Raw genomic sequence first — 56,735 nt, 5'->3', positions numbered from 1 at the left:
CGTCATGAACACGATGTCGCTCGATCTGCACCGCATCACGCTGGGTGCGCTGATCATCGCGCTCGGCCTGCTGGTGGATGACGCCATCATCGCCGTCGAGATGATGGTGGTGAAGATGGAGCAGGGCTGGGACCGCATGCGTGCGGCGTCCTTTGCCTGGGAATCCACTGCGTTTCCGATGCTCACGGGAACGCTGGTCACGGCCGCTGGCTTCCTCCCCATCGGCTTTGCCAATTCCGCGGTCGGCGAATATGCCGGCAGCATCTTCTGGATCGTGGCGATCGCGCTGGTCGCGTCCTGGTTCGTGGCGGTGATCTTCACGCCCTATATCGGCGTCATGCTGCTGCCCAACATCAAGGTGCACCACAATCACGATCCGCACGCGGTCTACGAGACCCGCATGTACCGGGGCCTGCGCGCCATCGTGCAGTGGTGCGTCAACCACCGCATCACGGTGGTGGCCGCGACCGTCGGCGTCTTCATCGCCTCAATCGTCGGCTTCGGCCACGTCCAGCAGCAGTTCTTCCCGCTGTCCGAGCGCCCCGAGCTGTTCCTCCAGCTCCGCCTGCCCGAGGGCACCGCCTTCAACGTCACGGAAAAGGCGGTGAAGAAGGCCGAGACCATGCTCAAGGACGACAAGGATATCGAGACCTACACGGCCTATGTCGGGCAGGGCTCGCCGCGCTTCTGGCTCGGCCTCAATCCGCAGCTTCCGAACGAGGCTTTTGCCGAAATCGTCATCGTCGCAAAGGGCGTCGAGGCGCGCGAGCGCATCAAGGCCAAGCTTGAAAACGCCGTTGCCGACGGCGCGCTCAACGAGGCCCGCGTGCGCGTCGACCGCTTCAATTTCGGTCCCCCCGTTGGTTTCCCCGTGCAGTTTCGCGTCATCGGACCCGATGCCAACAAGGTGCGCGAGATCGCCTACCAGGTCCGCGACGTCATGCGGCAGAACAGGAGTGTCAAGGACGTCCAGCTCGACTGGAACGAGCAGTCGCCTTACCTCAAGCTCGTCGTCGACCAGGATCGCGCCCGCGCCATGGGCCTGACCCCGCAAGACGTGTCGCAGGCGCTGTCGATGCTGATCTCGGGCTCACAGGTGACGACCGTGCGCGACGGCATCGAAAAGGTCGGCGTGGTCGCGCGCGCCGTCTCGTCTGAACGGCTTGACCTCGGCGCAGTCGGCGATCTCACCATCACCTCGCGTAACGGCGTGGCCGTGCCGCTGCAGCAGATCGCCAAGATCGAGTATGCCCACGAGGAGCCGATCATGTGGCGGCGTAACCGCGACATGGCGATCACCGTGCGCTCCGACGTCGTCGACGGCGTGCAGGCGCCCGACGTCACCGGCCAGATCGCGCCGAAGCTGAAGGCAATCAAGGACAACCTCGAGCCGGCCTACCGCATCGAGGCGGGCGGCGCGTTCGAGGAATCCGCCAAGGGCAACGCCTCGATCTTCATTCTCTTCCCGCTGATGGTCATGGTGATGCTGACGCTGCTGATGTTCCAGCTGCAGAGCTTCTCGCGCCTGATCCTGGTGTTCCTGACCGCACCGCTCGGCATTGTCGGCGCCTCCTTCGGGCTCAACCTCGCCAACGCCCCGTTCGGCTTCGTGGCGCTGCTCGGCCTGATCGCGCTTGCCGGCATGATCATGCGCAACGCGGTCATCCTGGTGGATCAGATCGAGACCGACGTTTCGCATGGCCTGACCCGCCGTGAGGCGATCGTGGAGGCGACTGTCCGCCGGGCCCGTCCGGTGGTGCTGACGGCGCTTGCCGCCATCCTCGCCATGATCCCGCTGTCGCGCTCGGCGTTCTGGGGGCCGATGGCGATCACCATCATGGGCGGCTTGTTCGTTGCGACCTTCCTCACGCTGCTGTACCTGCCGGGCCTCTACGCCCTCTGGTTCCGCAAGAGCCTGGACGAGGCGGGCACCCCCGAGCAACCTGCCGCGCCGCAGCATGGGAGCGATGACCAGAACGCAATTCCGCTTGCTGAGGCGGCTGAATAAGTGAAGATGAACTGCTGATTGACGAGTCCTGACAGATGACACTGGTTTCGGAACATATCGAAGGCGACACCCGGGATCGTATTCTCGAGGTGGCCGAGCGGCTGTTCCGCCAGATTGGCTATCTCAAGACCACGGTCGGGGACATCGCCAAGGAGCTCAAGATGAGCCCCGCCAACGTCTATCGCTTCTTCGAATCGAAGAAGGCGATTCATCAGGCGGTGGCCCGCTCGCTGATGGGCGAGGTCGAGCTGGAAGCGCAGCGGATCGTGGCGAGGCCCGGTCCGGTAACGCCGCGCTTCCGCGAGCTGCTCACCACCATCAATCGCATGAACACCGAACGCTATGTCGGCGACAATAAGCTGCACGAGATGGTCGAGATCGCGATGCAGGAGGACTGGGATGTCTGCGTCAACCACATGGAGTGTATTGCCGGGGTCATCGGCCAGATGATCGCGCAAGGCGTGGCGTCCGGCGAGTTCGAGGCGCCGGACCTGCAACTGGCCGCGCTCTGCGCCTGCACCGCGATGATGCGGTTTTTCCACCCCCAGATGATCGCCCAGTGCGCGACCAAGCCGGGCCCGACCATCGACCAGATGATCGATTTCGTCATCGCGGGATTGTCCCCGCGCCACTGACGCGGCGACGGATTTCCTCCTATAAGCAGGCCCACCGCCCCGGAATGACGGCTGGTGGCTGGCAAGGACGGATTAACACACTCCGTCATTGCGAGCGTAGCGAAGCAATCCAGACTGTCTCTGCGGAAGGATTCTGGATTGCTTCGCTGCGTTCGCAATGACGAGAAGGAAACAGCGCGTGACCGACAAAGACCTGCACTTCTACGAGCCCGCCAAGGGCCACGGCCTCAAGCACGATCCCTTCAACGCCATCGTCGCGCCGCGGCCGATCGGCTGGATTTCGTCGCGCGACACCAAGGGCCACGTCAATCTCGCGCCCTACAGCTTCTTCAACGCGTTCTGCTATGTCCCTCCGATCATCGGCTTCTCCTCCACCAATTGGAAGGACACGGTCGCGAACATCCAGCAGACCGGGGAGTTCGTCTGGAATCTGGCCACCATGGACCTGGCCAGGCACATGAACGCGACTGCGGCGCACGTCGGCCCTGAGGTCGACGAGTTCGAGGTTGCCGGCCTCACTGCCGTGCCCGGCAGACTCGTCAACGTGCCGCGCGTCGGCGAGAGTCCCGTCGCCTTCGAGTGCAAGGTGTCCGACATCGTCCGGCTCAAGGGCGCCAACGGCAAGGAAGCCAATGCCTGGCTGACGCTCGGCGAGGTCGTTGCCGTCCACATCGACAAGGCCATGATCAAGGACGGCGTCTACCAGACCGCCGCCGCCCGCCCGATCGTCCGGGCCGGCCGCAGCGGGGATTATTTCGAGATCAAGCCGGAAAACATGTTCGAGATGGTGCGGCCGGATTAAGGCCGCTGCTCTCTCTGTCGTCGTTCCGGGGCGCGCCATTAGGCGCGAGCCCGGAATCCATTCATCGACCAATGCTGGCGCACGATGGATTCCGGGCTCACGCTTCGCGTGCCCCGGAATGACGTGAGGACTGGCGCGGCCAACGGCCCCCTCCCGGAACTGCCACCACGCCTCGACCGTTATGGCCCTTGGGCGGCTGCCCGGCCGCGTCAATTCGCGTCTTTTCGCAGGTGAAGTGTTCACCTCCGCCGGCCACTTTCCGCTAAAATGCCCGATCACCGCGCCGATGCATGAGGTCCGCCATGAGCTTCCGCCGCGACACCCTGACCAAGCCGATCTTCTCCTGGGCGCGCGGCGTGCTGCCGGCGATGTCGGACACCGAGCGCGAGGCGCTGGAGGCCGGCGACGTCTGGTGGGACGCCGATCTCTTCACCGGCAACCCCGATTGGTCGAAACTGCTGAACGTCCCGCCGGCAACGCTGAGCGAAGAGGAGCGGGCCTTCCTCAACGGCCCGGTCGACGAGCTCTGCGCCATGCTCGACGAGTGGAAGATCTTTTGGGAATGGCGCGACCTGCCGCCCGACGTGTGGCACTTCATCAAGCGCGAAAAATTCTTCGGCATGATCATTCCGAAGGAGTTCGGCGGCCTCGGCTTCTCGCCTTATGCGCATTCGGAAGTGGTGCGCAAGATCTCGACCCGCTCGATTGCCGCCGCGGTGACGGTGATGGTGCCGAACTCGCTCGGCCCCGGCGAACTCCTGATGCACTTCGGCACCAAGGAGCAGCAGCAGCGCTGGCTGCCGCGTCTTGCCGACGGCCGCGACATTCCCTGCTTCGGCCTCACCAGCCCGGAGGCCGGCTCCGACGCCGCCTCGATGGTCGACACCGGCATCATCTGCAAGGGCACCTTCGAGGGCCAGGAGGTGCTGGGCCTGAAGCTCAACTGGCACAAGCGCTACATCACGCTCGGTCCCGTCGCGACGCTGCTTGGCCTCGCCTTCAAGGCCTATGACCCCGATCATCTCGTCGGCGATCAGGAAGAGCTCGGCATCAGCGTGGCGCTGATCCCGACCAACCTTCCCGACGTGGAAATCGGCAAACGCCATCTGCCGTCGATGCAGGTGTTCCAGAACGGCCCGAATTGGGGCCGCGACGTTTTCATTCCGCTCGATTACGTCATCGGGGGCCAGGCGCGGCTGGGGCAGGGCTGGAAGATGCTGATGACGGCGCTCGCCGCCGGCCGCGGCATCTCGTTGCCGTCGCTCTCCGCCGCCGGCGCCGCCTATGCCGCGCGCACCACCGGCGCCTATGCCCGCATCCGCGAGCAGTTCGGCATTTCCATCTCCAAGTTCGAGGGCGTCGAGGAGCCGCTCGCGCGCATCGTCGCGACCGCCTATCAGCTCGACGCGGCGCGACGGTTGACCTGCGCCGCGCTGAATGCCGGCATCCATCCCGCCGTCATCTCGGGCATCATGAAGCTGCACGCAACCGAGCGGATGCGCACCGCGGTCGACGACGCCATGGACATCCATGGCGGCAAGGCCGTGATCGACGGTCCGCAAAACTATCTCGGCAATCTCCACCGTGCCGTCCCCGTCGGCATCACCGTCGAGGGCGCCAATATCCTCACCCGCAATCTCATCGTGTTCGGGCAGGGCGCCATCCGCGCCCATCCCTATTTGCTCGACGAGATGAATGCGCTTGCCGATGCCGATCGCGAGCGCGGGCTCACCGCCTTCGACAAGGTGTTCTGGAAGCATGTCGGCCACAGCTTCGAGACACTCTTGCGCGCGTTCGGCCGGAGCTGGAGCTTTGGTGTCTTCGCGCTTGCACCCGATGCGGGTGACGCCAGGCCCTTCTATCGTCAGCTCTCGCGCTACTCCGCGGCGTTTGCCCTCTGCGCCGATATGGCGCTGCTGACGCTCGGCGGAGCGCTCAAGCGCAAGGAGATGCTGTCGGCGCGCTTCGGGGACATCCTGTCCGAGCTGTATCTGCTCTCGGCCGCGCTCAAACGCTGGCAGGACGAGGGCCGGCAGAAGGAAGATTTTGCCGCGCTCGAATGGTGCATGGCGACGGGCTTTCGGACCATCGAGAACCGGCTTGCCGAGATTCTCGCCAATCTGCCGAACCGTTTCGTCGCAGGCATCCTCAAGTTCGTGGTCCAGCCCTTCGGGGCTCGCGTGCTGGGTCCCTCCGACCGGGTCGTGCATCAATGCGCAAGCCTCGTGCTGGAGCCGTCGGCCGCGCGCGACCGCCTCACGCCCGACCTCGCTTATGTCGATGACGATGGCGGCTTCGCCCGGCTGGAGCGCGCGTTCAAGCTGGTCGCGGCCACGGACGCCATCGCCAGGCGCATGCGCGCGGCTCACATAAGCGACTGGAAGGATGCGGTGGCCAAGGGTGTGATCACGCAGGCCGAGGGCGAGCAGCTGGCCGCGGCCCGCGAAGCGGTGACAAAGGTGATAGAGGTCGACGATTTTGCGCCGGAGGCGCTGTCCCCGATTTACAAGAAAACCGGCGACGTGCATCAGTTCTTCCAGGAACTCGGTGAACAGAGGGCGGCGAGCTGATGGCACGACCGGTTTTCATCGTCGACGGCAGCCGCACGCCGTTTCTGAAGGCGCGCTCGGGGCCGGGGCCGTTCACGCCGGTCGATCTCGCCGTGCAATGCGGCCGGCCGCTGCTGGCGCGCCAGCCGTTTTCGCCTGATACCTTCGACCAGGTCATCCTCGGCTGCGTCAACGTGATCGCTGACGAAATGAACCCGGCCCGCGTCGCAGCACTCCGGCTCGGCATGGGCGAGGACATGGTCGCCTTTACCGTGCAGATCAATTGCGGCTCCGGCATGCAGTCGATCGACACCGCCTATCGCTACATCCGCGAGGGCCATGCCGACATGATCCTCGCCGGCGGCACCGAGGCCTTGAGCCACGCGCCGCTGGTGTGGCCGAATTCCGGCGTGCGCTGGTTTGCCGGGCTCGCCACCGCCAAGGGCGTCGCCGCGAAGCTTGCCGCGGCCTTCAAGCTGCGGCCGCGCTATCTCAAGCCGATCATCGGCCTGGAGCGCGGGCTGACCGATCCCATTACCGACCTGAACATGGGCCAGACCGCCGAAGTCGTCGGCCATCTCTTCGACATCACCCGCGCGCAGTCCGATGCCTATGCCGCCGAGAGCCATCGCCGGCTCGCGCATGCGCAGGCGGAAGGTTTTCTCAAGGGCGAAGTCGAAACCGCGTTCTCCCGCGACGGAAAATTCTTCGACCATGATGATGGCGTGCGTCCGGACTCGACAGCCGAGACGCTCGCGAAACTGAGGCCGGTGTTCGAGCGTCCCTGGGGCCAGGTCACTGCCGGCAATTCCTCGCAGATCACCGACGGCGCGTCCTGGGTGATCCTGGCGTCCGACGACGCGGTCGCCAAGTACAAGCTGACGCCGAAGGCGGTCATCGTCGACAGCAACTGGGCCGCACTTGATCCTGCTATCATGGGTCTTGGTCCTGTGATGTCGGTGACGCCGCTACTGAAGCGCAACGATCTCACCATCCAGGACATCCAGACCTGGGAGCTCAACGAGGCCTTCGCCACCCAAGTGCTCGGCTGTCTCGCCGCCTGGAATGACGACAAATTCTGCCGCGAGATTTTGGGGCTGGACGGCGCCGCCGGCGAGATCGACCGCGAAAAACTCAATGTCGACGGCGGCGCTATCTCGCTTGGGCATCCCGTCGGCACCTCCGGCAATCGCATCGTGCTGCATCTCGTCAACACGATGAAGCGGCTCGGCACGCGGCGTGGCGTTGCCACCGAATGCATCGGCGGCGGGCTCGGCGGTGCCATGCTGATCGAGGCGGTGTGACCATGGATTCCAGGATCATGACTGCGCTCGGCGATCGCATGCTCTCGCTCGGGCCCCAGCCGGCGTCAGACAGTCCCTACAAGAACTTCAAGCTGACGCGCGATGCCGACGGCGTCGCCTGGCTGCTGTTCGACCGTGCCGATGCCAGCGCCAATACGCTGTCCGCCGACGTGATGGAGGAGTTCGACGCCGTGCTCGCGGCGATCGAGACTGAGCGTCCGGCGGGCCTCGTGATGCGCTCCGCAAAGCCGTCCGGCTTCATTGCCGGCGCCGACGTCAACGAATTCCGCGGCGCCAGCGATCCCGCAATGGTGGAGACGCGGATCCGCGCCGCGCATGCGGTGGTCGACCATCTGGAAGCGCTGAGGCTGCCGACGGTTGCGGTCATCCACGGCTTCTGCCTCGGCGGCGGGCTCGAGGTAGCGCTCGCCTGCCAATCGCGTATCGCGATCGACGGCGCGCGCTTTGGCTTCCCGGAGGTGATGCTGGGCTTGCATCCCGGTCTCGGCGGCACCGCGCGTTTCACCGCGCTGGTCAATCCGACCCAGTCGATGGCCCTGATGCTGACCGGCCGCACCATCGATGCCCGCCGCGCCAGATCGCTCGGCCTCGTCGACACCGTGACGCAGGAGCGCCACGTTCGCAACGCCGTCAAGGATGCACTGTTCGGCCGCCTCAAGCGGGCGCGGCCGGGTTTTCTGACGCGTGCGGCGAATTTCGGCCCGGTGCGCGGGCTGCTGGCCCGGCGCATGCGCTCGGAGGCGGCGAAGGCCGCGTCCCGCGAGCATTATCCTGCGCCCTATGCCTTGATCGATCTCTGGGAGACCCATGGCGGCAGCAAGGCCGCGATGCTCAGGGCAGAGCAGGCTTCGTTCGCCAAGCTGATGGTGACGCCCACCGCGCAGAACTTGATCCGCGTGTTCTTCCTGCGCGAGCAGATGAAGAAAGCGGCTGGGAGCGGCAATACGATCAAGCATGTCCACGTCATCGGCGCTGGTGCCATGGGCGGTGACATCGCGGCCTGGTGCGCGGGGCAGGGGCTGCGCGTCTCGCTCGCCGACATGAAGGCGGAGCCGATTGCGGGCGCGGTCAAGCGCGCCGCCGAGCTCTATGGCAAAATCATCCGCAAACCGACCGAGGTGCGCGACGCGCTCGATCGCCTGATCCCCGACATGGACGGGGAGGGCGTCCGCAACGCCGATCTCATCATCGAGGCTGTCCCGGAGAAGCTCGAACTCAAGCAGAAGGTCTATGCCGGCCTCGAGCCGCGAATGAAGCAGGGCGCGATTCTCGCGACCAACACCTCGAGCATTCCGCTCCAGGATTTGCGCACCATGCTGGCGCGGCCGGAGCGGCTGGTGGGCCTTCACTTCTTCAATCCGGTGTCGCGGTTGCAACTGGTCGAAGTCGTCAGCCATGACGGTAACGATACGCAGGTGCTGAAGGAGGCACTCGCTTTCGTCGGCGCGATCGATCGGCTGCCGTTATCGGTGAAGAGCTCGCCGGGGTTCCTCGTCAACCGCGCGCTGACGCCCTACATGCTGGAAGCGATGGTGATGCTGGACGAGAAGATCGACCAGCGCCTGATCGACGCCGCCGCGGAGCAGTTCGGCATGCCGATGGGACCGATCGAACTGGCCGACCAGGTCGGGCTCGACATTTGTCTGGACGTCGGCGACATGCTGCGTAGCAAGTTCGGCGATCTGCTGCCGCCGACGCCGGCCTGGCTGCGGGAGAAGGTCGCCAAGGGCGAACTCGGCCGCAAGACCGGCAAGGGTTTTTACGTCTGGCGCGACGGCAAGGCCGAGAAGGCGCCGTTGCCCGAGACCGGTCCGCGCGTCACCGACCAGATGATCGACCGCCTGGTGCTGCCGATGTCCAATGTCTGCGTTGCGGCGCTTCGCGAGGGTATCGTCGATGACGCCGACATGGTCGACGGCGCCATGATCTTCGGCACCGGTTATGCACCGTTCCGTGGCGGTCCGCTGAATTATGCGCGCACGCGTGGCGTCGATCATGTCGTATCCACCTTGCGCGCGCTGGCCGGGAGATTCGGCGAGCGCTTTGCGCCGGATCCGGGCTGGGATAATTTCAAGTGAGCAATCTTCAAGTAAGCAATCTTCAAGTGAGAGCGGCATGAACGAACAAGCCAATGCCGGGCCGGGCGGCGATCTCTGCATCCGTACGCTGGCGATGCCGGCCGACACCAACGCAAACGGCGACATCTTCGGCGGCTGGTTGCTCAGCCAAATGGACGTCGGCGGCGGCGTGTTTGCGTCAAAGGTCGCGAAGTCGCGCACGGTGACCGTCGCCATCGAGGCGATGAATTTCCGCAAGGCGGTCTATGTCGGCGATCTCGTTTCGGTCTATGCCAATCTCGTCCGCGTGGGCCGCACCTCGATGACCGTGCATCTCGAAGCCTGGGCGCTACGGCGCAGGGAGCTCCAGCCGATCCTGGTGACCGACGGCAATTTCACTTACGTCTCGATCGACGAGGACGGCCGTCCGCAAACGATCCAGAGAAACGATCCACCAATCGCGACGTAATCGCGCGCGACTTTGCGTCCCATCTCAAGTGCGGCGCCGCCAAACGCGGCGCGACTGAGTCACGGCGCCGCGGCTTTGCCAAGAACCAGTCATAAAACGGATGAGGTCCCGGCGTACTCGATCCCGTGTCGATCCGGGGTGGAAACGGCGTCAAAATGCCCAGGAACCTTTGGGCAGAACTGCCGTTATTTGCCCGCACTGAGGAATCCACGGACCATGCCGGACAGCTACATCATCGAAGTCGATTCGCAGACCGCAGGTATCGTCGTTCGTTCCCAGGGAGGCTATTGCTTTTTCGCCTCATCCAACCGCTTTAACCGTCTCGAAGGCCAGCTCTTCCGCAACGCCCGCGAAGCCGAGCGCGCCGCGCGCAAGCTGGTTAACGGTGATGTGAAGGAAGCGGCGTAAGCGCAGCTGTCATTCCGGGGCAGGCGTAGCGTGAGCCCGGAATCCATTTTGCCGCAGAGAACGTCGACGAATGGATTCCGGGTCCGCGCCTTTCGGCGCGTCCCGGAATGACACCTTCAATCATAACTTCGTCGCCGCCCGCGAGAGCAGCTTCCAGTCGTCGCCCTGCTTCTGCCAGTTCATCAGGATGTGAAGGTTGGTCGGCACTTTTTTCCCATCGGCCGCCATCTCCTGTTCCGCCACCCAGTGGAAACGCACGATCGCGGCGAGGCCGACGACCTTGATGGTCGGGTCCTTGTACTCGATCGACAGGAATTTGGATTTGCCGTCGGTGGCGTTGGCGACGAAGGTCGCCTTGTCCTCGACCTTGCCGCTGGAATGGCTGTAGCTCACCTCATCGGCGCAGAGCGCGCCGAGCGCCTTGGGATCGGCCGCGATCTGGGCGAGACGGAACGCCTCGACCTTCTTCGCCACGGCTTCCTCGTCCGCCGAGGCCGCCAGCACCGGTGCCGTAAGCGCTGAAACTGCAAGAGTGGAGACGGCAAGAGCTGGGACTGCAAGAGTCGAGAGAGCCAGATCGCGTCGGTTGATCGTCATCGTTTCCTCCTTTTTGATCTTGCATGGAGTGTTGCAGCCGCGCTCGACTTTGTCGAGCGTCGCGTGGTGGTCATGCACGTGCGTCATTGCGCGATTGGCGCTGTATTGATACGGCTTTCGTATTGATGCGTCGTATATTCGGGAAGGTACGGACATGATCGAGGCTATCGGCAGGGCGTTACTGTTCGACATCGACGGTACGCTCGCCAACACCGATCCGCTGCACCTGAAGGCCTTCAATCAGGTGCTCGGCCCTCGCGGCCATGTCTTCGATCACGCGCGCTTCTCCAGGGAGCTGCAAGGCTTCGCGAATGTATCGATCGGCGAGCGCTTTCTGCCCGACGAAGCGCCGGAACGACGTGCCTTGATCCTCGATGAGAAGGAGGAAGTCTTCCGCGCGCTCGTCGCTGGGCAGATCGAACCGTTGCCGGGCCTGATGGCGCTGCTCGACAGGGCGGATGCGGCCGGTATTCCCATGGTTGCCGTGACCAACGCCCCGCGACTCAATGCGGAGCTGCTGCTGTCCGGCCTCGGCATCACGCACCGTTTCAAGGCGCTCGTGATCGGCGCCGAGCTGTTGCACGGAAAGCCGCATCCGCTGCCTTATCAGGAAGGGTTGCGCTTTGCCGGCGCCAGCGCGATGGCCTCGATCGCGTTCGAGGACTCCCGCACCGGCGTGCAATCGGCCGCAGCGGCCGGCATTCCGACCATCGGCATCCGGACCAGCCTCAGCCATACTGATCTCGTCGCCGCCGGGGCCATCGCTTCCGCCAGCGCCTTCGACGACCCGGACCTGCTCGCGCGCCTCGCCGCTGCGATGGCGTGGTGAAGACCTCGTCCGTTAACCGTGATCGGCGCGCGCATTGACCGAACGCGCGAACCGCCGCACCATGCAGCTTCCTGACTTGAGGCCATCGCCGTGACCGGACTGACCCATCGCCAAGCCGAAATCCTCAACATCGCGCGCGCCTCGGGCCGCGTCATGGTCGAGGAGCTGGCGCGCCGGTTCGAGGTCTCGGCGCAGACCATCCGCAAGGATCTCAACGATCTCTGCGAGCGCCGCTCGCTGACCCGCATCCATGGCGGCGCCATCATCGCCTCCGGCGTGGAAAACCTCGCTTATGAGGCGCGGCGCTTCGTCGCCGCCGACGAGAAGAAGGCGATTGGAGCCGCGGCCGCCTCGCTGATCCCGAACGGCTGCTCGCTCTTCATCAACATCGGCACCACGACCGAGGAGGTGGCGAGCGCGCTGACCTCGCACGAGGACCTCCTCGTCATCACCAACAATCTGAACGTCGCCATGCTGCTCTATCGTCATCCTCGCATTGAGGTGGTGGTCGCCGGCGGCACGGTACGACGCGCCGACGGTGCGGTGGTCGGCTCGACCGCGACGCAGCTGATCGGCCAGTTCAAGGTCGACTACGCCATCATCGGCGCGTCCGCGATCGACGAGGAGGGCGCGCTGCTCGACTTCGACTATCGCGAGGTGCAGGTGGCGCAGGCCATCATCGCCAATGCCCGCAGCGTCATGCTGGTCGCCGATTCCACCAAGCTCCGCCGCAGCGCGCCGGTCCGCATCGCCCATATCAGCCAGATCCAGACCTTTGTCACCGACCAGGAACTGCCCGAACGCCTCGCCACCATCTGCCACGGCAAGGGCATTGAGGTGATGGCCGCGATGCCGAAGGGGGCGGAGGTCGATGAGGCCCGCGATGTGCAGGATGCAGCACCTGAATCGGCGCCGGTGGTGCGGCTGAGGTAGGACTATGGGTCGTCCCACGGGTTCAGCAGCCGCACGCCGAATACCGCGAAATCCTTCACATTGCGCGTGACGAGCATGAGGTTGTTCGCGAGCGCGGTCGCGGCAAAGAAGCCGTCCATGACAGACAACGCGACGCCGGTTCTGCGGCTCTGAGCCATCAGATCACCCCAGCGTTCCGCCACCGAGTGGTCGATAGGCAGGGTGCGCCCGGCAAAACGCTCCGGCAGATCGTGGGCAAGCCAGGCGGCCAGTGCTGCGCGCCGACGGCCGTCCTCCAGCAATGCGATGCCGCGGCGAAGCTCGGCGATCGATGCCACGCTGATGAACGCACGATCCTCGTCGATCGTATCAAGCCATGACAAGACTTTCGGCGAAGGGGCCGGCCTCTGGACCTCCGACAACACGTTGTGTCGAGCAGTAGATTCACGGCGTCTCGTCGTGCGGCGCGTCGTGCACGCGTTCAAGCTCGAGGTCGGCGCTGCGCAGCGGCGAAGCCAGCAGGAATTCGGCCAAGGTTCCTTTGCGCGCCGTCTTGCGCGCCCATTCCTCGGCGGAAACGATCACCGCATTGGGCTTGCCGTGTCGGGTGATGATTTGCGGGCCGGCTTGGGCACGGTCGATCACCTCGGAGAGCCGGGCCTTGGCGTTGGCAAGCGTCCACGAGTCAGTCGCCGGTGAGTTTGGTGCAGTGCTGTGTTCTGTCATGCAGATAAAGACCAATATGACTATCGTAACTAATAATGGTCGTCGACGACTATTCAAGAGCAATAATGCTGCGCGGATCCCGTCCCGAACTGCCCATTTCCACACCCATATGCCCACTCGAAAGTTCCGCTTTCACTTCCTTTCTCCCCTCTTTCATCTTGCTTTCGTTTTCTGGTGTGATCTAATCAAAAGCGAAAGTAACCGCTCGATTGAACGGGCGGTCGCCGGGGGATGCGTCTGTTGGAGCGGATTTTCGACCTCGCCATTATTGGAGGCGGTGTTAACGGCTGCGGCATCGCGCGCGACGCGGTGGGCCGCGGCAACACGGTTTTCCTGTGCGAAATGAACGATCTGGCGAGCGGGACCTCGTCCTGGTCGACCAAGCTGGTGCATGGCGGCCTGCGCTATCTCGAATATTACGAGTTCCGGCTGGTCCGCGAGGCGCTGATCGAGCGCGAGATTCTCTGGGGGATCGCGCCTCACATCATTCGCCCCCTGCGTTTCGTTTTGCCGCACCATGCGGGCTTAAGGCCAGCCTGGCTGCTGCGCCTCGGCCTCTTCCTCTATGACCACATCGGCGGCCGTCATCTGCTGCCGGCGACGCGCTCGGTCGACCTTGGGCGCGACGAGGTCGGCCGCCCGCTGATCCCGAACCGCTACCGCCGCGCGTTCGAATATTCCGACTGCTTCGTCGACGACGCCCGTCTCGTCGTACTCAACGCGCGCGATGCCGCCGACAAGGGCGCCGAGATCCGTACCCGGACCCGCGCAACCGATATTAAACAGACCGACGGCATCTGGACCGTCAGCATGATCGACACGCTGACCGGCGCGCGCTCGTCGATCCGGGCCCGTGCGCTGGTCAATGCCGGCGGGCCCTGGGTCGAGGATGTGCTCGGCCGCGGCGCCGGCGTCAACGCGAAAGCCAAGGTGCGCCTGGTGCAGGGCTCGCACATCGTCGTAAAGAAACTCTACGACCATGACCGTGCCTACATGTTCCAGAATGCCGACGGCCGCATCATCTTCGTCATTCCCTATCAGGACGATTTCACGCTGATCGGCACCACCGACCGCGACTATGACGGCGATCCCGCCAAGGTGAAGGCGACGGCCGAGGAGATCCAGTATCTCTGCACGGCGGCAAGCGAATATCTGGCCAAGCCTGTCACGCCCGATGACGTGGTCTGGACCTATTCCGGCGTGCGTCCGCTCTATGATGACGGCGCCAGCGAAGCCAAGGCCGCGACGCGCGACTATGTGTTCGAGCTCGACACGCCCGGCGGCGTGCCGCTGCTGTCGATCTATGGCGGCAAGATCACGACCTACCGCCGCCTCGCCGAGGAGGCGCTGGAGCGGCTCGCGCCCTATCTTCGCAGTGCGAAAGCGCGCGAAGGCTGGACCGGCAAATGGCCGCTGCCCGGCGGCGACATGGGCGTGTCCGATGTCGACGGCCTGATCGCCGAGCTTCAGCGCGGCTATCCTTTCCTCAGCCACGAGCATGCGCGGCGCCTCGCACGCGCCTATGGCACGAGGGCGATCAAGCTGCTTGGCGATGCGAAATCGGCGGCCGATCTCGGCCAGGCCTTCGGTGCGACGCTGAGCGAGCGCGAAGTCCGCTATCTCATGGCCAACGAATGGGCCGTCACCGCCGACGACGTCGTCTGGCGCCGTTCCAAGCTCGGCCTGCGACTAAGTGCCGAGGAGATCGCGGCGCTTGATGACTGGATCAGGACCCACGCCGTGCAGCAAAGTCCCCTGCTGGAAGCGGGAGGACGCTCATGACAGTGGCACTCGATCACGTAACCCGGACTGTCGACGGTATCGAGCACATTCGCGACGTCTCGCTGACGCTCGAGAGCGGCACGCTCAACGTGCTGCTCGGGCCGACGCTGTCGGGCAAGACCTCGATCATGCGGCTGCTCGCTGGCCTGGACAAGCCGACATCGGGCAAGCTGCTGGTCAACGGCAAGGACGTCACCGGCGTCGACGTGCGCCAGCGCTCGGTCGCCATGGTCTATCAGCAGTTCATCAACTACCCCTCGCTGTCGGTCTACGAGAACATCGCTTCGCCCTTGCGCGTGCAGGGCAAGCCGCGCGCCGAGATCGAGGCGCGGGTCGCGGAAGCCGCCCGGCTGCTCAGGCTCGAGCCGTTCCTGAAGCGCACGCCGCTCCAGCTTTCCGGCGGCCAGCAGCAGCGAACCGCGATGGCGCGCGCGCTGGTGAAGGGCGCCGACCTCGTGCTGCTCGACGAGCCGCTCGCCAATCTCGACTACAAGCTGCGCGAGGAGCTGCGCACCGAGCTGCCGCGCATCTTCGAGGCGTCCGGTGCGATCTTCGTTTATGCCACCACGGAGCCGACCGAGGCGCTGCTGCTCGGCGGCAACACGGTGTGCATGTGGGAGGGGAAGGCGCTCCAGATCGGCGAGACGCCAAACGTCTACCGGCGGCCGCAGACCTTGCGCGTCGCGCAGGTGTTCTCCGATCCGCCGCTCAATCTCGTCGGCATCGAGAAAAAGAACGGCTCGGTGCAATATGCGGGCGGCATTGCCGCGCCGGCGTCCGGTCTCTATTCCTCGCTCGCGGACGGCGCCTATCGCGTCGGATTTCGTGCCCATCAGCTCGCGCTTGCCAATGGCGAGACCGACCGCCACGCCTTCCATGCCACGGTAACGGTGACCGAGATCACCGGTTCGGAGAGTTTCGTGCATCTGACCCGCGACGGATCGAACTGGGTGGCGGTGTTGCACGGCGTGCACGAGTTCGAGCCCGGGCAGACCATCGATGCCGTGCTTGATCCCAACGACGTTTTCGTGTTCGACGCTGGCGACCGCCTGGTCGCAGCGCCCGGTCCCATAGCGTTTTCAAGCGAAGTGCCGAGCGGTTCGCGTGAAGAAAACGCGTCAAAGAAACAAGCTTGAGGGGGATGCGACATGGCCCGCATTGACCTCGTCGATCTCGCGCACTCCTACGGTGGCAATGATGCGCCGCAGGACAGCTTTGCTCTCAAGCCTGTCACGATGACCTGGCGACAGGGCGGCGCCTACGCGCTGCTCGGGCCGTCCGGCTGCGGCAAGACCACGCTGCTCAACGTCATCTCGGGCATCATCACCCCGTCGCGCGGGAAAATCCTGTTCGACGGCGAGGACATCACACCGCTGTCAACCCAGAAGCGCAACATCGCCCAGGTGTTCCAGTTTCCGGTGATCTACGACACAATGACGGTGGGGCAGAATTTGGCGTTCCCTCTGAAGAACCGCGGTGTACCGAAGGCCGAGATCGACAAGCGCGTCGCCGAGATCGGCCGCCTGCTCGACCTCGATCCCTATCTGAACCGCAAGGCGACGCGGCTCACGGCTGACGCCAAGCAGAAGATCTCGCTCGGTCGCGGCCTGGTCCGCTCGGACGTCGCCGCGGTGCTGTTCGACGAGCCGCTCACCGTGATCGACCCCGAGCTGAAATGGCAGCTCCGCTCCAAGCTGAAGGCGCTGCATCGCGAGCTCGACCTGACGATGATCTACGTCACCCACGACCAGACCGAAGCGCTGACCTTCGCCGACACCGTGGTGGTCATGCATGACGGCCGCGTGGTGCAGAGCGGCACGCCGGCCGAGTTGTTCGACAAGCCGGCGCACACCTTCGTCGGCTATTTCATTGGCTCGCCCGGCATGAACATTTTGCCGGCCGAGGTAAGGGGCCGCGAGGCCAGGATCGGCGGTCACGTCATCGCGCTCAATCGCAGCTACGACAGCCTTCCGCCAAGCGCGAAGATCGAGATCGGCGTCCGTCCGGAATTCGTCGAGGCCGTCGCGCCTGCGCCTGGCCTGCTCAGTGCAAAGATCGAACGCGTCGACGACCTCGGGCGCATCCGTTTCGCGCGTGCGAGGCTCGGCGACGCAAAACTCGCGGCCCGCGCGCCGGCCGGCTTCACCAGCCCGGATGGCACGGCCGGCCTGAAATTCGACCCGTCGCACGTCCACGTCTATGCCGACAGCCTTCTGGTGGAGGGAGCCGCCTGATGGACAAGACCGTCAACCAAAAAGCCTGGTTCCTGGTGCTGCCGGTGTTCCTGGTCGTCGCCTTCTCGGCGGTGCTGCCGTTGATGACGGTGGTGAACTATTCGATGCAGGACACCTTCGGCAACAACCAGTTCTTCTGGAACGGTGTCGGCTGGTTCAAGGAATTGCTCGATCCCTCGACCGATCTCGGCGGCCGCTTCCTGGCTTCGCTCGGGCGCAATCTGTTCTTCTCGCTGGTGATCCTCGCGATCGAGGTGCCGCTCGGCATCGTCGTCGCGCTGTCGATGCCGCGACAGGGGTGGACGGTTGCGGCCTGCCTCGTCATCCTGGCGCTGCCGCTGCTGATCCCGTGGAACGTGGTCGGCACGATCTGGCAGATCTTCGGCCGCCCCGACATCGGCCTGCTCGGTTATGTCCTCAATGCCATTGGCATCGATTATAATTACGTCTCCAACGATATCGACGCCTGGGTCACCGTCATCGTGATGGATGTCTGGCACTGGACCAGCCTGGTCGCGCTGCTGTGCTACGCCGGCCTGAAGTCGATCCCCGAAGCCTATTATCAGGCGGCGCAGATCGATGGCGCCTCCCGCTGGGCGGTGTTCAAGGCGATCCAGCTGCCGAAGATGAATCGTGTGCTGCTGATCGCGGTGCTGCTGCGCTTCATGGACAGTTTCATGATCTACACCGAACCGTTCGTGGTGACGGGTGGTGGGCCCGGCAACTCGACGACCTTCGTGTCGATCGAGCTGGTCAAGATCGCGCTCGGCCAGTTCGATCTCGGCAAGGCCGCCGCGCTGTCGCTGGTCTACAACCTCATCATCCTGATCGTCTGCTGGATCTTCTACACCGTCATGACCAATGCCGGCGCCGACCGGAAATCGCATGAAGGAGCCGTGTGATGCATTCGATCCCCGGCCGTCGTCTCATCATGGCGCTGTTTTTGATCTTCCTGCTGTTGCCGATCTACTGGCTCGTCAACATGAGCTTCAAGACCAACGCCGAGATCGTCTCGACGATGACGCTGTGGCCACACGCGCCGACGCTCCAGCACTACAAGCGCATCTTCACCGACGAGAGCTGGTATTCCGGCTATATCAACTCGCTGGAATATGTCGTCCTCAACACCATCATCTCGATCTCGGTGGCGCTGCCGGCAGCCTACGCGTTTTCGCGCTACCGCTTCCTCGGCGACAAGCATCTGTTCTTCTGGCTGCTGTCGAACCGCATGGCGCCGGCCGCGGTCTATGCGCTGCCGTTCTTCAATCTCTATTCGGCGATCGACCTGTTCGATACGCCCTGGGCGGTCGCGCTGGCGCACTGCATCTTCAACGTCCCGCTGGCGGTGTGGATCCTGGAAGGCTTCGTCTCCGGCGTGCCGCGCGAGATCGACGAGACCGCCTTCCTCGACGGCTATTCCTTCCCGCGCTTCTTCATCAAGATTCTGGTCCCGCTGATTGCGAGCGGCATCGGCGTCGCCGCCTTCTTCTGCTTCATGTTCTCCTGGGTCGAGCTGCTGCTGGCGCGCACGCTGACCTCGGTGCAGGCCAAGCCGATCGCGGCGATCATGACGCGCACGGTGTCGGCCGCGGGCATGGACTGGGGCCTGCTGGCTGCGGCCGGCGTGCTGACGATCATCCCGGGCGCGCTCGTGATCTGGTTCGTTCGGAACTACATCGCGAGCGGTTTCGCGCTCGGTCGGGTTTAGGGAGGCATCAATGGAAGCTATTGCATGGATGGCCTGGACGCCGCCGACGGCGATCTTCTTTGTGGCGCTCGCCTGTACGCTGGCCGTGATGACCTGGCTCGGGGTGGCCTATCCCGAAGCCGAACGCGTCGGCGTGCTGCGCATCCCGACCACGCGCGGCGACCGTCTGTTCATCTCCCTGATCACGGCGGCGGTCATCCACTTGCTGTGGATCGCCTTCGCCGGCACCGACGCCCTCGCCACGCTGCCGATCGGCGAGGACGGAGTTGAATTTTCGCGCCTTTGGATCGCATCAGGAATTTCGCTGGCCACGGCCGTACTCATTTTCCGCACGGTCTAGCCCGCGAAGGAACGGCCAGATCCGGGACCAACCCGGGCCTGTAAAAAGTTTGTCGCTGCAACGGAGGAATAACATGCGGCAGTTTAGGAGAAGGGAACGTCCATTGACCAAGAATAGCTTTCTGACGATGTCCAGCGTCGCCGCCATGGTCGCGGTGTCGTTGGCCGTCTCGGCGCCGGTGCGCGCCGCCGACGACGCCGCGATCCAGAAGTGGATCGCGGAATTCCAGCCCTCGACGCTGTCGAAAGACGAGCAGAAGAAGGAGCTGGAGTGGTTCGCCAAGGCCGCCGAGCCCTTCAAGGGCATGGAGATCAACGTGGTCTCCGAGACCATCACGACCCACGAATACGAGTCGCAGACGCTGGCCAAGGCGTTCTCCGAGCTCACCGGCATCAAGCTCAAGCACGACATCATCCAGGAAGGTGACGTGGTCGAGAAGCTGCAGACCCAGATGCAGTCCGGCAAGAACGTGTACGACGGCTGGATCAACGATTCCGACCTGATCGGCACCCACTTCCGCTACGGCCAGACCATCGCGCTGTCGGACTACATGACCGGCGAGGGCAAGGACGTCACCGATCCCATGCTCGACGTCAACGACTTCATCGGCAAGTCGTTCGGCACGGCGCCGGACGGCAAGCTCTATCAGCTGCCCGACCAGCAGTTCGCGAACCTCTACTGGTTCCGCTACGACTGGTTCACCAACCCCGACTACAAGGCCAAGTTCAAGGCCAAGTACGGCTACGAGCTCGGCGTGCCGGTGAACTGGTCGGCCTATGAAGACATCGCCGAGTTCTTCACCAACGACATAAAGGAGATCAACGGCGTCAAGGTCTACGGCCATATGGACTATGGCAAGAAGGACCCGTCGCTCGGATGGCGTTTCACCGACGCCTGGCTGTCGATGGCCGGTAACGGCGACAAGGGCATCCCGAACGGTCTGCCCGTCGACGAATGGGGCATCCGCATGGAAGGCTGCCGTCCGGTCGGCTCCTCGGTGGAGCGTGGTGGCGACACCAACGGTCCGGCCGCGGTCTACTCGATCACCAAGTACCTCGAGTGGATGAAGAAGTATGCTCCGCCGCAGGCCCAGGGCATGACCTTCTCCGAATCCGGTCCGGTGCCGGCGCAGGGCAATATCGCCCAGCAGATGTTCTGGTACACCGCCTTCACCGCCGACATGGTGAAGCCGGGCATCGCCGTGATGAACGCGGACGGTACGCCGAAATGGCGTATGGCTCCGTCGCCGCACGGTTCGTACTGGAAGGAAGGCATGAAGCTCGGCTACCAGGACGCGGGCTCGGCGACGCTGCTGAAGTCGACTCCCGCTGACCGCCGCAAGGCGGCCTGGCTCTATCTCCAGTTCATCGTCTCGAAGACGGTCAGCTTGAAGAAGAGCCATGTCGGTCTCACGTTCATTCGTGAATCCGACATCTGGGACAAGTCGTTCACCGAGCGTGCGCCGAAGCTCGGCGGCCTGATCGAGTTCTACCGCTCGCCCGCGCGCGTGCAGTGGACCCCGACCGGCAACAACGTGCCCGACTATCCGAAGCTGGCGCAGCTGTGGTGGCAGAATATCGGCGATGCGTCGTCCGGTACGAAGACGCCGCAAGCCGCGATGGACTCGCTTGCCGCCGCCCAGGACTCCGTCATGGAGCGTCTGGAGAAGTCCGGCGTGCAGGGCGCCTGCGGTCCGAAGCTGCACAAGAAGGAGACGGCCGAGTACTGGTTCGCCAAGGCCCAGAAGGACGGCACGATCGCCCCGCAGCGCAAGCTCGCCAACGAGAAGCCGAAGGGCGAGACGGTCGACTACGACACCCTGATCAAGTCGTGGCCGGCACAGCCCCCGAAGCGCGCTTCGCTGCAGTAAGGCACTTCAACATAACGACGAAAGGCCGGGAGCAATCCCGGCCTTTTTCTTTTTATTGTCGTGGATTTTGCTTCCACAACGTCATTGCGAGCGAAGCGAAGCAATCCAGAGTCTTCCCACGGAGGTAGTCTGGATTGCTTCGTCGCTTCGCTCCTCGCAATGACGGAGGGTGGAGCGACGACGACGCCTTACTCAGCCGGCTCAGCCGCCAGCGTCGGGTAATCCGTGTAGCCCTTGGCGCCGCCGCCGTAGAACGTGTTCTTGTCCCAATCGTTCAGCGTCGCGCCCGCCTTCAGGCGCTCGACCAGATCGGGGTTGGAGATGAACGGCTTGCCGAAGGCGATGAGATCGGCCGCGTTCGCGTCCAGCACCTTGGCGGCGAGATCGAAATCATAGCCGTTGTTGGCGATGTAGGCGCCGGGGAAGCGCTTGCGCACGCCCGCATAGTCGAACGGCGCGATGTCGCGCGGACCGCCGGTGGCGCCCTCGACGACATGGAGATAGACGAGCTTCAGCGCCGCGAGACCATCGACGATATGGTCGTACAGGGCTTGCGGGTTCGAATCCGAGATGTCGTTGGCAGGCGTCACCGGCGAGATGCGGATGCCGGTACGATCGGCTCCGGCCTCCGCCACGACGGCCCTGGAGACTTCCAGCATCAGTCGCGCGCGGTTCTCGATCGAGCCGCCATAGGCGTCAGTACGCTTGTTGGTGCCGTCCTTGGCGAACTGCTCGAGCAGATAGCCGTTGGCGCCGTGGATCTCGACGCCGTCGAAGCCGGCTTCGAGCGCATTCTTCGTGGCGCGCTTGAAATCGTCGATGATCCCTGGAATTTCGGAGAGTTCGAGCGCACGGGGCTCAGAGACGTCAGCGAAGCCGCCGTTGACGAAGGTCTTGCCCTTGGCGCGGATCGCGCTCGGTGCCACCGGGGCTGCGCCATTGGCCTGAAGGTCGACATGCGAAATGCGGCCGACATGCCAGAGCTGGATGAAGATCTTGCCGCCGCGCTGGTGCACCTGATCGGTGACCTTGCGCCAGCCGGCAACCTGCTCCTTGGAATAGATGCCGGGGGTGTCCTGGTAGCCTTGGCCCTGCTGCGAGACCTGGCTCGCTTCGGTGATCAGAAGCCCCGCAGAAGCACGCTGGGCGTAATAGTCGGCGGCGAGCGCGCCCGGTACGAAGGTGCCGGGAAAGGCGCGGTTGCGCGTCAGCGGCGCCATCACGAAACGGTTCGCCAGCGTGATCGGGCCGAGCTTGTAGGTCTCAAACAATTTGGTCGAACGGCTCATGAGAATGCTTCCAGGCGGTGAGAGATCCGGAACACTTGTGCATCGCGGCAATCAGCGCAAGGGAGGAGCCATACGGAAACTGCAGGCGAGATACGCAGCGGGGCTACGCAGCATAAAGCATGTGCAATTTCAGCCGCGGCAGCAGATTCGATCTCCCGCCGCGGCCGTACGAGCAATCGCGTTCAGTTCACGCCAAGGAAATCGCGCTTGCCGATCTCGACGCCGTTGTGGCGCAGAATGCCGTGGGCGGTCGCGGCGTGGAAATAGAAGTTCGGCAGCGAGACCCCGCTCAAGAACTGCTGGCCCTTGAGAGTCATGGACCGGTCCGGGCCTACCGGGAAGGTGACGTCCTTGGTGTCGGCGCCCTCGAACTGCTCCGGCTTGAACGATTTGACGTAATCGATCGTTTTGGCGAGCCGCTGCTTCAACTCGCCAAAGCTCGTCTCCGTGTCGGGCGTCGAGGGCAGGTCGTTATGCGTCAGCCGCGCACAGCCCTTGGCGGCGAAATCGCTGACCAGCTGGATCTGCTTCGAGAGCGGCAGCATGTCCGGAAACAGGCGGGAGCCCAGCAGGACGGCGGGATCGACCTTCTTGGCCGCGCAATGCGCCTCGGCTTTCGTGAGCAGGCCGGTCAGGCTGTTCAGCATTTGCAAATAGGCGGGAACGACGGCGTCGTGGAAGGACATGTGATGCTCGCTATTGTGGTGGGAAATCTCAGGAGAAACCTGAGCCACTCACATGGGAACCTCATGGAAAAATACAATCGCGGGAGCGGCTTGTGCAGTGCGAAAATTCTACCGAGCGGGCTTGTGGTGCTATCGGCGCCCCGCTGTCATCGTCCGGCTTGACCGGACGATCCAGTACTCCGAGGCAGCTGTGATTGAATCGATAGGCCGCGGCGTACTGGATGCCCCGCTTTCGCGGGGCATCCAGCGATTCTAGTGCTTAGCGGATCGTCCCCGCCGGCTGCGCCTGTGCCGTGCCACCGCGCATTCGGGCCAAAAGCTCGGCGGTCGGCCAGGAATCCGCGGGCAGACCGTATTTGACCTGCATAGCCTTCACCGCGGCGCGGCTCTGCTGGCCCAGCACGCCGTCGACCTTGCCGACATTGAAGCCGGCCTGGACCAGAAGCTGCTGCAATTGCTTGAGCTCGTTGAACGGCAGCTGCGCGACCGGTGTGGACGGCTTTCGCATCGGAGCCGCGCCCGCGATGCGGGTGGCGAGATAGCCTGCGGTGGTCGAATAGATCAGCGAGTTATTCCACTCGGTGTAGGCCGCGAAATTCGGGTACGCCATGAAGGCTGGCCCGAAGCGCCCCATCGGCAGCAGCACGGAGGCCGCAAGATTGTCGTTCGGCAGCGGCCTGCCGTCGGGATAGGTCACGCCGAGCTGCGCCCATTTCGAGCGCGGCAGCTGCACCGTGAGGTCGGTCTGATCCCACGGCAGGTTTTGCGGCACCTTGATCTCTTCCAGCCACGGCTCGCCGCGCCGCCACTTCAATCCGTTGGCGATGTAGTTCGCGGTCGAGCCGATCACGTCGTCCTCGCTGCGGAGGAGATCGCGTCGTCCGTCGCCGTCATAGTCGACGGCATAGTTGACGTAATGCACGGGCAGGAACTGGGTCTGTCCGAGCTCGCCGGCCCAGGAGCCGACCATCTCGTCAGGATGCAAATCGCCGCGGTCGATGATCTTCAGCGCGGCAATGGTCTCGTTCACGAACATCTCCGAGCGGCGGCAATCATAGGCCAGCGACACCAGCGATTTCAGCGTCGGCAGATTGCCCATGTTGACGCCGAAATCGCTCTCCAGTCCCCAGAACGCTGCGATCACCGCCGGCGGCACGCCGTATTCCTTTTCCGCGCGCGCGAATGCGGCCGCATGTTGCTTGATGTGCTGCTGGCCGTTCTGCATGCGATAGGGCGCGGCCATGCGGCCGGCAAATTCGGTGAAGAGCTGGCCGAACACGCGCTGGCCGCGATCGCGATTGACGATGCCCTGGTCGTAGACGAGGTAAGGCGCGGCCGCCGCGATCGTCCGCTGCGACACGCCGGCGGCAACGGCCTGTTGTTTCACGTCGGCCAGAAACCGATCGAAGTTCGCGCCGTTATGGCACGCCGCCGCGCGCGGCGACGGCGCGGTCGCCCTGGGGGCTGCTGGTTTTGCGGGCGCTGGCGCGAACTGGGCGGAGGCGGTTGCAGACAGCGCGACAAGAGTGACGGCCGCGATCGCAAATCGGGTCTGGAGCATGAGGTTTCCGGGGGGAGGGCGCGTGGGGAATCTTGCCAAAGCTTAAGGGAATTGAGCGCCTCAAACCATCCTTTCGTCATGGCCGGGCTTGTCCCGGCCATTCACGCTTTCGGCCTTGCGCCGGAGGGAGAACGTGGATGCCCGGGACAAGCCCGGGCATGACGGAAAAGCAATGTTGGTCAATAGCCGCGGCTCCGCGACGCACCTTGAAACCTTGCACGCGGACGGGGGGCATCCCTACCTCATGCTTGCCGGCCTGCAACGCCTCCAGCGGCCACGGCCGGCCTCGGGAGACGGCCATGAACTATCTTCGTACCGCAATGCTGCTTGCAGGCCTCACCGCCCTGTTCATGGGCATCGGCTATCTGATCGGCGGTGCCGGCGGCGCCATGATTGCGCTCGTCATTGCCGCGGCGACCAATCTCTTCACCTACTGGAACTCCGACCGCATGGTGCTGTCCATGTATGGCGCCCATGAGGTCGACCGCAGCAGCGCACCGGAGCTGGTCGGGCTCGTCGCCGAGCTGGCGGGCCGGGCCGGCTTGCCGATGCCGCGCGTGTTCCTGATGGACGAGCCGCAGCCCAACGCGTTTGCCACCGGGCGCAATCCCGAGAATGCCGCGGTTGCGGTCACCACCGGGTTGATGCGCCAGCTCAGCCGCGAGGAGCTCGCCGGCGTGATCGCGCACGAGCTCGCTCATATCAAGCACCACGACACGCTGCTGATGACTGTGACCGCGACCATTGCAGGCGCGATCTCGATGCTGGCGCAGTTCGGCATGTTCTTCGGAGGCAACCGCGACAACAATGGTCCGGGTATCGTCGGCTCGATCCTGATGATGATCCTCGCCCCGATCGGCGCCATGCTGGTGCAGATGGCGATCAGTCGTACGCGCGAATACGCCGCGGACAATCTCGGCGCACGCATCGCGGGTCAGCCGATGTGGCTGGCCTCGGCGCTGGTGAAGATCGAAGGCGCTGCGCATCAGGTCCCGAATGTCGAGGCGGAGCGAAATCCCGCCACCGCGCACATGTTCATCATCAATCCGCTGTCGGGCCACGGCGTCGACAATCTGTTCGCCACCCATCCTTCGACGCAGAATCGCATCGCGGCACTTCAGCAGCTCGCAGCCGAGCTCGGTGCGCAGGCCTCGCCGTCGGTCGGCGCCAATGAGAACTATCCGCCGCGGAGCCCATGGGGCCGCTCTTCTTCACGCGGCCCTTGGGGCTGACGCGGAAGCAGCGCGAATTTGCTCGCTTTGTGACCTGTCGCACACAGGGCGGTCCCGGCCGGTGTTAACACCCTGCCGTGACAGTTCCTGCGAAAGGGGATGCGTGGCCGGCCCTCTGCCTGCCACCCTCGAAGATGACCAAAGCTGCAGTACCATTGTTGATTGCCCTGGGCATGCTGATTGGCCTGTCCACGCACACCGTCGTCAATTGCGGGGACGAGGACGAGCCCGACATCTGCTCGGCGGTGATCGGCTTCTCGCCGCTGCGCGGCTCGCTGATCGCTTTCGCCTATGAGGGGCGTGGACGGATCGCGTTGCGCCACGGCGACTGGCGGCGGGCGATCGCGGATTTCGACGAGGCTATCCATCTCAACCCCAACCGCGCCTCGCTCTATCGCGATCGGGCGTTGGCGCGCCGGCAGAACGGCGACCTCGAACTTGCCATCGAGGATTACGACGAGGCGATCGCGCATGATCCCAGGCACGCCGCGCCCTATCACCAGCGCGGTCTCGCGCTCGCGGCCGCCGGCGATCTCGATCGCGCGATCCTGAGCTACAACACCGCGGTCCGCCTCGACCCCTCGGATGCGCAGCCTCGGCTCGACCGCGGCCTCGCCTTCCTCGCCCGGGGCCAGGCGAATGAGGCGCGCGCCGATTTCGAGGCCGCGCTGGCGCTGCCCGCCGGCAAGGACGTCCGCACCCGCGACGCGGCACGCGCAAAGCTCGCCGAACTGGCGAGCGCCGAGCCGACCCGGCTCGTCGCTCCAGGAAAGTGAGCGTCTACTTCGCCTTCTTGGCTTTGGCCTTCTTCGCTTTCTTGGCCGGCTTTTCCTTGGGCGCCTTCTTCTCCACCTTCACCGCGACCGGCGTGCTGGCGGCGATCCGCATCGACCGCGCGTAGCTGTCGGCGACGTTGTCGGCGGACATCTGCAGGCGCTTGGCGGCGGCAATGGCCTGCTCCATGGTGGCCTTGGCCATCATCTTGAAGCGGTCGCCGGTCTCCTTGCCCTTGGCCTTGGCCGCAAGGCCGTTGAATCGGTCCCGCCGCTCCTTGGCGCGGGTCATCAGGCCCGTATGCAGCTGTCTGGCCAGTTGCCGGATCACGACATCCAGGTCGGCTTCCGCCATGTTGTTCTATCCTCTTCGAAAACGGTATCGATGCGGGCGGGACTATGCAGATCGGGCCCCACCTTGGCAATTCCCGGCCACGCGTCATCCGCAGCTTCTGTTGACCAAAACAAAAAAGCCGCGCTGCGCGCGCGGCTCTCTGGCTGGGTTTGGCGCTCTCTGCCTTACTTCAGCGAAGCGACCGGCCCACTTGGTGCTGCCGGATCGGGGTCGAAGCCGAACACGCCGACCAGATATTTATAATAGTCCGGCAACTTCTCCTTGAGCGCCTCGCGCGACTTCGGGTCGTGGAATTCGCTCTTCCCGGCCAGGAAGATGCTGGCGGTTACCGCGAAGAACTCCATGTGATTCTTCAGCGCGTAGGATTCCTTGGGCAGGAGATCCTTGGACTTGGCGTAGGCGTAATAGCCGATCACGCCCTTGTTGGCGTAGCCGTCCGGCAACAGCCGCGCGTGGTAGGCGTGCAGCAGCTCGTGCAGCAGCACGGCTTCCTTTTCGTAACGCATCATGTCCGGCCGCAGCATGATCACGCCAAGGCCGGAATCGACCGCGAGGTCGACGGCGTTCGGATTGCTCCAGCGCTGCTTGTTGGGGTCCCAGACCGTCAGTGTGCGGGGAGCGGTGCGCTGGATGTCAGGCGTGACCCGGCCGTAGCAGGCAGTCGCGGCGCCTTCGTCGAGGCAGGCGAGCTCGCTGGCGATGATCGGGACGGTGCGGAAGAAGCGCAGCACGCGCGGCGAGAGGCCGGCGGCCTCGACCACATCGATCTGGCTCTTCACATTGTCGGTGAGCTTGTCGACATCCTTGCGGTCCGAATTCTCCGACAGGTCGAACATGTAGCCGCGGTAGCTCTGGAAGCCCGGCGGTAGCGCCTGCGCTGCGCCGGCGGACGCATCCAGCGGTCCGGCATGGGACGGATCGGCAAAGAGCGCGCCGACAATGGTCGCGGTCAGCAGCAACGCAATGCGCATGATGAACCCCCTGATGTCACTTCACGCGGCAGAACAAGCCGCCGTTGTTTGCGAAAAGTGAGTGGGGCGAGACTAAGGCAGCGATGTTGAGGCGTGCTTAATCGATGGTTGCAGATCGCGGAAGGGAATTAGTGCCGGATTAACCAAGCGTGGATTGCCCGCGCGCTTCGGCGTAGCATGCGATCCGGGCACCAAGCCCCACACCAGATAGCCGGAAGGGAGGATGCCATGTATGCCGCCATCCGTCAGGCCAAGGCGAAAAGCGGGAGCGCCGAAGAGCTGGCGCGCCGTATCAAGGAAGGCGCTGTTCCGATCATCAGCGACGTCGACGGCTTCCGCGCCTATTACGTCGTCTATGCCGGCGACGACACGGTCACGGCGATATCGATCTTCGACAAGTTCGAGCAGGCGGAGGAGGCGAACAGGCGTGCGATCGCCTGGATCGAGAAGGATCTGGGCTCGCTGCTTGCCGGCGACGCCCGCGCCGCCGCGGGTCCGGTGATCGTGCATACGCTGGCGTAAGTCCTTCGTCATTGCGAGGAGCGAAGCGACGAAGCAATCCAGGCTGTCACTGCGGAGACAGTCTGGATTGCTTCGCTTCGCTCGCAATGACGAGGAGGTAGATGTGCCCCTTCACAACTCCCGCGCATTCGAGAACGCAAAACTCGACACCCGCCGCGTCGTTTCGTCCAGGATCAGCGTGCGCGTGATCGGCGGCTCGGCGCGCTGGGCGCAGTTTTCGCGCTCGCAGAGGCGGCAGTTGACGCCGATCGGCGTGCCCTCCGTTTTCTCCAGATCGATGCCGGCAGCGTAGACGAGGCGCGCGGCGTGACGGATTTCGCAGCCGAGGCCGATGGCGAAGCGCGGCTGCGGCAGCGGGTGCGGCGCGACGGGGCGGCGCACCATCTGCGCAATCGAGAAATAGCGCGTGCCGTCGGGCAGCTCGATCACCTGCTTCAGCAGGCGATCAGGCGTGTCGAAGGTCGAGTGCACGTTCCACAGCGGACAAGTGCCGCCGAATTTCGAGAACGGGAACGTGCCCGATGAAAATCGCTTCGAGACGTTGCCGGCATTGTCGACACGAAGCAGGAAGAACGGGATGCCGCGCGCGTTCGGCCGCTGCAGGGTGGTGAGCCGATGGCAGACCTGCTCGAAGCCGGAATTGAAGCGCTGTGCCAGCAGATGGATGTCGTAGTTCAATGCTTCGGCGGCAGCCAGGAAAGCCGGGTAGGGCATCATCACGGCGGCCGCAAAATAGTTGCCGAGCGTGATCCGGAACAGGCGGCGCGGTGTGTCGTCGAGCGGGCCGGCGCGGCCGATGATGGTCTCCAGATGCTGCGCGCATTCAACCAGGCCGAGCTGAAAGACGAGCTGGAAGGCGCGGCCGGGCGGGTCGACCAGTTCGGAGATCAGGAGCTGTCGGCGGTGGCGGTCGAAGCGCCTCAGCGTCTCGCGCATCACGTCCACCGGCATGATGCGGGTCTGGATCGAATGCTTTTCGCGCAGCCGTGCCGCGAGCGCCGCGTAAAGCTCTTCGGCCGGCACGTTCAGCTCGTCGCGCAAAGTCTCCGCGGCCTGCTCGAGTTCCGGAAAGTAATTGCGGTTGGCCTCGATCAGCTCGCGGACGCGCTCGACCGGATTGGCCTCATAGCGGGTGCCGACGTCGCGGTCGGCCATTTGTGCCGCGGCCAGCGTCTCGCCCTGGCGGGCCTCGGTATAGGCGGCATAGAGCCGTTGCAGCGCATGGGTGACGCCCGGGCAGAGCTCGGCGAGGTCGCGCAGTTCCTGCTTGGGAACGTCGATCTGACGGAACAGCGGGTCGGAGAAGATCTCGTTGAGTTCGGCGAAGAAGCGGTCCTCGTCGGCGGTCGCGAGGTCGCGCAGGTCAAGGTCGTAGGTTTCGGCCAGCCGCAGCAGGATCTGGGCGGTCACCGGGCGCTGGTTACGCTCGATCAGATTGACATAGCTCGGCGAGATCCCGAGCCCCTCAGCGATCTGGGTCTGCGACAGCCCCAATTGCTGCCGGATCCGCCGGAAGCGCGGGCCGACGAAGAGCTTCTTGCTGGAACCGGCGGGCATTCTCAGGTCTCCGGAGGCATCAAGGGCAGGCATGCTGACCAATTTTATTTACAAGATTTACAAAGTGACATCTATTACAAGTACCGATGTTACATGACATCACCATTCAAATACAAGCCCACTATACGAGCTGAGCTTTCTCGCGTTTAGCTTCTGACACGCATCTCGCAATGCATTGTCAAGAATGTCGATGGCTGGTGGCCGTCGTCAGCGAAAGGATCAGGCACATGAATTACCAGCCCCGCGGCATCAGCACCCTCCAGGCCCCCGCCTCGTATCAGAGCGAGGTCGAGGCGGCCCGGTCGCTCCTGGAGACCCAGCCGACCTGGAACGGGGTGTCGGCCGAGGCCGTCGCCCGCATGCGCCTGCAGAACCGCTTCAAGACCGGCCTCGACGTTGCCCGCTACACCGCGGCGCTGATGCGGGCGGACATGGCCGCCTATGACGGCGATCCCACCAAGTACACGCAGTCGCTGGGCTGCTGGCACGGCTTCATCGCCCAGCAGAAGCTGATCTCGGTCAAGAAGCACTTCGGCAAGACCGATCGCACCTATTTGTACCTGTCCGGCTGGATGATCGCGGCGCTGCGCTCCGAGTTCGGCCCGCTGCCCGACCAGTCGATGCACGAGAAGACCTCGGTGCCGGCGCTGATCGAAGAACTCTACACCTTCCTGCGTCAGGCCGACTCACGCGAGCTGAACGATATCTTCCGCAACCTCGATAAGGCCCGCAAGGAAGGCGACAAGGTCAGAGAGAAGGAGTTGATCGAGAAGATCGACAACTTCCAGACCCATGTCGTGCCCGTCATCGCCGACATCGACGCCGGCTTCGGCAATGCGGAGGCGACCTATCTGCTCGCCAAGAAGATGATCGAGGCGGGTGCCTGCGCGCTCCAGATCGAGAACCAGGTCTCGGACGAGAAGCAGTGCGGCCACCAGGACGGCAAGGTCACGGTGCCGCACGAGGTGTTCCTCGCCAAGATCCGGGCCTGCCGCCACGCGTTCCTCGAACTCGGCGTCGAAGACGGCATCGTCGTGACCCGTACCGACTCGCTCGGTGCCGGCCTGACCCAGCAGATTGCGGTCAGCCACAAGCCCGGTGACCTCGGCGACCAGTACAACAGCTTCCTGGATTGCGAGGAAGTGACGGCGGAGAACGCCCGCAATGGCGACGTCATCATCAACCGCAACGGCAAGATGATGCGTCCGAAGCGGCTGCCCTCCAATCTCTATCAGTTCCGCCCGGGCACCGGCGAAGACCGCTGCGTGCTGGACTGCATCACCTCGCTGCAGAACGGCGCCGACCTGCTCTGGATCGAGACCGAGAAGCCGCATATCGAGCAGATCGCCAAGATGGTCGACCGGATCCGCAAGGTGGTTCCGAACGCGAAGCTGGCCTACAACAACTCGCCCTCGTTCAACTGGACCCTCAACTTCCGTTGGCAGGTCTACGATGCGATGAAGGAAGCCGGCCAAGACGTCAGCAAGTACAATCGTGCCGAGCTGATGAAGGTGGAATACGACGATACGCCGCTGGCAAAGGAAGCCGACGAGCGCATCCGCACCTTCCAGGCGGATTCGGCTAAGCGTGCCGGCATCTTCCACCACCTGATCACGTTGCCGACCTACCACACGGCGGCGCTCTCGACCGACAATCTGGCGAAGGAATATTTCGGCGACCAGGGCATGCTCGGCTATGTCAAGAACGTCCAGCGCGCCGAGATCCGTCAGGGTATCGCCTGCGCCAAGCATCAGAACATGGCCGGCTCCGACATCGGCGACGACCACAAGGAATACTTCGCCGGCGAGGCTGCCCTGAAGGCGGGCGGCGCCCACAACACGATGAACCAGTTCGGCTAACGCATCACGCTAATCGACAGGAGACTGACAATGACCAACAGCAATTTCTGGGTGATCGGCGGCGAGTTCGGCTCGATGAACTTCCACAAGCTGGTGGAAGGCTCGGCCCAGGTGCAGGGTCCGTTCAAGACCCGCAAGGAGGCCGAGGACGCCTGGCGCTCGGTCTCGGAAGAGAACCGCCACAAGGCGGGCGTCCGCTTCTCGATCGTGGAAGAGCCGTCGCGGGTCTCGGCGTGAGAATCTGAACTAACATGCCAATCTGAATAAGAAGACGTCCAAGGACGGAGGGTCCCATCCGGCGCAAGCCGGGTGGGACCGTCTGTTTTTGGCACAGGTGAATAGCCTGTGGGCTCCGTAAGTAACTGGAATTGTAGGGCCTTTGCGGACACATTGGTTGCTGATAGGTTAATCCGGCCAAGTGAGGACGAGGCCGCCAATGTCAGAGCCCGAGACCAGCGGGATCCATCCCAGCCAGCCGCGCCCGGTGCGGCTGCGCGATGCACTGTTGCGGGCGCGGATCGAGGCTGCCGACCGGACCGGCGTCGTCGTCGATTTGCGCGATGCCGAGGTGGCACGGCTCGAGATCCTCAACGATTCGCTCGATCCCCTGTTCGCGCAGGTGCCTGACAAGATCGACCTGTTCGACCGCGGTATCAGCCAGGGCGATACGCCCAGGCTCTGGATCGACGTCGTCGCGCACATCGTGATGGGGCGCGACAAGCGGATGTACCGCTTCGTGCAGGACACCCGCTTCGGCCGCATCGTGCTCGCCGAATCGCACGACACCGCTGTCATCGTCGAGGCCGTGACCGATTACGTCGCGCGCCGCATGATCGAGCGCGAGCATGCGATGGTGGTCCCGCCCGAGCCGAAGCCCGAGGTCGCGCAGCCGCAGCGCCGCTCGCGCCTCTGGCCATTCGTGCTGGGGTTCGTGCTCGGTGCCGCCGCACTGTTCGGGGTTGCCGTGCTTGCGGCCCTGCGGAGCTGGTGAGGCGTCGTCATTCCGGGGCGCGCGAAGCGCGAACCCGGAATCCATTTATCAGCACGTATCGCGGCCCGATGGATTCCGGGTTCATGCTTCGCATGCCCCGGAATGACAGCGGTCTAAATCAACTTCACATGCTTGATCTGCCCGATCTGAAGTCCAGCCCCCAGGCTCCGCACCGTCTGCTCGCAACGCCAGCCGGTGTTGTCCTTCTCGATCGTGAACAGATTGTAGGCCGCAGCCGGGGTGTGCCCGTGCGCGAGCGCGGAGGCCGACGGCACGCCGAGCGCCGGAATGTTGCCGTTGGGGCCTTCGAACCACATCGTCGAATGAATGTGGTCGTGCCCGTGCAGGATCAGCTCGACGCCGTGGCGTTTCAAGAGCGTCAGCAGCTCGGCCGAGTCGATCATCCGCTTGTGGCGCGCGCCGGACTTCAGTGGATGATGCACCAGCAGCACGCGAAAGACGTCCTCGGCTGCGAACCGCTCGAGCATCTCTTCGAGCGACGCGAGCTGATCGCGTCCGAGCGCGCCTGTCGCCATCAACGGCAAGGTGGGCACCGCCGTGGACAGGCTGATCAGCGCGAGCGGCCCGCGCCGGCGCAGGCTCGGAAAGCCGATACGGCCATCGTCACCCGCAAGATAGGGCGCGAAGGTTTCGCCGAAGCGATGAAAGGTGGCGCGGACATAAGCGTCGTGATTGCCGGGAATCGTGGTGACGCGGTCGGGCGGACCGAGGCCGTCGAGCCAGGCGCGCGCCGGCGCGAATTCCGCCTCCAGCGCCAGATTGACGAGATCGCCTGTGACCGCGATGTGGTCGGGACCTTGCGCCTTCATGTCGGCGACGAGTGCGTCGAGCACCTCGCGGCGCTGATACTTGTGACGGTTGCGCGTCCAGTTGACGTAGCCGAACGCGCGCTTGCCCGCGAGCTCGATCAGCCGCGGCTTCGGCAGCGGCGGCAGATGCGGGTCCGACAGATGGGCGAGCGTGAAGGGGGCCATGGGGGGCGATTGCCTCGCTATTCGCCCGCTGTAATGGCAAGGTCGCAGGCCAGGTGCAAGCGGGGATCAAGGGAGCCCGATGGCGGAACGTCTGAACAGCGTCCGACGCAGATTCGAGCCGCTGCTGCGGCAAATCTTCCACGCCTATTTCCTGCTGGTCCGCGGCATGACGCTCGGCGTCCGCGCCGTGGTGCTGGATGCCGACACCAGGGTGTTCCTGGTCAGGCACAGCTACGTCACGGGCTGGTATCTGCCCGGCGGCGGCGTCGATCTCGGCGAGACCATGGAGCAGGCGATGCGCCGCGAGCTCAAGGAGGAGGGCGATATCGATCTCACTGGCGATGCCGTGCTGCACGGCATCTTCCTCAACAGCCACGTCTCGCGCCGCGACCACGTCGCGGTCTACGTCGTCAGGCAGTTCAAGCAGGATCGCCTGCCCGCGCCCAACCACGAGATCGCCGAGTGCGGGTTCTTCGCGGTCACCGCGCTGCCCGAGGGGACCACGCCCGGCACGCGGTTGCGGATCGCGGAAGTCCTGCACGACAGGCCGCGGATTGCGACGTGGCGATGATGGCTGCCTGTGCTAGTAAATCGCCGCACCTGCGGTGTCGGCGCATGGACGAGGGATGAAGATTGTCTGAATCGACGAGGTCATGGCCATTTCGGGTCGCCGTGCTGGTGCCCTGCTACAATGAGGAAGCCGCCGTCGCGACGGTCGTCGCTGATTTCCGCAAGGCCCTGCCTGCGGCCGAGGTCTACGTGTACGACAACAATTCGACCGATCGCACCGCGGCGGTCGCGCGCGAGGCGGGAGCGATCGTGCGCAGCGAACGGCGCCAGGGCAAAGGTCACGTCGTGCGCCGCATGTTCGCGGACATCGAGGCCGACATCTACGTGCTCGTCGATGGCGATGCGACCTACGACGCGCCGAGCGCGTCGCGCATGATCGACGAGCTCCTCGACGAGCATCTGGATATGGTTGTCGGTCTGCGTGTCGATCAATCGCAAGCGGCCTACCGGCGCGGTCATCGCATCGGCAACCGGCTGTTCACCGGTTTCCTGGCATCGACCTTCGGCCACGCCTTCAAGGACATCCTGTCCGGCTACCGCGTGTTCTCGCGCCGCTTCGTCAAATCCTTCCCGGTCCTGTCCGGTGGCTTCGAGATCGAGACCGAGTTCGCGGTCTATGCGCTGGAATTGTCGCTGCCGGTCGCCGAGGTCGAGACGCCCTATTACGCGCGCCCGGAAGGCTCCTTCTCCAAGCTCGATACCTGGCAGGACGGGTTGCGCATCTTCAACACGATGCTGAAGCTCAACCGGTCGGAGCGGCCGCTGCGCTTCTTTTCGGCGATCGGCATCGTGCTCGCGCTGCTGTCGATCGCTTTCGGGCTGCCCGTCGTGATCACCTTCCTCGAAACCGGCCTCGTCCCGCGCCTGCCCACCGCCGTGCTCTCCATGGGTCTGATGATCATGGCGCTGCTTTCGGCTTCGTCGGGGCTCGTGCTCGACACCGTGACGCGCGGGCGGCGGGAAATAAAGATGCTCGCCTACCTGTCCCAACCGCCGCTCGGGCGGACCTGAAATTGCCTCCCGGGGCCGGGCGCAATCGTATGGACCGCTGCCCTCCAAGGTGATATCCCGCCGACGCGATGAACGATCTCTCCCTCACCATCCGGTCGGAAGCCGCCGGCGATGCTCAGGCGATCGAGCGGCTGCACGAACGCACCTTCGGACCCGGCCGCTTCGTGCTCAGCGCGTACCGAATCCGCGAGCATGTGGATCATGTGCTCGATCTATCCTTCACCGCCCGCGTCGGTACGTTGCTGGTCGGATCCATACGGCAATTGCCGATTTGCGTCGGTGACACGCCGGCACTGCTGCTCGGGCCCCTGACGGTCGAGCCTCCGTTCCGCAGCCGCGGCGTCGGCCGGCTGCTGCTCGAGCGCGCACTGACGGATGCGAAGGCGCAGGGCCATCGCCTGGTGCTGCTGGTCGGCGACGAGCCCTATTACAGCCGCGTCGGCTTCAAGCAGGTCCCCAAGGGACGCGTCACCATGCCGGGCCCGGTAGATTACAGCCGGCTCCTCGTCATCGAGCTGGTCGAGGGCGCGTTCGAAGGCGTATCGGGACCGGTCGGTCCGGACTGGAGCAAGACGCGCACCTGACGCCATCGCTTCGAAGCTCACATGAAGGTAGGGCAGTGCCGGTCGATCAGCAATATTACCGGGAAGTGGCGTCCGGGAGCACGGCGGAAAAGCTGCTGATCGCCGCGCGCGACCGCATCTACCAGGATTTCATCGCCCGCATGCAGCCGTCTGCCTTGGACGAGATCCTGGATGTCGGCGTATCCGACGTGATCAACGACGGCGCGAACGTGCTGGAGCGAAGCTACCCGCATCAGCACAAGATCACGGCGTGCGGGCTCGGCGAAGGAATCGGGTTCAAGGCGGCTTTTCCGCTTTGCCGTTACGTGCAGATCGAACCGAATACACGGCTGCCGTTCAACGACAATGCGTTCGATGTCGCGACGTCCAATGCCGTGCTCGAGCATGCCGGTAGCCATGAAAATCAGGTGCTCCTGGTCGAGGAGCTTTGCCGCGTCGCGCGGCGGGTGTTCATCACCGTGCCCAACAGGTTCTTTCCGGTCGAGCACCACACCGCCATCCCGCTGGCGCATTATTTGGACGGCACCTTCAGGATCGCCTGCAGGATCGCCGGCAAGTCGGAATGGACCGACGAGCAGAACCTGATCCTGATGACGCGAAAACGGCTGCTGGGCCTCGCCGCCAAGTCCTCCACCCCTAAGTCCGCGGCCGTGGGCTACACCGGTTTGTCGCTCGGCCCGCTATCGTCCAATCTCTATCTTGCATTCCGCTAAAGCAGCGCCGCCTCCGTCGCATCATGATCCCCGATGAAGAAGATCCACACCAGCAAAGCCGTCTTCGCCGTGTTGTTTCTCGCGGTGCTGGTCGGCCATTTCTGGACCATGATGCGATGGAATGAGGCGCGCGGCGTCTATGACGACATCTGCTACCTCAGGCAGGCGCATCTGTTCCAGAGGTTCGGGCTGGTGGAGGGCTTCGACACCAACCTCGGCCGCGACGACGATGGCTATCAGAAAGCGAAGCTGAAGGAGATCGGCTACCCGGACTGGAACGATACGACCGCGGCGCCCTGTCACAATCTGATGCCGGCCACGGGGAAGGTCGTCATTCAATACCCGCCGGGTGTCGGCCTCGTGTTGGCGCTGTTTCCGCCGGGTCACCAGGTCGTGCCCATGTACATGCTGGCGACCATTGTCGTGCTCGGCTTTGCGCTGTTTGCGCTTTCTCTCGCGCGCAGCATGCGGTCGGTCCTGATGGCCGGGACCTTCGGCTGCCTTGCGATCTACCTGATGGTCAATCCGGTCAAGGCGAGCTATTCGATGGCCCCGACCGTCGTCGTGTGCGCGCTCGCGGGATGTCTCACGGCGCGATGGCTGGCGGGCCCGCGATCTCAACCGAGGATCTGGCCGCTGGCGCCGATCGGTTTCCTGCTCGGACTGACCGTCGATTTCCGGTTGGCCAATCTCTTCCTGGCGTCCGGCTATGGCCTGTTTCTCCTCGTCGCGTTCCTTGCGGAACGGACGTTGTCCCGGTTCTTGCAGGGGCTCGTGTTCGGCCTCGCGTTGCTGGCCGGCGTGATCCCGACCATCGTCTCTTACGCCGTCAACGCCGGCAGTCCGTTCGCGTCGACCTACGGCAACAACCCCGATGTCAGGCCGCTGGATTTTTCGTTCGCGGTGGTCCGGGACTATCTCGCCGACCCGCTCCAGACCTTGCTGATCGTCATCGGAGTTGCAGGCTCGATCTGGCTGTTGCGGCAGGCGAACGACATTCGCCGTGTCGCGCTGCTCACGTTGGCCAATCTGGCGCTCAACCTCGCCTTCTTCTTCACCTATCCGATCGCGACGCCATACTACACGATCCCCATTTCCCTCCTGACATTGTGGACCCTGCTGTTCGCCGTGCTGTTTCAGGAGGCGGCGGAGAACGCCCCCGGAGCAGCCGCTCCAGCCGAAGCGCGATGAGCTCCGGCTAGCTATCGCGCTTTCAGAACTTGAAGTTCGCAAACGCCCTGACCCCGATGCCGGGCATCAACACCTCGTCCTTGGTGTAGGACACCGAGTTACGGATGTTTTCGTTCAACAGATTGTTGCCGACGAGGCCGAGCAGCATCTCGCGCGCGCCGAATGCATTCGGGTTGAGCTTGGTCTTGTAGCTCACCTCGGCTTTCAACAAATTGTAGCCCGCCGTCGGCGTCTCCGCGATCACGGCGACGTTGTTCTGCGCGAAGGCGTGCAACAGGTTGATGCGGGCAAGCCAGTTGTCGTCGCGCCAGAACACGCCGCCGCCCAGCCGCACCGGCGGAATGCGCGGCACGTTGGTGCCGTCGCTGAAGGTGGCGCGGACCACGTCGAACTGGTTCTCGATGCCCCAGATGCCGCCCTGGAATGCTCCGACATCGAGCTGCGACTGGAATTCGCCGCCGCGGAAGTTCGCGTCCCGCTGCGAATAGACCGCCTGGTTCACCTCGGCGCCGGGCGCGCCGCACGAGGCAAAGTCCTCGTCGCACATCACGCCGGTGAGACGGCGATAGATGAAGTTGTTGAAGTGCGTGTAGTAGACGGTCGCCTCGAACCGGAACGGCCCCGTCGCCTTGCGCAGGCCGACCTCGACGGACTTCGCCGTCTCGATGACGAGGTTAGGGTTGCCGATGTCGAAGGTCGCGGTCGCATCATGCGCACCGCGCGAGAACAGCTCCGCCGCCTTCGGCGCGCGCTCGACATATTGCGCGGTGATGCTGCCGACCATGCCACCCGGCAGGTCCTGCAACAGGCCGATGCTGCCGCTTTTCGGCGTGAAGGACGGATTGCGCGAGATCGCCGCCTGCGGCGTGCCATCGGGCAGGAAGTCCGCGGGAAAATCCGGCGTCGTGCCGTGCAGCTCGACATGCTCGATGCGGCCGGCGATCTGCGCCCGCGTCGCGTCCGTGAACTTGAACTCGTTGAAGGCGTAACCGGCAACGCGCGTGCTGTTGTTGGGATCCCACAGGCCGTTGAACAGCGTGCCCGGATTGTCCGGGCTCGGCGCGCTCAATTCCTGATGGCCGACCTGGAAGCCCAGCGCCGTCGTCACCTCGGCGAAGCGCGCGTTGAATGGCATCAGCTGCACCTCGGTGCGGATCTCCTGCTCCTTGTTGGTGAAGGTCTGCCGCACGCCGTCGGTATTGGGATCGGCGGGATCGGCAAGCCCGATCTCGTTGTGCCGGTAGTCGGTCGCGCCGGCCCAGAAGCGAACGACATCGATCGCCGTCGCGTCGGGATGGTACTCGCCCTTGACGTTGATCTTGGTCTGGTGACCGTCGATCCGCGTGTTGTGGTCGGCGCCGTCGATGCCGGGGATGTGGTAGAGCGCATCGTTCTGCGTGATCGCCGCACCGATATAGCCGCCCTGGAAAAAGTAGGAGCCGCCGATCGAGGCGCCGTCCGAGCGCGTCGCCGAATTGGGCTGGCGTCCGTTGACGACGGGCCGGGTCTGGTCGGCGAGGTACGGGTAGCTCGGGATGCTGTAGTCGGTGGTGTTGCGCCCGTAGACGTCGGCATGGAAGGCAAAATTGCCGCCGCCGGTGTCGAGCAGCACGCCGCTTTCGACGCCGCGGTCGACCGAGCTGAAGGCGCTGCGCGTCTCGGCGGTGACGCAAGGCGATGTCGCGGCGCTCGCGAGCGGCGCCTTGGCCGGCATGCCGTAAGCCTGGAACGACGGAGCGCAGTTCGGCAGCGCGTCGGGAATCCGGTTGTTGGTGGCGCTGACGACGCCACCGATCGAGGTCGAGCCGTAGCGCAGCGCAGCCGGCCCGCGTACCACCTCGACCTGGTTGGTCGCCAGCGGATCGATCGGGACGAAGTGATCCTCGCCGAGGTCGGAGGCGCCGCCGGAATTGGTGCCGTTCTCGACGATGCCGACGCGGTTGACGTCGAGCCCTCGGATGATCGGCCGGCTGGAAGCGCCCGGCGCGAAGCTCGATCCGGTGATGCCGGGTTTGGAGAACAGGAGATCGCCGAGCTGGCCGCCCCCCTCGCGGCGGATCTCCTCGTTCGGCACCACCGTGACGGTCGCGAACTGGTTGGTCACGATGGGCAGCACGCCCTGCTGAGATGCGGCGGGCGTGGAGGCTGCCGGCGTGGCGTCCGCCGTGCGTTCCTGGCTGCGTGCCCGCGCGGTTCGCGTGGGGCGGCCCGGATTGCGTGTCGGCACCACCGCCCTGCGTACGATGGGGCTCGGAGCCGTCACAGTGACGGCGGGGATCTCGGTCGATGACTTATCCTCAGCCAGCGCCGAGGTGGCGGCGCCGAGCAGGAGCAGGCTTGCTCCGCCAAGGCGCTGCGCGCGCCGCAATTTGAATGACATGGTCCTGATTCCAGTCAGGCGCCGTCCGCATGATGATCTGCTGATCGGAGGCGGCCTGCCGTCGCTGCGCGACGGAATTCGACTTCAACTGCTCCCGGGCACGCGCCTGAAAGCGGCGAGCCGAGCGTGATCAAGCGTTGTTGGAAGTCAGGACGCGGGAGGGGCGCGCGGCTGGAATGCCGTGCCGGCCGATTTCAGATGGACGAATTCGGCGTCGGTGGTGCGATAGAGCAGGTCGATCGCCTGCGGCAGCAATAACACAGGCGGCGCCGCGAACATGACGCTGCCGGCCATCGCGACCAATGCGCAGATCGCGCAATTGTCCTCGCCCGGGTGCTCCCTGTCGGGAGCCAACGGCGATTGCTTCTGAGCCGCGGCGCGGTCGATCGAAGCGAGACCTTGGGCGCTGTCGGTCTGCTGAAGCGAGGGCTGGGCGAGGGGAGCGGCCTGGGCGAACCAATGGCTGTGGCCGAACGTCAGCGCGAACTGCACCAGCATCGCGAAGATCGCGAGCCGGGCGCCGTGTCTGATATTCGACCGGAACCACTTCATCTGGAAACGCCACCCCCACATCGCGAGGTATCATCCCCTGATCCCGCGACGTTATAATGTAACATCGCCCGATCGGTCAGCGGATGTCAACCGCAGCCGCACCGACCCGAGTGGGCCGGCTCCTCGATGTGTCGTTCGGGCAACTGAAAGATCTCGGCTGAGGACCTATCGAATGGCTTACGGGAACGGCGATTGATTGACTCAGCGCCAGCGCGAGGAGGCGGCATCAGAGCTTTTTGCTCTGGAGCCAGGTGCGGATAGCCTCGATGTGCTCTGCCTTGCGCTCCAGCGGCAGCCAATGCCCTGCGGGCATGCTCGTTACGGTCAGGTCCGGGCAGGCGGAGCGCATCGGGTCACCTTGGCGATTTCCGGTGATGCTGCAGATCTGATCAAAGTCGCCGTTAACGAACAGCACCGGCTGCGACAGGCGGCCGCCACTGGGTGCCTTGCGCGCATAGGCGATGTCGGCGTCGTCGTTCAGGTACCACGCGCAGGATGGGCGGAAGCCATGAGCCTGGAACGACTGCACCAGCACCTCGAAGTCCGCCGGCGGCCAGAGAGCCGGATCAGGCTCAGTCGGCGGGGCGCGGTGCGCGGCGCCAAAGCGCCCTCCATTGCGCGTGACCATCGCATTCGGCGAAACCTTGCCGATGCCGGCGGGGTTGCCTGGCCGAAAGATCGACGCCAGCGATGCGGCCAGATCTGCATCGAGGTCGGCGACTGCCGCCTCGAAGTGCGTGGTGTAGTAACGGTAGTAATCCCATTGGCCGTCCGGATATTGGTCAACCGGATAAATCGTTCGGTCGACCAGCGGGACGACTGTGCGCAGGGCGTGCCCGTCGGGTTGATACGCCAGCGAGGTCAGCACGACGCCGCGGCTGCGCTTGGGCTGATGCGCGACCAACTGACCAACCACAACACAGCCCCAGTCGTGGCCAACCCAGATCGCAGGCTTGCCGCCAAGGTGATCATGGAGTTCGGCCATGTCTGTCACGATTTCCTCGATGGTATAGGCGTCGTTGGCTGCGGGCGTGGAAGAGCCGCCGTAGCCGCGCAGATCGGGAGCGACGCAGTGCCAACCGTCGGCGGCAAACGCGTCCATCTGAGCGCGCCACATCAAACTGATGCACGGCCAGCCATGGACGAAGATCATCAACGGTCCGTCGGCCGGCCCGCACGCGATGTAGCGCGTTGTCTGACGAGGCGAGCTGAACGTGCGCTGGTGAAGTGTGTCTGTCATGGTCGAGTAACTCCGCTTCTCATCGAACGCTCGCGCTGTTTGGGTGCTGCGAAGGCTCCGTCGAGAACTGCTCTTGTCCGCGGGGAGCGATGCCTGGACAGGGACACGCCTGCCCAGGGCCGAGGAAGAACCGCCCCCAGATTTCACAACGCGCTACATTCGACCGAGTTCGGGGTCGAAGGCGCTATGGAGCTTCCGGCGAAGAAGTGACGATTGGATTTATCCGACTAACGGGAAGCGAAGGGACGCGCGTAAGCCGCCTAGCGCCCTTCACGGACCCACGTCGCAGCAAACGCGCCGAGCAGCAGCAATAGGCCGATCAGGCCGGCAAAGATCGGCAGCACGCCGACGCCCTTCACGACGCTGGCGTCGCGCATCCGCACGCCCATCCAGCCGTCACCATGGAAGACGCTCGCCGAGCGGACCGGCAGAATGCGCGGCAGCTCGACGCTGGCGCCGTCGACCACGCGCACGGCATCACCGCCGGTCGCCTGGGTCAGCGGCTTCAACGTCTCAGTGGTGGAGGTGACTTCCGAAAACTCCTTCGGATTGGTCGGGCCGACATTGATCAGCGCCTTCAGCGTGCCGTCGGTGGCTTGCCACAGGCCGAGCTCGCTCGCCGGCAGGCTGGCGCGCCATTCGCCGGGATCGCCGGCTGCAAGCGTCAGGTCGCGCGACACGCCGGACGGCGAGGTCACGCTCACCGGCTGGACGCTGTCCGCCATGGTCTGGCGCACCACCACGAGATTCTTACCCCGCACCTGCAGGCGCAACGCTTCCTCGTCCAGATCAGGCTGCTTCATCAGCCAGTGCGACATCCGCCGCAATAGATCGAGATGCGGGCCGCCGCCTTCATAGCCGCGCGCCCACAGCCAGATGTGGTCGGAGAGCAGCAGCGCGACGCGGCCCTCGCCGAAGCGCGAGAGAAACAGCAGCGGCTTGCCGTCGACGCCCGTCATGACGGGCGGGTTGACCGCATTGCGGGTCTCGACGGTGCGGAAGAACCGGCTCCAGCGCGGCGGCTCGGAGGCCGAGCCCTCGAGGCCGCGCGTGACGGGATGGCGTTTGCCGACGTCGGACAGATGCGCGTAGAACGGCTTTTCCGTCACCCCGACGGGTTCGGCCGGCAGCACCGAATCCAGCGGCGTGCGCCAGATGCTGGTGTTGGACGCGTAATCGGGGCCGGCCGAGACCAGCACTGCGCCGCCGGAACGCACGTAGCGTGCGATGTTGTCGAAATAAGCGATCGGCAGCACGCCCTGGCGGGCATAGCGGTCGAAGATGATCAGCTGGAATTCGTTGATCTTCTGCTGGAACAGCTCGCGGGTCGGAAACGCGATCAGCGACAATTCGTTGATCGGCGTGCCGTCCTGCTTCTCCGGCGGCCGCAGAATGGTGAAGTGGACGAGATCGACGCTGGCGTCGGACTTGAGCAGATTGCGCCAGGTGCGCTCGCCGGAATGCGGCTCACCCGAGACCAGCAGCACGCGCAGCTTGTCGCGCACACCGTCGATGGCGACGACGGCGCGGTTGTTCACCGGCGTCAATTCCCGCTCGAGCGGCGAGGCCTCGATCTCGACGATGTTCGGCCCGGAGTGCTTGATGTCGACCTCGACGCTTGCGGCCTGGCCGCTCGAAAGCGTGCGCTCGTTGATGACCTCGCCGTCTCTGCGGACCGTGACCTTGGCGCGCTCGCCGCTGACGCCCTGGTCGTCGAGGCGGTAGGTGATGGTCTGGGGCTGCCCGACGATGCCGAAGCGCGGCGCCGCGATGACCGCGATACGGCGGTCGCGCTCGTCCTTCTGCCCGGTAATCAGCGCGTGCACCGGCGCCTGGAAGCCGAGCCCGGCGGCGTTGGCCGGAATGTCGTGAACGCGGCCATCGGTGATCAGGAACGCACCGGCGACGCGGTCGACCGGCACGTCGGACAAGGCCGACGCCAACGCCCCGAACAGCTTGGTGCCGTCGGTCTCGCCGTCGGCCTGTCCGGCATCGACGACGCGGACCTCGAGCCCCTTGATCTTCTTCAGACTGTCGACCAGCGCTTCCTGCGCCTGAGCGGCCTCGCGATTGCGATTACCGAAATTCTGGCTCGGGCTTTTGTCGACGACGATTGCGGCAACCGAGGTGAGGGGATCGCGGTCCTCGCGGGTGAAGGAGGGATTGGCGAGCGCCAGCAGGAACAGCGTCAACGCGGCCACGCGCACGGCAGCGCCGCGCGCACGCGCCAGCAGCAGCACCAGCGCGATGACGACGATCGCGGCCAGCGCGAGCCACAGGACGATCGTGGGAACCAGCGGCGTGAATGCGATGCCGTAATTCATATCGATCCTATTGCCCCAGTCGTTCGATCAGGGCCGGTGCGTGCACCTGGTCGGCCTTGTAGTTGCCGGTCAGCGTGTACATCACGATGTTGGCGCCGGCGCGGTAGGCGAATTCGCGCTGGCGGGGGTCGCCGCCGGTCACCGGCAGCATGGCCTGTCCGTCGGGCCGCACGGCCCAGGCGCCGGCAAGGTCGTTCGAGGTGATGATGATCGGTGAGACGCCGTCGCCGCCGCGTGCCGGCCGTTGCGCGCTGTCGTCGTCGTCTTCCCGCGGCAAGGTCTCGACCCAGGTCTGGCCGGTGGTGAAGCGGCCGGGGAAGTCGCGCAATAGAAAGAAGGTTTTGGTCAGCACGTGCTCGCGCGGCACCGGCTCCAGCTCGGGCACGTCGAGCGAGGACAGGATCTCGCGGAGCGTCTGCATGGCGGGGGTCTGCGCGGCGCCGTTCGCGCCGGGCGGCGCTTCGACCGCGTCGCGGGTGTCGAACAGCACGGTGCCGCCCTGCTTCATGTAGGCGTCGATTTTGTTGATGGCGTCCCGCGACGGCTTGGGCGCGCCCGGCACGATCGGCCAATAGATCAGCGGGAAGAAAGCGAGTTCGTCGCGCGCCGGGTCGATGCCGACGGGATCGCCGGCCTCAAGCGCGGTGCGCTGCGCCAGGAACAGCGTCAGTCCTGATAGCCCGGCCCTGACGATGGAATCGACGTCGGCATTGCCGGTCACGACATAGGCGAGGCGGGTCTGCGACACCGCCTTCATCGCGAACTCGTCGGACGCGCTGTCCGCGTGCGACGGTGTTGGCATGAACGAGGCGAGGCTTGCGAGAACCAGTCCGAAGACGATCATCGCGGGCGCGGCGCGGCGGCGCAGCAGCGCGGCAAGACCGCCGCCGAGCACCGCGACGATGATGGCGTCGATCAGGAACAGCGCGAGCGCCGTCGACAACAGCCAGCCGCGCAAGTCCTGCGGCTCGGCATTGGTGTAGGTGGCGTGCCGCGCGCGCAGGCTCGCGGTGTTCAGGGCTGCGATACGGTCGGCGCTGGCAAGCGTGTTCACGGCGAGCGGTCCTTCTGCCGGACCATAGAAGCCCGGCGGATGATCGGGTGTGGCGCGGTCGCGATAATCCGCGGGCAGCGGCTTTGCGGCGGCCGGCGGCGGACCGAAAGCGCCGAAGCCGTCGAGGATGTGCAACGGTGCCACCGTCTCGGCGGTCCCTTCAGTGGCAACGCCCGCGCCCGGCTTGGCGGTATAGCCGGACATGTCGACGACGCGGCGCAGGATTTCGACGAAGGTGCCCGACATCGGCAGATCCGACCAACGCATGTCGGCGCTGACGTGGAACAGGCTGACCACGCCCTTGCCGCGATGCTCGCCCGTCACCAGCGGCGTGCCGTCTTCCAGCGACGCCCAGCTCTTGGTGGCGAGCACGGCGTCGGGCTCGGCCAGCACCTGGCGGCTGATGGTGACGTCCTTGGGGACCACGACCCCGGCAAAAGGACCGTCGGCGGCAAAAGAGGCCAGATGTTGCGGCTTTTCCCAGGTCAGGCTGCCGCCGAGCGTCCGGCCGCCCTTGCGCAGCTTGACCGGGACGAGATCGTCCTCGGCCTGCGCCAGCCGCGGACCGGCGAACCGCACCAGCACGCCGCCCTGGTCGATCCAGGCATTGAGACGCTCGCGGATTTCAGGGGCGATGGTGCCGACATCGGCGAGGATGATCATCGGCAGCTTCTGGTCGAGGAACTGCGTGATGCCCTGCTGCGGCGAGCCCTTGTCGGCGAGCCGCACGTCGGCGAACGGCGCCAGCGCGCGGGTGAGATAGAAGGTCGGCGCCAGCAGCGGCTGCGCGGTCTCGCTGGTAGAGCCCGAGACGATGCCGATGGCGCGGCGGCGCCAGCGCTTGTCGAGCAGCTGCACTGCGCCTGCGGAGCGCTCACCGGCAATTTCCAGCCGCGTGATGTCATTGCGCAGCTCGACCGGCAGATCGAACGACGCTTCGGTTTCCTTGTCCTGCGGGCCGAACGAATAACGCGCTTCGCCGATCGGCGAGGCCTTCTGGTCCAGCGCGCGTACGGTGCCGATCGCGATGCCGCTGTCGGTGCGCAGCACCTTCACCGTCATTTTGGCTGCGGCGTTCTCGGCCGCGACCAGGGCCAGCGGCGACGAGGTACCGCCTTCGAACACGGTCAGGCTGCGATCGCCGATGGTCTTGCCGAGGCCCGCCACGAATTCCTCGCCGCGACCGGTGTCGACGCTGTCGGAGAGCCAGGCGATCTCGCAGTCGCCGGTCGCTTTCAGGAAGCGATCGATTGCGGTCAGGGTCTCGACGCGGTCGATGGAATACGGCTTTGGCGTCAGCTGCCGCAACGCGACGCGCGCGGCGCCCGCCGGCATCAGGGTGATATCGCGGTTCGGCTCCGACAGCGGCACCAGCGCAATCGCGCGGCGGTCGTTCTCGGCACTGGCGATCAATTCGTCGGCGGCCCTGATCCTGATGTCCCAGTTGGACGCCGCGCTCCAGCCGTCGTCGAACATGATCATCAGCGGCGCCTTGCTGGCGGCCGCGCCTGTTTGCGGATTCCAGATCGGGCCGGCGGCGGCGAAAATGACCAGCGCCGCGGCCAGCAGCCGCAATGCGGTCAGCCACCACGGCGTCCGCGACGGGGTCTCTTCGCGCGGTGCGATGTCGAACAGCAGGCGCGTCGGCGGAAACTCGATCCGGCGCGGCCGCGGCGGCATCACCCGCAACAGCCACCACAGCACCGGCAGGCTGACGAGGCCGATCAGGAGCAGCGGTTCGGTGAAGGCGAGCGGCAGTCCCATCATGCTGCCGGCCCCGCCTTGATCGTCGTGGTGCGGGCGCCCGACTTGCTCACCTGCATGCCGGCATGGAGGAACAGCAGGAGTTCGGCGGCCGAGCGGTCGGTCGCATGTGTCGTGAACAGCCAGTCGAGCTTGTTGGTCTCGGCGCGGATCTGGTCGCGGTGCAGCGCGAGCCGCGCGGTGTAATCCTGCGCCCAGCTCTCGGCGCGGCCGGCGGTGATCACGCCGAACCCTTCTGGCTCGACGAACTCGACGCGGCCGGAATAGGGGAATGATTCCTCGGCGGGATCGACGACCTGCACGAGCGTGCCATGCGCACCGGAGCCGGACAGGCCGCCGAGCGTGGTCCTGATCTCGGAGATCGGCGACCAGAAGTCCGACAGCACGATCGTCTCGGCCAGCGCCGCGGGCACGAAGGACGGCGGCAGGCTCAAGCGGTCGGCATCGTCATGCAGCATCGCCTGCGCCATCTTGTCGATGACGCTGCGGCTCGCGGTCGGTGCCATCAGCCCGGGAATGCCGACGCGTTCGCCGCCGGAGACGAGCAACTCGGCCAGCGCGAAGGCGACGATCAGCGTCCGCTCGAGCTTGGATTCGCGCGCCTGTTTTGAAGCGAAGGCCATCGAAGGCGAGCGGTCGGGCCAGATCCAGACCGTGTGCGAGGCTTCCCATTCGAGCTCGCGGACATAGAGCAGATCGTCGCGCGCCGATCGCCGCCAGTCGACGTTCTGCGACGGCTCGCCGGAGACGAAGCGGCGGTACTGCCAGAAATTTTCGCCGGAGCCGGCGCGACGGCGGCCGTGCAGGCCGTGAATGACATTGGCGGCGATACGGCGGGCCTCGAGCACCAGGCGCGGCAAGGAAGCTGCGAGCATGCGGCTTTCGCCATCGGCACGTCGGATCGCGATGATTTCCTTTGCTGCGTGCCCGTTCTCCGCCGCCATCAACCGATCCGTGTCTTCAATTGCCGGATCACGTCCGGAATCGTGCGGCCTTCGGCGCGCGCCTGGAACGTCAGCGCCATGCGGTGCTTCAGCACGGGCTCGGCGAGGTCGAGCACGTCGTCGATCGAAGGCGCGAGGCGTCCGTCGATCAGCGCGCGTGCGCGCACCGCGAGCATCAGCGATTGGCTGGCGCGCGGGCCCGGGCCCCAGGCGATGAATTTGCTGGTGTCGCCGCCGTCCGGACCCGGACGGGCCGCGCGCACCAGCGACAGGATCGCCTCGACCACGGAATCGCCGACCGGCAGGCGCCGGATCAGTCGCTGCGCGGTGATGAGTGCGTCAGGTGTCATCGCGCCCTTCGCCAGCGTCTCGTCAGCGCCGGTGGTCTCGAACAGGATGCGGCGCTCGGCGTCGCGGTCGGGATAATCGACGTCGATCTCCATCAGGAAACGGTCGAGCTGGGCTTCAGGCAGCGGATAGGTGCCTTCCTGCTCCAGCGGATTTTGCGTGGCGAGCACGTGGAACGGCTTCGGCAGGTCGTGACGCGCGCCGGCAACGGTGATGTGCTGCTCCTGCATCGCCTGCAGCAGCGCCGACTGCGTGCGCGGGCTGGCGCGGTTGATCTCGTCGGCCATCAGCAGTTGCGCGAACACGGGGCCGGAGATGAAGCGGAAGGCACGCTTGCCGGAGGTGCTCTCGTCGAGCACTTCGGCGCCGAGAATGTCCGACGGCATCAGGTCGGGCGTGAACTGGATGCGCTTGGCATCGAGGCCGAGGGTGATGCCGAGCGTCTCGACCAGCTTGGTCTTGGCGAGGCCGGGGACGCCGATCAACAGCGCATGGCCGCCGGAGAGGATCGTGACCAGCGTGTTCTCGATCACGCGATCCTGACCGAAGATGACGGAGCCGATCGCCTCTTTCGCCGCGCGAATCTGGCTCGACACCTGCTCGGCCGAACGGACGATTCCGTCTTCGAGCTTCTCGACACTCTCCGCCATCCGTTAGCTCCTTCAGCCTGCCATGCAGCTCGCTTGCGTCGTCATGTCGTCACGTCCTCAACTCAAGACGTGGGCCCTATGCTAGACTTGCAGGAAGGCCATGTATTCGTTGAATTAACCTATCCCCACCTTATCGGCTTAGGGATATGTAGGGCATCACGAAGTGGCGACCTCCACACCGGATGAATCCGGGGTGGAACCGTGCACCGGCATACAACGTAGACTTACAATTCAGACTTGCACCGATCGTGCCAAATGACAAAGTCAGGGCAAACCATGGCGAACCAAGGGCAGAGCGCCGATCGCGGTCTTGAGGGGCTGACTGCCGCTGCCAAAACTGCTGCCGATGCCGAAGGCGCCAAAAAGGGCCTGCCTCCGGTGCATTTGTGGAATCCGCCGTTCTGCGGCGATCTCGACATGCGAATCGCGTCCGATGGTACTTGGTTCTATTTGGGGACGCCAATCGGCCGTCATGCCTTGGTTCGCCTGTTCTCGACCATCCTCAAGCGCGAAGGCGACAAGCATTTCCTCGTCACTCCGGTGGAGAAGGTCGGCATTCGCGTCGACGACGCGCCGTTCATGGCGGTCGAGATGCAGAAGGACGGCGAGGCCAACCATCGCGTGCTCCGCTTCCGCACCAATGTCGACGACTGGGTCACCTGCGATGCGGCGCACCGGCTGCGCTTCGAGCAGGCCAGAGACGGCGGGCTGACGCCCTATCTGCACGTCCGCGCCGAGCTCTGGGCCAAGGTCACCCGCGCGCTCTATTACGATCTTGTTGACATGGGTGAGGAGCGGATGGTCGATGGCCAGCCGATGTTCGGTGTCGAATCGGCCGGCGAGTTCTTCGCCATGGCCGATGCGGAGCAGGTGAGGGCCGCGCTTTGAACAAGCCTATCTCCAGGAACGATCCCGCCGTGATCGGTGCGGCCGATTTCTTCGCCCGCTCCTCCGCGCGGCTCGGCTTCGACGTTCCGCCCGGTCTCTACGATCCCAACATCATTCCTGCCTCGGGCGATCCCGGTACCGACAAGATGCTCGAGATCATCGCGCGCGAGCAGCCGGTGCGGCCGGCGGCGGTCCTGATCGCGGTGGTCGATCATCCCGAGCCGACCATCCTCCTGACGCAGCGGTCGGCGCATCTGAACGACCATGCCGGCCAGATCGCCTTTCCCGGCGGCAAGATCGACGCGACCGACCGCTCGCCGCTCGATGCGGCGCTGCGCGAGGCCGAGGAGGAGGTCGGGCTGTCCAGAGACTTCGTCGAGCCGATCGGCTATCTCGATCTCTACGGCACCGGCTTCGGCTTCCGCATCCTGCCGACGGTTGCCAGGGTGCGCCCAGGTTTTGAGCTGACGATCAACCATTCCGAGGTTGATGATGCGTTCGAAGTGCCGCTATCCTTCCTGATGAACCCGGCCAACCACCAGGTGCACAGCAAGGAATTCCGCGGCATGGAGCGGTCCTACTACGCGATGCCGTTTGCCGAACGCTACATCTGGGGCGCGACGGCCGGCATGCTGCGTGTGCTCTACGAGCGGATCTATTCGTCATGATCCGGCCGATCCTGACCGAGATCGGAATCTTCCTCGTTCCCTTTGCCGTCTATGCGCTGTTCCTGGCCGCCACGCGTTCCGGCCTGTTCGTGCAATCGTCCTGGCCGACCACCATCGTCGCGCGTCTCATGCTGGCGGCGCTCGTGCTGGTGATCGCGGGGCTGATCGGCTTTGCGCATTACTCCGGCGCTGCGCCGGATTCGACCTATGTCCCCGCCCATGTCGAGAACGGCAAGCTCGTGCCGGGCGTGGAAAGATAGGGCCGGCCGATGAGCGCGGTGCCCATGCTCGCCGATGCGCCCTGGCTGATTTCGGGCGGGACCGCGCGCGTCCTGCAATTGCTCAATGCGGATGGCGAGGAGGCGCGGGTTGTCGGCGGCGCCGTGCGCAACGCGCTGCTCGGCCTCGTGCCCGGCGACATCGACATCGCGACCACGGCGCTCCCGCACGAGGTGATGCGGCGCGCCAAGAGCGCCGGCATCAAGGCCGTGCCGACCGGCATCGACCACGGCACGGTCACCCTCGTCATCGACAGCCAGCCTTACGAAGTCACGACGCTGCGCGAGGATACCGAGACGTTCGGCCGCAAGGCCAAGGTTGCGTTCGGCCGCGACTGGGTGAAGGACGCCGAGCGCCGCGACTTCACGATGAACGGGCTCTCGGTCGATGCTGACGGCGTCGTCCACGATTATGTCGGAGGCATCGCGGATGCGGCCGCGCGGCGCGTGCGCTTCATCGGCGATCCCGACCAGCGCATCGCCGAGGATTTCCTGCGCATTCTGCGCTTCTTCCGCATCCACGCCGCCTTCGGTGCCGGCGATCCCGACCGCGACGGCTATCTCGCCTGCATCCGCGGCCGCGCCGGACTTGCCAGCCTCTCGGCCGAGCGGCTGCGCATGGAGACGCTGAAGCTGCTGGTCGCCGGCGGCGCCTCTGCCGCCGCGCTCGCCATGGCGGACGGCGGATTGCTGCAGGCGCTGACCGGCGGCGTCGTCTATACCGGGCCGCTCTCGGCGATGATCGCGATCGAGCGCGAGCTTGGCCTCACCGCAAGCAGCACGCGGCGGCTCGCCGCGCTGACGGTCGCGGTGACCGAAGACGCCAAGCGCGTCGCCACGCGCCTGAGACTCTCCAATGCGGAAACCAAGGCGCTGGATTCGATGGGGCATCGCTGGTGGCGCCTGGCCACCAAGGGGGAAGCCGATGCGCGGCGGCTGCTCTACCGGCTCGGTGCGGAGCGCTATCACGATCGCGTGTTGCTGGGCTGGGCGCGAGCCGGCGGTGACGTCGGCTCGTCTGGATGGCGTGCGCTCGCCGAGCTGCCGCAGCGCTGGATTGCGCCGAAATTTCCGCTTCGCGCCGCCGACTTCATCGCGCGCGGCATGGCGGAAGGACCCGCGCTCGGACATGTCTTGACGCTCGCCGAGGACGCTTGGCTCGCGGCAGATTTTCCCCTAGATGAAGCCGCACTCGCTTCCATCGCCGATCAAGCTGCGGCACGAATCAGCCGCGATGAGAGAACGTGACCATCGTCTCAGGCTTCGCCGACATCTCGATTTTTCAGCTCCTGCTGGTCGCGTTGATGGCGTTGTTTGCTTCGATCATCGGTGGTCTCGCCGGCTACGGCACCGGCGCCTTGATGCCGCTGGTGCTGGTCCCTCTCGTTGGCGCCGAGCCGGTGGTGCCGATCATCGCGATCTCCGCGATCTTTACCAATTCCAGCCGCGCGGCCGCCTATCTCCGCCATGCCGATCGCCGCCGCGCGCTGATCGTGCTGGCCTGCGCGGCACTGACGACCGCCCTTGGTGCCTACGGCTATACGCGGCTGACCAATGCCGGCGCGGCACTCGTGATCGGCTCCATGCTGATCCTGAGCGTGCCGCTGCGCCGGGTGCTCCGCCGCCGCCAGGTCAAGATCGGCGACACTGGGCTTGCGGCCGGCTCGGTCGGCTATGGCGTGCTGGTCGGCGGCACCTCCGGCTCCGGCGTGGTCCTGCTGTCGCTGCTGATGGCCGCCGGCCTCGAAGGCGCTGCCGTGATCGCGACCGATGCCATGATCTCGCTCGGCACCGGCCTCATCAAGATCTCGGTGTTTGGGCTGGCCGGCGCCGTGACCGCTCAGGTGCTCGCCTTTGCACTTCTGATCGGCGCCATCGCGATTCCCGGCGCGTTCTTGGCCAAGGCCTTTGTCGAGCGGATGCCGGTGCACATCCACACCGCGATCCTCGATGTCGCGGTGATCACGGGCGGGCTGGTGATGATTTCGGCAGCGGCGAGGCAGCTCATCTAACGCCGCCAGGTGTCCCGCTGCGGGTTGGGTTACGCCGCAGGTCTAGTGTGAGGGACTGCAGTCCAGTTCCTTGATCCTGCCGGCGGCGTCAAACGCCAAAAGTGCACTCATCACACCAGCACTGGTGATGTACGAGATAATGGTGCGGTCGTTCTGCGAGGGATTGAGATCATCCAACGTGCCTGCCGGATATTTTCGGAGGCGATCGACCCAATAGGCACGAAGTGCCTCGCGGCCGGTAATGGTTTGGACACCGGCGCAGCCGCAGTGCACAACGGCATCTTCGGCATAGAGCTCCAAGATCGCCTCGATATCGCCCGCGCGATAGGCATCAAGCCAGTCAACCGCAACGGCCATCGGGTCAAAGGACATATTTTTCACTCGCATGCCGTCCAAATCTGCTTCAGGCTCTGGAACTGCCGAGCCTTTTTTGATTTTAATATCCCACCCGGGCACGGCCATATGGCGAACGACATAGAGGACCGGGCCGAGGGCAAGATCGATGTTGGACGCGTCCGCCAGGCAGGGGATACTCAAGCCCATCCGGCTTGTGATCGTCGATCCACAGCCGATCGTTTTGCAGGGACTGAGGTCGGTTCTCGGGACGCAGCCGGACTTCGACGTTGTCGCATCGTCCAGCGATCGGACAAGCTGCCTCGAAGCAATTCGAAAGCTGACACCCGACGTCGCGCTTCTTGCCGACAAGGTGCCGGATCTGACGGCCCCCGAGATCCTCGCGATCGTGAAAGCTGAGAAGCTCTCCACGCGCCTGGTGTTCTTCACCGAGTCCGACACCGACCACGATCTGACGTCCGCCATCGCAGCCGGCGCCTGCAGCGCAATTTCCAAGTATGCCTCTCCCGCCACGATGCTGCGATCGCTGCGGCTGATGACGAAGAGCGGTGTGGCACTGGCGAAGTCCGATCTCTCGGCAGCCGGCAAGGAGGTGGACGGCGACGGCAAAGTCGAAAAGATGCTGGAGCTGTTGACGCAACGGGAACGTCAAATTGCACGGCTGGTGTCGGAAGGACTGTCGAACAAGGAGATCGCGCGTAAGCTCAACGTCTCCGACGGGACGGTCAAAGTCCACCTGTACAATATTTTCCAGAAGCTTGAGATCACCAACAGAACTGTGCTCGCGACCATCGCATTGCTGCAGCGCCCCTCCGGCCTGGCCGCGCTCTCCCTGGCGTTTCTGGCGTTGGCAATTGCGGACGAACTCAAGGCGTCCGAAGCGAACGGCAGCTTTCCGGATCAGAACGGCGTCGGCCATCCGGACGAGCACGCCGCGTACGAGCCCTGGAAAAAAGGCATTCTCCGGCACCTCATCGCCTGGGAATCCGGCGAGACGCCCACGCTCGCCCAGAGAGACTTGTTCGCCAAGGCCGCCCAAATCACCAACCCGGCGACGGCAATGGAAGCGCTGCGCGCGGCCGAGCAATCCGGAGGCGCGAAAGCCTGGACACACTACGGTCCTGCTGGATCGAGCACGCCCGATCTTTCTGGGCTCTTGCCGCGAGCAGCAAACGACATACAGGTCGGAGTTGACCCGGCCCCGGAACATCAATTCCCGCGGCTTCTTTCAAATGCGATGTCGATGCAGGGCGGGTATGGCAACTTCGCTATTCTCGCCGGTGCGTTGATCTACGCACTGCAGGATCCCCATCTCGCCGCGCAGGCGCATGACCTCCGTGAAGCGTCGATCGACAGCATCCTGGCCGTTACTGAAGAGAGTGCGACCACAAAACTGGCCGCGATCACCCATGCTGCCGCCAATCATGACGACAATTCAGCCCCGGGTTTCCTGTCGCACGATGTCCGCCTGTCTTCCGCCGTTGCGACCGCTGGACACGACGACGTCGCGGAAGGCGCTCTGGGCCAAAAGGGCCCGGGCGATGCGAGTGACAACCTCCATAAACCCGTTGGCGCGGACCTTGGTCACGATGCCAGTATCGGCTTGGGCGGCAACGTTGAAAAAATTGTTTATCGCTCCCCGATCGATTCCGTGTCTAACGATTCCAAGTCGACCGCTTCAAACACCGTGTTCGATTTCGCATCTGGGTCGAGCAGGATCAATCTTGCGGCTTTCGGAGCGCTTGCTTGGCTGCATATGACGGCGGCAAGCAAGTCTATACCGCCACATACACTCGCCTGGGTCTACGACTCCGCAAGCAACGAAACGATCGTCTATGTGAATGCGACCGATCGTATCCTTGATATCGGCGATCGCGGCTTGCTGGAAATTCATCTGGAGGGAATTGTAGCCGTTGCGGAGGCGGATGTCGTCTCCGAGCCAGATGGCGCGGCTGTCGCGACCACTTTGGAGCAGCTCGAAGCCGCGCTGATACCGGCGACCGCACCCGATGAGGCTGTTTCGAGCAAGGACCATGTCCAGACCAGTATCGAAGGGGGCGAGAGCACGCTCGGGACGGCCGGAGCCTGGGCCCTTCTGGCCAATAACGGCTCGGGTTTCCATTTCGGGCAGACCCGGACCGGCTTGGGAACGCCGTCGAAGTTCGAAACCTCCACGGACCCGTCCGCGGATGCAACGGAAGAGAGCGATGGTGCGTCTGCCGCGTCGGCTCACGGATCATCCATCGAGCTTGCTCATAGTGCCACAGCGCCGGCAGTCGCAAATGTCACGTCGCACAGTGGCCCGACCGACACGGGCACCGGCGTTTCGTCGATTGCACCCAACGAGATCGGCCAACCGAGCGTCGTAACTGCCGACAACGCGGGGCACGGCAACTCGCAGCACGCTTCAGAGCTAGGGTCTGCAAAGGATGCAGCTACCGAATCGACTGAAGCTGGCTCCAAACCGGGCAAGGGCGACGACAATGGCGCCGAGCATCACGCATCGGCTTCGGAAGCTCCGGGAGGGGCAACGCAGAAGGCAGAACCAGCGGGCGCGGAACACGGCAAATCCGGGCACTCAACCGCTGCAAGCCCGCCGGACGGAGCAGAGATCGATCCGGGCGTCGCAACGGCCGCCGGCGCGGGCCACGACAACTCGCAGCACGCATCGGAGCCAGGGTCTGCAAAGGCGGCAGCTACCGAATCAACTGAAGCTGGCTCCAAACAGGGCAATGATGGCGGCCATGGCGGCGATCATCATCACGCTTCGGCTTCTGACGCTGCGCAACCACCAGCGACGACGGCAGAACCAAGCGGCGCGGAACACGGAAAATCCGGGCACTCAGCCGCTGCAAGCCCGCCGGACGGAGCAGAGATCGATCCGGCCGCCGCAACGCCCGCCAGCGCGGGCCACGGCAACTCGCAACACGCTTCGGAGCCAGGATCTGCAAAGGCGGCAAGCACGGGATCGACAGAAGATGGGGGCAAACCGGGCAACGGCACCGGCGATGGCGTCGAGCATCACGCTTCGGCTTCTGAAGCCGCGCAAGCGCCAGCGACGACGGCTGAACCAGGCGGCGCGGAACACGGCAAATCCGGGCACTCAGCCGCTGCAAGCCCGCCGGACGGAGCAGAGATCGATCCGGCCGCCGCAACGCCCGCCAGCGC

The 56,735-nt window shown here is 64.7% G+C and carries 51 protein-coding genes and 1 pseudogene (1 of these 52 running past the window's edge); 34 read left to right on the top strand and 18 right to left on the bottom strand.

Going from position 1 to position 56,735, the window contains the following annotated elements; translation table 11 throughout:
- From AC0L30_RS23360 to AC0L30_RS23325, 8 genes are all read left to right on the top strand, one after another.
- Positions 1–2,008, top strand: the 3' portion of a protein-coding gene (locus tag AC0L30_RS23360) for an efflux RND transporter permease subunit (protein ID WP_473405290.1). 1,130 nt of this gene lie to the left of the window's left edge; 2,008 of the gene's 3,138 nt are visible here — the last part of the coding sequence; its start codon lies beyond the left edge, outside the window; its stop codon occupies positions 2,006–2,008.
- Positions 2,009–2,043: 35 nt separating this feature from the next.
- Entirely contained in the window at positions 2,044–2,643 is a 600-nt protein-coding gene (locus tag AC0L30_RS23355) for a TetR/AcrR family transcriptional regulator (protein ID WP_007595185.1), read from the top strand.
- A 178-nt stretch (positions 2,644–2,821) separates the two neighbouring features.
- The gene (locus AC0L30_RS23350) at positions 2,822–3,445 is read left to right on the top strand and encodes a flavin reductase family protein (protein WP_354127407.1); all 624 of its coding nucleotides are present in this window, start codon (positions 2,822–2,824) and stop codon (positions 3,443–3,445) included.
- 302 nt (positions 3,446–3,747) lie between these two features.
- Positions 3,748–6,015 carry an acyl-CoA dehydrogenase gene (locus tag AC0L30_RS23345; RefSeq protein ID WP_473405289.1) on the top strand — a complete coding sequence of 756 codons (2,268 nt, stop codon included), beginning with the start codon at positions 3,748–3,750 and terminating at the stop codon, positions 6,013–6,015.
- Complete coding sequence (locus tag AC0L30_RS23340) at positions 6,015–7,298, top strand: acetyl-CoA C-acetyltransferase (protein WP_007595180.1); 1,284 nt, start codon at positions 6,015–6,017, stop codon at positions 7,296–7,298. Before AC0L30_RS23345 ends, AC0L30_RS23340 begins: the two co-directional genes overlap by 1 nt.
- A 2-nt stretch (positions 7,299–7,300) precedes the next feature.
- Positions 7,301–9,397 (top strand): 3-hydroxyacyl-CoA dehydrogenase NAD-binding domain-containing protein, encoded by a 2,097-nt coding sequence (locus tag AC0L30_RS23335; RefSeq protein ID WP_473405288.1) that lies wholly within the window; start codon positions 7,301–7,303, stop codon positions 9,395–9,397.
- Between the two features lie 37 nt (positions 9,398–9,434).
- The gene (locus tag AC0L30_RS23330; RefSeq protein ID WP_007595177.1) at positions 9,435–9,845 is read left to right on the top strand and encodes an acyl-CoA thioesterase; all 411 of its coding nucleotides are present in this window, start codon (positions 9,435–9,437) and stop codon (positions 9,843–9,845) included.
- Between the two features lie 216 nt (positions 9,846–10,061).
- Positions 10,062–10,253, top strand: coding sequence for a hypothetical protein (locus AC0L30_RS23325; protein ID WP_007595173.1), 192 nt, complete (start codon positions 10,062–10,064; stop codon positions 10,251–10,253).
- Between the two features lie 120 nt (positions 10,254–10,373).
- Here the strand turns inward: AC0L30_RS23325 and AC0L30_RS23320 are convergent, their stop codons facing one another.
- A complete protein-coding gene (locus AC0L30_RS23320; protein ID WP_473405287.1) occupies positions 10,374–10,850 on the bottom strand; it encodes a nuclear transport factor 2 family protein in 477 nt (158 codons plus the stop codon).
- A gap of 154 nt (positions 10,851–11,004) precedes the next feature.
- Between AC0L30_RS23320 and AC0L30_RS23315 the strand changes: the two genes are divergently transcribed.
- On the top strand, positions 11,005–11,679 hold the full coding sequence (locus AC0L30_RS23315) for an HAD family hydrolase (RefSeq protein WP_473405286.1): 675 nt from the start codon (positions 11,005–11,007) through the stop codon (positions 11,677–11,679).
- A gap of 90 nt (positions 11,680–11,769) precedes the next feature.
- On the top strand, positions 11,770–12,612 hold the full coding sequence (locus tag AC0L30_RS23310) for a DeoR/GlpR family DNA-binding transcription regulator (protein ID WP_473405285.1): 843 nt from the start codon (positions 11,770–11,772) through the stop codon (positions 12,610–12,612).
- Between the two features lie 2 nt (positions 12,613–12,614).
- Here AC0L30_RS23310 and AC0L30_RS23305 read toward each other — a convergent pair.
- Both AC0L30_RS23305 and AC0L30_RS23300 read right to left on the bottom strand, forming a co-directional pair.
- Positions 12,615–13,039, bottom strand: a pseudogene (locus tag AC0L30_RS23305) (PIN domain-containing protein).
- Positions 13,036–13,317 (bottom strand): type II toxin-antitoxin system Phd/YefM family antitoxin, encoded by a 282-nt coding sequence (locus tag AC0L30_RS23300; RefSeq protein WP_354201447.1) that lies wholly within the window; start codon positions 13,315–13,317, stop codon positions 13,036–13,038. Before AC0L30_RS23300 ends, AC0L30_RS23305 begins: the two are co-directional and overlap by 4 nt.
- 231 nt (positions 13,318–13,548) lie before the next feature.
- Here AC0L30_RS23300 and glpD point away from each other — a divergent pair, with 231 nt between their 5' ends.
- The 7 genes from glpD (at position 13,549) to AC0L30_RS23265 (ending at position 21,251) form a co-directional block, all read left to right on the top strand.
- On the top strand, positions 13,549–15,099 hold the full coding sequence (gene glpD, locus AC0L30_RS23295) for a glycerol-3-phosphate dehydrogenase (RefSeq protein WP_007595157.1): 1,551 nt from the start codon (positions 13,549–13,551) through the stop codon (positions 15,097–15,099).
- Entirely contained in the window at positions 15,096–16,235 is a 1,140-nt protein-coding gene (locus AC0L30_RS23290) for an ABC transporter ATP-binding protein (protein ID WP_007595155.1), read from the top strand. The genes glpD and AC0L30_RS23290 overlap by 4 nt, the downstream gene beginning before the upstream one ends.
- A gap of 12 nt (positions 16,236–16,247) precedes the next feature.
- Positions 16,248–17,333 carry an ABC transporter ATP-binding protein gene (locus AC0L30_RS23285; RefSeq protein ID WP_007595153.1) on the top strand — a complete coding sequence of 362 codons (1,086 nt, stop codon included), beginning with the start codon at positions 16,248–16,250 and terminating at the stop codon, positions 17,331–17,333.
- Positions 17,333–18,235 carry a carbohydrate ABC transporter permease gene (locus AC0L30_RS23280; RefSeq protein ID WP_007595151.1) on the top strand — a complete coding sequence of 301 codons (903 nt, stop codon included), beginning with the start codon at positions 17,333–17,335 and terminating at the stop codon, positions 18,233–18,235. Before AC0L30_RS23285 ends, AC0L30_RS23280 begins: the two co-directional genes overlap by 1 nt.
- Complete coding sequence (locus tag AC0L30_RS23275; RefSeq protein WP_473405284.1) at positions 18,235–19,041, top strand: carbohydrate ABC transporter permease; 807 nt, start codon at positions 18,235–18,237, stop codon at positions 19,039–19,041. The genes AC0L30_RS23280 and AC0L30_RS23275 overlap by 1 nt, the downstream gene beginning before the upstream one ends.
- 10 nt (positions 19,042–19,051) lie before the next feature.
- The gene (locus AC0L30_RS23270) at positions 19,052–19,381 is read left to right on the top strand and encodes a DUF2160 domain-containing protein (protein ID WP_473405283.1); all 330 of its coding nucleotides are present in this window, start codon (positions 19,052–19,054) and stop codon (positions 19,379–19,381) included.
- Positions 19,382–19,508: 127 nt separating this feature from the next.
- Entirely contained in the window at positions 19,509–21,251 is a 1,743-nt protein-coding gene (locus AC0L30_RS23265; RefSeq protein WP_035993295.1) for an ABC transporter substrate-binding protein, read from the top strand.
- A gap of 188 nt (positions 21,252–21,439) precedes the next feature.
- Here AC0L30_RS23265 and AC0L30_RS23260 read toward each other — a convergent pair whose 3' ends face one another.
- From AC0L30_RS23260 to AC0L30_RS23250, 3 genes are all read right to left on the bottom strand, one after another.
- Entirely contained in the window at positions 21,440–22,540 is a 1,101-nt protein-coding gene (locus AC0L30_RS23260; protein ID WP_007595144.1) for an alkene reductase, read from the bottom strand.
- Positions 22,541–22,722: 182 nt separating this feature from the next.
- A complete protein-coding gene (locus AC0L30_RS23255) occupies positions 22,723–23,226 on the bottom strand; it encodes a DUF1993 domain-containing protein (RefSeq protein WP_473405282.1) in 504 nt (167 codons plus the stop codon).
- Between the two features lie 259 nt (positions 23,227–23,485).
- On the bottom strand, positions 23,486–24,787 hold the full coding sequence (locus tag AC0L30_RS23250) for a lytic murein transglycosylase (RefSeq protein ID WP_007595140.1): 1,302 nt from the start codon (positions 24,785–24,787) through the stop codon (positions 23,486–23,488).
- Positions 24,788–25,086: 299 nt separating this feature from the next.
- Here AC0L30_RS23250 and htpX point away from each other — a divergent pair, with 299 nt between their 5' ends.
- Both htpX and AC0L30_RS23240 read left to right on the top strand, forming a co-directional pair.
- Positions 25,087–26,019, top strand: coding sequence for a zinc metalloprotease HtpX (gene htpX / locus AC0L30_RS23245; protein WP_007595138.1), 933 nt, complete (start codon positions 25,087–25,089; stop codon positions 26,017–26,019).
- Positions 26,020–26,153: 134 nt separating this feature from the next.
- Positions 26,154–26,795 (top strand): tetratricopeptide repeat protein, encoded by a 642-nt coding sequence (locus AC0L30_RS23240; RefSeq protein ID WP_007595137.1) that lies wholly within the window; start codon positions 26,154–26,156, stop codon positions 26,793–26,795.
- 4 nt (positions 26,796–26,799) lie between these two features.
- On the opposite strand, the gene AC0L30_RS23235 is transcribed toward AC0L30_RS23240, so the two are convergent.
- Both AC0L30_RS23235 and AC0L30_RS23230 read right to left on the bottom strand, forming a co-directional pair.
- Positions 26,800–27,147 carry a hypothetical protein gene (locus AC0L30_RS23235; RefSeq protein WP_007595135.1) on the bottom strand — a complete coding sequence of 116 codons (348 nt, stop codon included), beginning with the start codon at positions 27,145–27,147 and terminating at the stop codon, positions 26,800–26,802.
- Between the two features lie 164 nt (positions 27,148–27,311).
- The gene (locus tag AC0L30_RS23230) at positions 27,312–28,118 is read right to left on the bottom strand and encodes a hypothetical protein (RefSeq protein ID WP_007595133.1); all 807 of its coding nucleotides are present in this window, start codon (positions 28,116–28,118) and stop codon (positions 27,312–27,314) included.
- A gap of 228 nt (positions 28,119–28,346) precedes the next feature.
- Here AC0L30_RS23230 and AC0L30_RS23225 point away from each other — a divergent pair, with 228 nt between their 5' ends.
- On the top strand, positions 28,347–28,640 hold the full coding sequence (locus AC0L30_RS23225) for an antibiotic biosynthesis monooxygenase (RefSeq protein ID WP_007595131.1): 294 nt from the start codon (positions 28,347–28,349) through the stop codon (positions 28,638–28,640).
- 111 nt (positions 28,641–28,751) lie between these two features.
- On the opposite strand, the gene AC0L30_RS23220 is transcribed toward AC0L30_RS23225, so the two are convergent.
- The gene (locus AC0L30_RS23220; RefSeq protein WP_354169674.1) at positions 28,752–30,197 is read right to left on the bottom strand and encodes a helix-turn-helix domain-containing protein; all 1,446 of its coding nucleotides are present in this window, start codon (positions 30,195–30,197) and stop codon (positions 28,752–28,754) included.
- A 227-nt stretch (positions 30,198–30,424) separates the two neighbouring features.
- Here AC0L30_RS23220 and AC0L30_RS23215 point away from each other — a divergent pair, with 227 nt between their 5' ends.
- The 3 genes from AC0L30_RS23215 to AC0L30_RS23205 all read left to right on the top strand — a co-directional run bounded on the left by AC0L30_RS23215 (position 30,425) and on the right by AC0L30_RS23205 (position 33,047).
- Positions 30,425–32,056, top strand: a complete 1,632-nt coding sequence (locus tag AC0L30_RS23215) for an isocitrate lyase (RefSeq protein ID WP_473405281.1) — start codon at positions 30,425–30,427, stop codon at positions 32,054–32,056.
- 30 nt (positions 32,057–32,086) lie between these two features.
- Positions 32,087–32,293 (top strand): DUF4170 domain-containing protein, encoded by a 207-nt coding sequence (locus AC0L30_RS23210; protein ID WP_007595122.1) that lies wholly within the window; start codon positions 32,087–32,089, stop codon positions 32,291–32,293.
- A gap of 199 nt (positions 32,294–32,492) precedes the next feature.
- Positions 32,493–33,047: a hypothetical protein gene (locus tag AC0L30_RS23205; protein WP_219684479.1), complete on the top strand. Its 555-nt coding sequence runs from the start codon at positions 32,493–32,495 to the stop codon at positions 33,045–33,047.
- A gap of 113 nt (positions 33,048–33,160) precedes the next feature.
- Here AC0L30_RS23205 and AC0L30_RS23200 read toward each other — a convergent pair whose 3' ends face one another.
- Positions 33,161–34,042, bottom strand: a complete 882-nt coding sequence (locus AC0L30_RS23200; RefSeq protein ID WP_473405280.1) for a metallophosphoesterase family protein — start codon at positions 34,040–34,042, stop codon at positions 33,161–33,163.
- Between the two features lie 79 nt (positions 34,043–34,121).
- On the opposite strand from AC0L30_RS23200, the gene AC0L30_RS23195 reads away from it, so the two are divergent.
- The 5 genes from AC0L30_RS23195 (at position 34,122) to AC0L30_RS23175 (ending at position 38,111) form a co-directional block, all read left to right on the top strand.
- Positions 34,122–34,613: an NUDIX domain-containing protein gene (locus tag AC0L30_RS23195; RefSeq protein ID WP_473405279.1), complete on the top strand. Its 492-nt coding sequence runs from the start codon at positions 34,122–34,124 to the stop codon at positions 34,611–34,613.
- A 62-nt stretch (positions 34,614–34,675) separates the two neighbouring features.
- Positions 34,676–35,623, top strand: coding sequence for a glycosyltransferase family 2 protein (locus tag AC0L30_RS23190; protein ID WP_473365968.1), 948 nt, complete (start codon positions 34,676–34,678; stop codon positions 35,621–35,623).
- A gap of 68 nt (positions 35,624–35,691) precedes the next feature.
- Positions 35,692–36,207 carry a GNAT family N-acetyltransferase gene (locus AC0L30_RS23185; RefSeq protein WP_473405278.1) on the top strand — a complete coding sequence of 172 codons (516 nt, stop codon included), beginning with the start codon at positions 35,692–35,694 and terminating at the stop codon, positions 36,205–36,207.
- Positions 36,208–36,242: 35 nt separating this feature from the next.
- A complete protein-coding gene (locus AC0L30_RS23180; RefSeq protein ID WP_007595101.1) occupies positions 36,243–36,920 on the top strand; it encodes a methyltransferase domain-containing protein in 678 nt (225 codons plus the stop codon).
- A 33-nt stretch (positions 36,921–36,953) separates the two neighbouring features.
- On the top strand, positions 36,954–38,111 hold the full coding sequence (locus AC0L30_RS23175; RefSeq protein WP_473405277.1) for a hypothetical protein: 1,158 nt from the start codon (positions 36,954–36,956) through the stop codon (positions 38,109–38,111).
- 22 nt (positions 38,112–38,133) lie between these two features.
- On the opposite strand, the gene AC0L30_RS23170 is transcribed toward AC0L30_RS23175, so the two are convergent.
- The 7 genes from AC0L30_RS23170 to AC0L30_RS23140 all read right to left on the bottom strand — a co-directional run bounded on the left by AC0L30_RS23170 (position 38,134) and on the right by AC0L30_RS23140 (position 49,367).
- Complete coding sequence (locus AC0L30_RS23170; RefSeq protein ID WP_473405276.1) at positions 38,134–40,491, bottom strand: TonB-dependent receptor; 2,358 nt, start codon at positions 40,489–40,491, stop codon at positions 38,134–38,136.
- Positions 40,492–40,638: 147 nt separating this feature from the next.
- Positions 40,639–41,043 carry a DUF2946 domain-containing protein gene (locus AC0L30_RS23165; RefSeq protein WP_473405275.1) on the bottom strand — a complete coding sequence of 135 codons (405 nt, stop codon included), beginning with the start codon at positions 41,041–41,043 and terminating at the stop codon, positions 40,639–40,641.
- Positions 41,044–41,269: 226 nt separating this feature from the next.
- Complete coding sequence (locus AC0L30_RS23160) at positions 41,270–42,283, bottom strand: alpha/beta fold hydrolase (RefSeq protein WP_473405274.1); 1,014 nt, start codon at positions 42,281–42,283, stop codon at positions 41,270–41,272.
- A gap of 260 nt (positions 42,284–42,543) precedes the next feature.
- On the bottom strand, positions 42,544–44,607 hold the full coding sequence (locus tag AC0L30_RS23155; protein WP_473405273.1) for a hypothetical protein: 2,064 nt from the start codon (positions 44,605–44,607) through the stop codon (positions 42,544–42,546).
- 7 nt (positions 44,608–44,614) lie between these two features.
- Positions 44,615–47,428 (bottom strand): DUF4159 domain-containing protein, encoded by a 2,814-nt coding sequence (locus AC0L30_RS23150; RefSeq protein WP_473405272.1) that lies wholly within the window; start codon positions 47,426–47,428, stop codon positions 44,615–44,617.
- Positions 47,425–48,369 (bottom strand): DUF58 domain-containing protein, encoded by a 945-nt coding sequence (locus AC0L30_RS23145; RefSeq protein ID WP_473405271.1) that lies wholly within the window; start codon positions 48,367–48,369, stop codon positions 47,425–47,427. Before AC0L30_RS23145 ends, AC0L30_RS23150 begins: the two co-directional genes overlap by 4 nt.
- Positions 48,369–49,367, bottom strand: coding sequence for an AAA family ATPase (locus AC0L30_RS23140; protein ID WP_007595083.1), 999 nt, complete (start codon positions 49,365–49,367; stop codon positions 48,369–48,371). The genes AC0L30_RS23145 and AC0L30_RS23140 overlap by 1 nt, the downstream gene beginning before the upstream one ends.
- A gap of 276 nt (positions 49,368–49,643) precedes the next feature.
- On the opposite strand from AC0L30_RS23140, the gene AC0L30_RS23135 reads away from it, so the two are divergent.
- The 5 genes from AC0L30_RS23135 to AC0L30_RS23115 are packed head-to-tail and all read left to right on the top strand — an operon-like array spanning position 49,644 to position 53,213.
- Complete coding sequence (locus AC0L30_RS23135; protein WP_219684492.1) at positions 49,644–50,255, top strand: DUF1285 domain-containing protein; 612 nt, start codon at positions 49,644–49,646, stop codon at positions 50,253–50,255.
- Positions 50,252–50,923, top strand: a complete 672-nt coding sequence (locus AC0L30_RS23130; protein ID WP_007595081.1) for a CoA pyrophosphatase — start codon at positions 50,252–50,254, stop codon at positions 50,921–50,923. Before AC0L30_RS23135 ends, AC0L30_RS23130 begins: the two co-directional genes overlap by 4 nt.
- Positions 50,920–51,183 carry a DUF6111 family protein gene (locus AC0L30_RS23125; protein WP_007595079.1) on the top strand — a complete coding sequence of 88 codons (264 nt, stop codon included), beginning with the start codon at positions 50,920–50,922 and terminating at the stop codon, positions 51,181–51,183. The genes AC0L30_RS23130 and AC0L30_RS23125 overlap by 4 nt, the downstream gene beginning before the upstream one ends.
- Before the next feature lie 9 nt (positions 51,184–51,192).
- Complete coding sequence (locus tag AC0L30_RS23120; RefSeq protein WP_007595072.1) at positions 51,193–52,449, top strand: CCA tRNA nucleotidyltransferase; 1,257 nt, start codon at positions 51,193–51,195, stop codon at positions 52,447–52,449.
- Positions 52,446–53,213, top strand: coding sequence for a sulfite exporter TauE/SafE family protein (locus AC0L30_RS23115; protein WP_219684493.1), 768 nt, complete (start codon positions 52,446–52,448; stop codon positions 53,211–53,213). Before AC0L30_RS23120 ends, AC0L30_RS23115 begins: the two co-directional genes overlap by 4 nt.
- Positions 53,214–53,255: 42 nt before the next feature.
- On the opposite strand, the gene AC0L30_RS23110 is transcribed toward AC0L30_RS23115, so the two are convergent.
- A complete protein-coding gene (locus tag AC0L30_RS23110; protein WP_473365977.1) occupies positions 53,256–53,756 on the bottom strand; it encodes a nuclear transport factor 2 family protein in 501 nt (166 codons plus the stop codon).
- On the opposite strand from AC0L30_RS23110, the gene AC0L30_RS23105 reads away from it, so the two are divergent.
- Positions 53,716–56,735, top strand: a 3,020-nt coding sequence (locus AC0L30_RS23105) for a LuxR C-terminal-related transcriptional regulator (RefSeq protein WP_473405270.1), incomplete at its 3' end; no start/stop codon positions are given. The genes AC0L30_RS23110 and AC0L30_RS23105 overlap by 41 nt on opposite strands.

Source organism: Bradyrhizobium sp. MI1.11 (genome assembly GCF_055811255.1).
This window is presented reverse-complemented; position numbering and strand designations above follow the sequence as displayed.

Bases quoted from the DNA above. Each gene is read 5' to 3' on its own strand.
- AC0L30_RS23315 (WP_473405286.1), top strand. From the start codon at position 11,005: ATGATCGAGGCTATCGGCAGGGCGTTACTGTTCGACATCGACGGTACG.
- AC0L30_RS23225 (WP_007595131.1), top strand. From the start codon at position 28,347: ATGTATGCCGCCATCCGTCAGGCCAAGGCGAAAAGCGGGAGCGCCGAA.
- AC0L30_RS23230 (WP_007595133.1), bottom strand. From the start codon at position 28,118: ATGCGCATTGCGTTGCTGCTGACCGCGACCATTGTCGGCGCGCTCTTT.
- AC0L30_RS23165 (WP_473405275.1), bottom strand. From the start codon at position 41,043: ATGAAGTGGTTCCGGTCGAATATCAGACACGGCGCCCGGCTCGCGATC.
- AC0L30_RS23150 (WP_473405272.1), bottom strand. From the start codon at position 47,428: ATGATGGGACTGCCGCTCGCCTTCACCGAACCGCTGCTCCTGATCGGC.
- AC0L30_RS23195 (WP_473405279.1), top strand. From the start codon at position 34,122: ATGGCGGAACGTCTGAACAGCGTCCGACGCAGATTCGAGCCGCTGCTG.
- AC0L30_RS23220 (WP_354169674.1), bottom strand. From the start codon at position 30,197: ATGCCCGCCGGTTCCAGCAAGAAGCTCTTCGTCGGCCCGCGCTTCCGG.
- AC0L30_RS23175 (WP_473405277.1), top strand. From the start codon at position 36,954: ATGAAGAAGATCCACACCAGCAAAGCCGTCTTCGCCGTGTTGTTTCTC.
- AC0L30_RS23110 (WP_473365977.1), bottom strand. From the start codon at position 53,756: ATGGGCTTGAGTATCCCCTGCCTGGCGGACGCGTCCAACATCGATCTT.
- AC0L30_RS23185 (WP_473405278.1), top strand. From the start codon at position 35,692: ATGAACGATCTCTCCCTCACCATCCGGTCGGAAGCCGCCGGCGATGCT.
- AC0L30_RS23325 (WP_007595173.1), top strand. From the start codon at position 10,062: ATGCCGGACAGCTACATCATCGAAGTCGATTCGCAGACCGCAGGTATC.
- AC0L30_RS23250 (WP_007595140.1), bottom strand. From the start codon at position 24,787: ATGCTCCAGACCCGATTTGCGATCGCGGCCGTCACTCTTGTCGCGCTG.
- AC0L30_RS23135 (WP_219684492.1), top strand. From the start codon at position 49,644: ATGGCGAACCAAGGGCAGAGCGCCGATCGCGGTCTTGAGGGGCTGACT.
- AC0L30_RS23320 (WP_473405287.1), bottom strand. From the start codon at position 10,850: ATGACGATCAACCGACGCGATCTGGCTCTCTCGACTCTTGCAGTCCCA.
- htpX (WP_007595138.1), top strand. From the start codon at position 25,087: ATGAACTATCTTCGTACCGCAATGCTGCTTGCAGGCCTCACCGCCCTG.
- AC0L30_RS23160 (WP_473405274.1), bottom strand. From the start codon at position 42,283: ATGACAGACACACTTCACCAGCGCACGTTCAGCTCGCCTCGTCAGACA.
- AC0L30_RS23270 (WP_473405283.1), top strand. From the start codon at position 19,052: ATGGAAGCTATTGCATGGATGGCCTGGACGCCGCCGACGGCGATCTTC.
- AC0L30_RS23280 (WP_007595151.1), top strand. From the start codon at position 17,333: ATGGACAAGACCGTCAACCAAAAAGCCTGGTTCCTGGTGCTGCCGGTG.
- AC0L30_RS23275 (WP_473405284.1), top strand. From the start codon at position 18,235: ATGCATTCGATCCCCGGCCGTCGTCTCATCATGGCGCTGTTTTTGATC.
- AC0L30_RS23260 (WP_007595144.1), bottom strand. From the start codon at position 22,540: ATGAGCCGTTCGACCAAATTGTTTGAGACCTACAAGCTCGGCCCGATC.
- AC0L30_RS23255 (WP_473405282.1), bottom strand. From the start codon at position 23,226: ATGTCCTTCCACGACGCCGTCGTTCCCGCCTATTTGCAAATGCTGAAC.
- AC0L30_RS23125 (WP_007595079.1), top strand. From the start codon at position 50,920: ATGATCCGGCCGATCCTGACCGAGATCGGAATCTTCCTCGTTCCCTTT.
- AC0L30_RS23210 (WP_007595122.1), top strand. From the start codon at position 32,087: ATGACCAACAGCAATTTCTGGGTGATCGGCGGCGAGTTCGGCTCGATG.
- AC0L30_RS23235 (WP_007595135.1), bottom strand. From the start codon at position 27,147: ATGGCGGAAGCCGACCTGGATGTCGTGATCCGGCAACTGGCCAGACAG.
- AC0L30_RS23300 (WP_354201447.1), bottom strand. From the start codon at position 13,317: ATGACAGAACACAGCACTGCACCAAACTCACCGGCGACTGACTCGTGG.
- AC0L30_RS23265 (WP_035993295.1), top strand. From the start codon at position 19,509: ATGTCCAGCGTCGCCGCCATGGTCGCGGTGTCGTTGGCCGTCTCGGCG.
- AC0L30_RS23345 (WP_473405289.1), top strand. From the start codon at position 3,748: ATGAGCTTCCGCCGCGACACCCTGACCAAGCCGATCTTCTCCTGGGCG.
- AC0L30_RS23335 (WP_473405288.1), top strand. From the start codon at position 7,301: ATGGATTCCAGGATCATGACTGCGCTCGGCGATCGCATGCTCTCGCTC.
- AC0L30_RS23290 (WP_007595155.1), top strand. From the start codon at position 15,096: ATGACAGTGGCACTCGATCACGTAACCCGGACTGTCGACGGTATCGAG.
- AC0L30_RS23340 (WP_007595180.1), top strand. From the start codon at position 6,015: ATGGCACGACCGGTTTTCATCGTCGACGGCAGCCGCACGCCGTTTCTG.
- glpD (WP_007595157.1), top strand. From the start codon at position 13,549: ATGCGTCTGTTGGAGCGGATTTTCGACCTCGCCATTATTGGAGGCGGT.
- AC0L30_RS23330 (WP_007595177.1), top strand. From the start codon at position 9,435: ATGAACGAACAAGCCAATGCCGGGCCGGGCGGCGATCTCTGCATCCGT.
- AC0L30_RS23215 (WP_473405281.1), top strand. From the start codon at position 30,425: ATGAATTACCAGCCCCGCGGCATCAGCACCCTCCAGGCCCCCGCCTCG.
- AC0L30_RS23155 (WP_473405273.1), bottom strand. From the start codon at position 44,607: ATGAATTACGGCATCGCATTCACGCCGCTGGTTCCCACGATCGTCCTG.
- AC0L30_RS23140 (WP_007595083.1), bottom strand. From the start codon at position 49,367: ATGGCGGAGAGTGTCGAGAAGCTCGAAGACGGAATCGTCCGTTCGGCC.
- AC0L30_RS23145 (WP_473405271.1), bottom strand. From the start codon at position 48,369: ATGGCGGCGGAGAACGGGCACGCAGCAAAGGAAATCATCGCGATCCGA.
- AC0L30_RS23170 (WP_473405276.1), bottom strand. From the start codon at position 40,491: ATGTCATTCAAATTGCGGCGCGCGCAGCGCCTTGGCGGAGCAAGCCTG.
- AC0L30_RS23240 (WP_007595137.1), top strand. From the start codon at position 26,154: ATGACCAAAGCTGCAGTACCATTGTTGATTGCCCTGGGCATGCTGATT.
- AC0L30_RS23355 (WP_007595185.1), top strand. From the start codon at position 2,044: ATGACACTGGTTTCGGAACATATCGAAGGCGACACCCGGGATCGTATT.
- AC0L30_RS23200 (WP_473405280.1), bottom strand. From the start codon at position 34,042: ATGGCCCCCTTCACGCTCGCCCATCTGTCGGACCCGCATCTGCCGCCG.
- AC0L30_RS23285 (WP_007595153.1), top strand. From the start codon at position 16,248: ATGGCCCGCATTGACCTCGTCGATCTCGCGCACTCCTACGGTGGCAAT.
- AC0L30_RS23205 (WP_219684479.1), top strand. From the start codon at position 32,493: ATGTCAGAGCCCGAGACCAGCGGGATCCATCCCAGCCAGCCGCGCCCG.
- AC0L30_RS23120 (WP_007595072.1), top strand. From the start codon at position 51,193: ATGAGCGCGGTGCCCATGCTCGCCGATGCGCCCTGGCTGATTTCGGGC.